Annotated in this window: 35 protein-coding genes; 12 read left to right on the top strand and 23 right to left on the bottom strand. The window is 39.9% G+C overall.

Annotation, left to right across the window (positions count from 1 at the left end):
- Window positions 1-23: 23 nt before the first annotated feature.
- Window positions 24-155, top strand: coding sequence for an integrase core domain-containing protein (locus K245_RS28565; protein ID WP_084156461.1), 132 nt, complete (start codon window positions 24-26; stop codon window positions 153-155).
- A 75-nt stretch (window positions 156-230) separates the two neighbouring features.
- Here the strand turns inward: K245_RS28565 and K245_RS24315 are convergent, their stop codons facing one another.
- Complete coding sequence (locus tag K245_RS24315) at window positions 231-662, bottom strand: GAF domain-containing protein (RefSeq protein ID WP_051284096.1); 432 nt, start codon at window positions 660-662, stop codon at window positions 231-233.
- 1,021 nt (window positions 663-1,683) lie between these two features.
- On the opposite strand from K245_RS24315, the gene K245_RS24310 reads away from it, so the two are divergent.
- The 4 genes from K245_RS24310 to K245_RS24300 all read left to right on the top strand — a co-directional run bounded on the left by K245_RS24310 (window position 1,684) and on the right by K245_RS24300 (window position 4,872).
- On the top strand, window positions 1,684-2,430 hold the full coding sequence (locus K245_RS24310) for a DUF6901 family protein (RefSeq protein ID WP_156906786.1): 747 nt from the start codon (window positions 1,684-1,686) through the stop codon (window positions 2,428-2,430).
- Between the two features lie 23 nt (window positions 2,431-2,453).
- The gene (locus K245_RS24305) at window positions 2,454-2,900 is read left to right on the top strand and encodes a hypothetical protein (RefSeq protein WP_051284095.1); all 447 of its coding nucleotides are present in this window, start codon (window positions 2,454-2,456) and stop codon (window positions 2,898-2,900) included.
- 272 nt (window positions 2,901-3,172) lie between these two features.
- Window positions 3,173-4,033, top strand: a complete 861-nt coding sequence (locus K245_RS0112520) for an HDOD domain-containing protein (RefSeq protein WP_027359546.1) — start codon at window positions 3,173-3,175, stop codon at window positions 4,031-4,033.
- A gap of 2 nt (window positions 4,034-4,035) precedes the next feature.
- Window positions 4,036-4,872 carry a response regulator gene (locus K245_RS24300; protein WP_051284094.1) on the top strand — a complete coding sequence of 279 codons (837 nt, stop codon included), beginning with the start codon at window positions 4,036-4,038 and terminating at the stop codon, window positions 4,870-4,872.
- Window positions 4,873-4,924: 52 nt separating this feature from the next.
- Here the strand turns inward: K245_RS24300 and K245_RS26655 are convergent, their stop codons facing one another.
- The 8 genes from K245_RS26655 to K245_RS24275 form a co-directional block, all read right to left on the bottom strand.
- The gene (locus K245_RS26655) at window positions 4,925-6,559 is read right to left on the bottom strand and encodes a sensor histidine kinase (RefSeq protein ID WP_051284093.1); all 1,635 of its coding nucleotides are present in this window, start codon (window positions 6,557-6,559) and stop codon (window positions 4,925-4,927) included.
- A 112-nt stretch (window positions 6,560-6,671) separates the two neighbouring features.
- Window positions 6,672-7,328, bottom strand: coding sequence for a response regulator (locus K245_RS26650; protein WP_051284092.1), 657 nt, complete (start codon window positions 7,326-7,328; stop codon window positions 6,672-6,674).
- Between the two features lie 74 nt (window positions 7,329-7,402).
- Window positions 7,403-9,826: an ATPase, T2SS/T4P/T4SS family gene (locus K245_RS0112500; protein ID WP_027359545.1), complete on the bottom strand. Its 2,424-nt coding sequence runs from the start codon at window positions 9,824-9,826 to the stop codon at window positions 7,403-7,405.
- Window positions 9,826-11,052, bottom strand: a complete 1,227-nt coding sequence (locus K245_RS24285) for a sensor histidine kinase (protein WP_051284091.1) — start codon at window positions 11,050-11,052, stop codon at window positions 9,826-9,828. Before K245_RS24285 ends, K245_RS0112500 begins: the two co-directional genes overlap by 1 nt.
- Window positions 11,049-11,711 (bottom strand): GTP-binding protein, encoded by a 663-nt coding sequence (locus K245_RS0112490; RefSeq protein WP_027359544.1) that lies wholly within the window; start codon window positions 11,709-11,711, stop codon window positions 11,049-11,051. The genes K245_RS24285 and K245_RS0112490 overlap by 4 nt, the downstream gene beginning before the upstream one ends.
- Window positions 11,712-11,734: 23 nt before the next feature.
- Complete coding sequence (locus K245_RS0112485) at window positions 11,735-12,130, bottom strand: response regulator (RefSeq protein ID WP_027359543.1); 396 nt, start codon at window positions 12,128-12,130, stop codon at window positions 11,735-11,737.
- A 37-nt stretch (window positions 12,131-12,167) separates the two neighbouring features.
- Window positions 12,168-13,517 (bottom strand): HD domain-containing phosphohydrolase, encoded by a 1,350-nt coding sequence (locus tag K245_RS24280; RefSeq protein ID WP_084156267.1) that lies wholly within the window; start codon window positions 13,515-13,517, stop codon window positions 12,168-12,170.
- A 199-nt stretch (window positions 13,518-13,716) separates the two neighbouring features.
- Window positions 13,717-14,934 (bottom strand): hybrid sensor histidine kinase/response regulator, encoded by a 1,218-nt coding sequence (locus tag K245_RS24275; protein WP_051284089.1) that lies wholly within the window; start codon window positions 14,932-14,934, stop codon window positions 13,717-13,719.
- 280 nt (window positions 14,935-15,214) lie between these two features.
- Here K245_RS24275 and recC point away from each other — a divergent pair, with 280 nt between their 5' ends.
- The gene (gene recC, locus K245_RS0112465) at window positions 15,215-18,493 is read left to right on the top strand and encodes an exodeoxyribonuclease V subunit gamma (protein ID WP_027359542.1); all 3,279 of its coding nucleotides are present in this window, start codon (window positions 15,215-15,217) and stop codon (window positions 18,491-18,493) included.
- Window positions 18,494-18,496: 3 nt separating this feature from the next.
- On the top strand, window positions 18,497-22,135 hold the full coding sequence (recB, locus tag K245_RS0112460) for an exodeoxyribonuclease V subunit beta (RefSeq protein WP_027359541.1): 3,639 nt from the start codon (window positions 18,497-18,499) through the stop codon (window positions 22,133-22,135).
- 27 nt (window positions 22,136-22,162) lie between these two features.
- Here recB and K245_RS0112455 read toward each other — a convergent pair whose 3' ends face one another.
- Complete coding sequence (locus K245_RS0112455) at window positions 22,163-22,621, bottom strand: hypothetical protein (RefSeq protein ID WP_027359540.1); 459 nt, start codon at window positions 22,619-22,621, stop codon at window positions 22,163-22,165.
- Between the two features lie 185 nt (window positions 22,622-22,806).
- Here K245_RS0112455 and K245_RS0112450 point away from each other — a divergent pair, with 185 nt between their 5' ends.
- A complete protein-coding gene (locus tag K245_RS0112450) occupies window positions 22,807-23,169 on the top strand; it encodes a hypothetical protein (RefSeq protein WP_027359539.1) in 363 nt (120 codons plus the stop codon).
- A gap of 60 nt (window positions 23,170-23,229) precedes the next feature.
- Here the strand turns inward: K245_RS0112450 and K245_RS0112445 are convergent, their stop codons facing one another.
- Window positions 23,230-23,766, bottom strand: coding sequence for a DUF3334 family protein (locus K245_RS0112445; RefSeq protein WP_051284088.1), 537 nt, complete (start codon window positions 23,764-23,766; stop codon window positions 23,230-23,232).
- Window positions 23,767-23,862: 96 nt separating this feature from the next.
- Between K245_RS0112445 and recD the strand changes: the two genes are divergently transcribed.
- Both recD and purB read left to right on the top strand, forming a co-directional pair.
- Window positions 23,863-25,704, top strand: coding sequence for an exodeoxyribonuclease V subunit alpha (gene recD, locus K245_RS0112440; protein WP_027359537.1), 1,842 nt, complete (start codon window positions 23,863-23,865; stop codon window positions 25,702-25,704).
- A gap of 97 nt (window positions 25,705-25,801) precedes the next feature.
- Window positions 25,802-27,178, top strand: a complete 1,377-nt coding sequence (purB, locus tag K245_RS0112435; RefSeq protein WP_027359536.1) for an adenylosuccinate lyase — start codon at window positions 25,802-25,804, stop codon at window positions 27,176-27,178.
- Between the two features lie 200 nt (window positions 27,179-27,378).
- Here the strand turns inward: purB and K245_RS24270 are convergent, their stop codons facing one another.
- Both K245_RS24270 and K245_RS0112420 read right to left on the bottom strand, forming a co-directional pair.
- Window positions 27,379-27,843 carry a thioesterase family protein gene (locus K245_RS24270; protein ID WP_051284087.1) on the bottom strand — a complete coding sequence of 155 codons (465 nt, stop codon included), beginning with the start codon at window positions 27,841-27,843 and terminating at the stop codon, window positions 27,379-27,381.
- Window positions 27,844-28,235: 392 nt separating this feature from the next.
- Window positions 28,236-29,018: a hypothetical protein gene (locus K245_RS0112420; protein ID WP_027359535.1), complete on the bottom strand. Its 783-nt coding sequence runs from the start codon at window positions 29,016-29,018 to the stop codon at window positions 28,236-28,238.
- 145 nt (window positions 29,019-29,163) lie between these two features.
- Between K245_RS0112420 and K245_RS0112415 the strand changes: the two genes are divergently transcribed.
- Window positions 29,164-29,865, top strand: coding sequence for a DUF554 domain-containing protein (locus K245_RS0112415; protein ID WP_027359534.1), 702 nt, complete (start codon window positions 29,164-29,166; stop codon window positions 29,863-29,865).
- A 288-nt stretch (window positions 29,866-30,153) separates the two neighbouring features.
- On the opposite strand, the gene K245_RS0112405 is transcribed toward K245_RS0112415, so the two are convergent.
- The 10 genes from K245_RS0112405 to K245_RS0112360 form a co-directional block, all read right to left on the bottom strand.
- Window positions 30,154-32,259, bottom strand: a complete 2,106-nt coding sequence (locus tag K245_RS0112405; RefSeq protein WP_027359533.1) for an SUMF1/EgtB/PvdO family nonheme iron enzyme — start codon at window positions 32,257-32,259, stop codon at window positions 30,154-30,156.
- Window positions 32,260-32,408: 149 nt separating this feature from the next.
- Window positions 32,409-33,578 (bottom strand): hypothetical protein, encoded by a 1,170-nt coding sequence (locus tag K245_RS0112400; RefSeq protein ID WP_027359532.1) that lies wholly within the window; start codon window positions 33,576-33,578, stop codon window positions 32,409-32,411.
- A 139-nt stretch (window positions 33,579-33,717) separates the two neighbouring features.
- Window positions 33,718-34,944: a hypothetical protein gene (locus K245_RS0112395; RefSeq protein WP_027359531.1), complete on the bottom strand. Its 1,227-nt coding sequence runs from the start codon at window positions 34,942-34,944 to the stop codon at window positions 33,718-33,720.
- 54 nt (window positions 34,945-34,998) lie between these two features.
- Window positions 34,999-35,436, bottom strand: a complete 438-nt coding sequence (locus K245_RS0112390) for a type 2 periplasmic-binding domain-containing protein (RefSeq protein WP_051284086.1) — start codon at window positions 35,434-35,436, stop codon at window positions 34,999-35,001.
- A gap of 108 nt (window positions 35,437-35,544) precedes the next feature.
- A complete protein-coding gene (locus tag K245_RS0112385; RefSeq protein WP_027359529.1) occupies window positions 35,545-36,531 on the bottom strand; it encodes a ParB/RepB/Spo0J family partition protein in 987 nt (328 codons plus the stop codon).
- Window positions 36,521-37,420, bottom strand: coding sequence for a phosphoribosylaminoimidazolesuccinocarboxamide synthase (locus tag K245_RS0112380; protein WP_084156265.1), 900 nt, complete (start codon window positions 37,418-37,420; stop codon window positions 36,521-36,523). The genes K245_RS0112385 and K245_RS0112380 overlap by 11 nt, the downstream gene beginning before the upstream one ends.
- 15 nt (window positions 37,421-37,435) lie before the next feature.
- Complete coding sequence (locus tag K245_RS0112375) at window positions 37,436-37,801, bottom strand: PilZ domain-containing protein (protein ID WP_027359527.1); 366 nt, start codon at window positions 37,799-37,801, stop codon at window positions 37,436-37,438.
- Window positions 37,801-38,976 (bottom strand): cyclic nucleotide-binding domain-containing protein, encoded by a 1,176-nt coding sequence (locus K245_RS0112370; protein WP_027359526.1) that lies wholly within the window; start codon window positions 38,974-38,976, stop codon window positions 37,801-37,803. Before K245_RS0112370 ends, K245_RS0112375 begins: the two co-directional genes overlap by 1 nt.
- Before the next feature lie 12 nt (window positions 38,977-38,988).
- The gene (locus K245_RS0112365; protein WP_027359525.1) at window positions 38,989-39,603 is read right to left on the bottom strand and encodes a GTP-binding protein; all 615 of its coding nucleotides are present in this window, start codon (window positions 39,601-39,603) and stop codon (window positions 38,989-38,991) included.
- Window positions 39,604-39,682: 79 nt separating this feature from the next.
- Window positions 39,683-40,609, bottom strand: coding sequence for a tetratricopeptide repeat protein (locus K245_RS0112360; RefSeq protein ID WP_027359524.1), 927 nt, complete (start codon window positions 40,607-40,609; stop codon window positions 39,683-39,685).
- Between the two features lie 298 nt (window positions 40,610-40,907).
- Between K245_RS0112360 and K245_RS0112355 the strand changes: the two genes are divergently transcribed.
- Window positions 40,908-41,142 (top strand): helix-turn-helix domain-containing protein (locus K245_RS0112355; protein ID WP_027359523.1); only part of this gene is annotated, 235 nt, incomplete at its 3' end.

Here is a 41,142-nt window from a genome sequence, read left to right as displayed (position 1 = left end):
TTTATCTGAAGGCCTATGGAAGCATGTCAGAAGCGAGACACAAAATTGGCGATTATCTGAGGTTCTACAACACAAAAAGGCCTCACCAGAGCTTTAAGAATAATACGCCTGATAAAACATATTTTGAAGGTCTGGAAATTCCAATCGCCGCTTGAAGCTTTTATTAAAAATATGAGACACAGAGGTCAAAATTATATAAGGATTTGTTGATAGGATTTTCACTTATATTTTCAGAAAATCTGTCCAATCAAAACCGACCACTTATTTTCTTTATTATCGAGCACACATATTGTTCCGAATGGAGTGCCGTCAGGATACAAAACAGGGTATCCCAGGTACGAAATCATATTATGCTTGACATCGGGATTATTTTTCCATTTTTCATCGTTAAGGGCATTTGGAACAAGAAGCCCTGATTTTGTTTTTATTACAGTTTCACAATATAAACCAGAACCAGACAAATGCTCTTTTTCTCCTATATGATAAGGGTTGTGCTTGTTATGGTTTGAAGCAAAAACCGTAATATCTGATTCTACAATTCTCATGATAAGAGTGGCAGGGACATTAATCAGTACTGAGATTAAGGAAACTATGTTCTGCCACTTTTCGAATACAGCTTTTGGAATATTTGGCAAAGAAGCAGCGTTAGAGGAGAAATTCATATTAACTCCATACAAGATGAAATGTAAATTTTGACAATGTCGCAAAAAGTCCGGTTTTCGTCATTCCGACGGGGCCTGTCCATGTGAAAACCGGAATCCGGAAGTGTTTGAAACAGGGTCAAACCCGGCATGACTTCTATAAGCCATTTTCTGTTTTTTTTCTAAATCATCAATTTTTATAAGTAATAATTGGGAATGCTAAATAAATACCAGAATTATTTTTTTTAAAATAGTATTATCTGTTAAGTAATAGAATATGGTTCAAGTAAAAAAATACGAAGAGAATGGGACGGACTCGCAACAAATAGAAATAAAGCTCCATGGCCATACCTGGCTTGATACGGTTCCATTATTTTCAGTTGCTTATGGGTACAGCCTGCTTAGGGATGACAGCACCGGTTTTTTTAGCCCTTGTAAGCTTTGACTATCCAGTCCCACACACTCTTCTGAAAATTTAGGACTTAGTATCAAAATATTTGGTTAATTTTAGGCTATGATCCAGTTAAGTGTGGAATACTTTATTATTCCGATAAAAAGCTAATACTTTTAATAAAAAAGCGGCCTCAGGGGAGGCAATGTACCCCTTAAAAACCAAAGACAGATAGGAATCATAAGGACATTTAACGACACAGTTTTGATAGTGAGTGCCTTGCATGGTTAAATTGTCATTAAAAAAATCCAATTCTTAGGTCGGATTAGAGCGTCCTTTGCTCGTAATACGACATTGATCCAAATGCCGGCGTGTCGCTCCGCAAAAACTTTCAGATAATTAGACAGTGCATTCACAACTTTAGGGCATTTGCGTCTGATAATTATAAAAACATAAAGATTTTGAGGGGACTTGGGGGAACATAGCCAAATTATAATAGGCGGTTAGGATTTCAATAAGTAAATGATAATTTGTTAACCTTATCAGGCAGATCCCGCCAGAACAAAAAAACAATTCAAAGATAAAAAACAATAGTGATACTCGCAAGACCCTAAAAAATATCAAAAAAAATCGGTTATACAGATTTCAGTCATGAAATATGCGCTGAGAGTTTCAAAAAACATCTATGCAAGTTTCAGGATGAACATGCAGCCATTTATTAATTACAAATTTATGTTGCCAAAAGGCCAAACCGAGTCATTTAATATTATTTTTGACGGTGAAAAATACACTACAGAATCCTGCGACACTGATGTAACGCCTGCGTGGTATAGACTTGATTTCAAACAATGTCCAAACTGTTCTCTATCATCGCACAAAACTCCTTTATGCCCTATGATGTCTACATTAGGTTGCGCGGCCGCAAGATTCAGCACAATAGTGTCGTTCGAGACTGTGGATTTGCTTGTGACAACAGAAGAAAGAACTATAACAAAAAAGACAAGCGTTCAAAGAGCACTAAGTTCTCTTCTCGGACTTCTCATAGCAGTCAGCGGATGTCCTCACACTGTTTATTTCAAGCCCATGGCGAGGTTTCATCTGCCTCTTGCAACAGAGGATGAAACAGTATTCAGAGCTACTGGCATGTATATGATTGCCCAGTATCTAAGAAAATCGGAAGGTCTTGACGCTGAATTTGATTTATCAGGGCTAAAAAAAATTTATGAGAATTTAAGAATCGTCAATATGGCTGTTGCTGCAAGGCTAAGAGAGGCAGCAAAAGCAGACTCTCTTGTGAATGCTGTTATTCTGCTTGATCTTTTCGCAAAGGCAATTCCAGATATAATAGATATGAAGCTTGAGGAAATGAAACCTATTTTTTCTCCGTATCTTGGGTGATTTATTTATAATAGTGGGTGCTTATGTCAGAATATGATGATATACATGAACTTTATTCTATGCTTAAAACTCTTTCGGAATCAAGTTTTCCCAAAAAATGTGCTTCATGTGGCTCCGTGTTCAATACACCTGAAGACTTCTTCGCAAGAACCATTCAAATTGGCAAGAGTACCGGTATAAAACAGGCATTAGATGATAATGGCCAGACAATACTTGAATTCTTTAGAAACTGCCCGTGCGGATCTACATTGATGGAAGAATTCCAAAATAGACGCAATCAATCTGAAACAGGAAAAATCAAGCGTGATGAATTCGATAAAATATTGGAAATTCTCATGAATAATGGCATACCAAAAGACAGGGGGCGTTTGGAAATCCTCAGATACATACGCGGAGAAAGCGGTACTGTTATTGATGGATTGCTTTCCGACAAAAATTTACTCGAACAGATTTCACAGTTTTTTACTTAAATATTCGTAACTATTCAGTTAGTTTTTTTTAGGGATGGCTTTATTCTTGGAAAACCCTTTTTGTAAAAAATGTTTTCCAAACCTTTCCCAAAAACTTTTTTATGATATTTTTAAGAAAGTTATGCACTACGGATTCAGGCAACAAATCCAAAACCTGAAGTTTTTTGCCAAGCTTTTTTTCAAAAAAGCGTCCTTTTAAAAGCTTGAATTTCATATTTGGTGAATAGTTACAAATATTCATATTTTTTATCCATTGGGTCGCTGGACATCTTATGCTTAAATCAGAAATGCTAAAAAAACTTGAGCGCATTAATGACCTCCCTACTTTGCCGGCAATTGCCATGGAGGTGAATAGAATGCTCCAGAACGACGATGTTTCTATTGATTCTCTGTGCGAGGTCATCGAAAAGGATCAGGCAATAGTCACAAAACTTCTTAAATTATCGAATTCGGCATTTTTCGGACTCAGGTTCAAGGTTAAAAATGTCAGGGAAGCTGCGATGCTGTTGGGTTTCAGCACTGTGAGAAACGTGGTTGTTTCAGTTTCAGTAATTAAATCCTTTTGCGGGATAAAATCAATTGAAGGACTTAATATTGAAGATTTCTGGAAGCACTCAATATCTGTGGCAATAATAGGGAAAGAGCTGGCAAAACAGTCTGAGCTTGCCCAGCCTGATGAGGCATTTCTCGGAGGACTCCTGCATGATATAGGCAAGATAGTAATGATCCAGCATTTTCAGGAAGAATTCAAAGATGTATGGGAAAGACTCCAGGTTTCCAATGAACTGTTTTTTCAAGCTGAAGAAGATCGGCAGATAGCAGGACATGCTCTAATTGGGGGAATTCTTGCACAGAAATGGAAACTTCCGGAATTAATGGTTCATGCAATCCGTTACCATGAAAAACCATCTGTCTCTTGTTCGGATTACAATCTTGTGTTGATTGTCCATATGGCCAATATGCTTGCAAACGCCCTTCAGACAGACGGTAAAGTCAACAAAAAATTTCTTGTCAGCATACATAAAGATGCAATTGCTAAAATGAAGCCCCAAACCTCAAACATTAATTCATGGTATCCGTCGATCAGGGCAGAAATTAATGAAGCGTGTGAATTCTTTATGGAAGGGAGATAATTTTGGAGGAGTCCAAGTCGCACAGCATACTAATTGTGGATGATGAAAAAAACATAATAAGTGCACTAAAACGCCTTCTTAGAAATGAGAACTACAATATTCTTTCCGGCAACTCCGGAGCTGAAGGCCTTGAGATTCTAAAAAATGAAGCTGTTCAGCTCATAATTTCCGACCAGCGCATGCCAGGCATGAACGGCACAGAGTTTCTCTCAAGGGTCATGAATGTTTATCCTGATATAATCAGAATAATCCTTTCAGGTTATACGGATATAGACTCTATAACAGAAGCCATAAACAAGGGGCATATATACAAATTTCTTCTTAAGCCATGGAACGACAGCAGTCTTGTTCTTGAGATAAGACAGGCCTTGGATCAGTATGATCTGATAGAAGCCAACAGAAAACTTCACACAACTGTTCTTGAACAGAATAAAAAGCTGAAGATGATAAATGAGAAGCTGGAAAAAATGGTGTCAGACAGAACTCTGGCCCTTGAAATAAAAAACCATGCCCTCGAATTATCCCAAACAGTACTCGACGATCTTTTTATACCGGTCATAGGAATTGATCCTGACGGAATGGTCGTACTAATGAACAAATCAGCACAAAGCCTTGAAATTAAAAATAATACCATTAGCATTGGGTGCTCTATTTCAGATATTCTTAATGAACAACTTGCTCTGAAAATCATTGATTATCTTAATTCAGGCGTTCAGAACAAATCAGAATGCATCAAAGAAAAAGAATCAGGATATATTATGGTAACACCTATGTCAGGACGCTTTAAAGGAAGCGGAGCCGTTATATCGTTTCATGACTATAAGCAGGTGGAGCCTTGATATCCCCGAAAAAAATACCGTGACAGAAAATGACAGGGGTAAGCCTCAATTTTTATTCGTGGTGTACCGGCAATTTTATTATAAACTTAGTACCTTGGTCAGTGGATTCACACCAGATATCTCCATTGTGCTTTGCCTTAATAATATCAAAAGAAATACTCAGACCTAGGCCAGTTCCTTTTCCTGCTTCTTTTGTTGTAAAAAACGGTTCAAATATTTTTTGCATAATATCTGCCGGTATTCCTGGCCCATCATCTTCTATTTCACACCAGACGAAATCATCTTTATCATAAGTTTTGACTGATATATGACCAGGCTGATCCCTTTTCTGATCTTTTATGGCATGGGAAGCGTTAACAATTATGTTTGTGAAAACCTGGGCAAGTTGTCCGCTGTGGCCCTGAACAAATGAGATGTCTTCCAGATTCTTTGAAACAATCAGATCATATTTAAGCTCATTTCCAAGAAGTTTCAGGGTAACTTCCAGACATTCGTTTATATTTATGGAACTCAGACTTTGATTGTTATCAATTCTTGCATAATTTTTCAGATTATCAACAATGTCTTTTATGCGTACAGATCCTTCTGAAGAATCTTTAATAATATCTTTTATGTCTGATATAAGAAAATCAAGATCCAGTTTTTTTGAAAGTTTTCCTGCTTCTTCCAATGCAGCCTTCACTTCATCAGGGTTATCTAAATCAGAGGCTTTCCTGTAAGCATTTACTATACTTACGATATCATTCACATAACCGGAAAGAGACCCCATATTACTCATTATGAAACCTGTGGGGTTATTAATCTCGTGGGCGACTCCTGCCGCAATCTGGCCAATTGATGCAAGTTTTTCCTGCTGTACCATTGTAGTCTGGGTCTGCTTAAGTCTTGCAACGACCATTTTTAGATTATAATTTGATTTTTTAAGAAGCTTGGTGCGCATATCGACTATTTTTTCAAGTTTTTCATTTACCTCCATAAGCTTGGAAGAAATATTTGCGACAACATTTGTAGCAGTGCATATGGAATTCTTCATGATATCAAAGGCTCTGAAAAGAGATCCTATCTCGTCTTTCTTTGCCCTGTATTTTTCAACTTCATCTATAAACATTTCGGGAACAGAGTCATTTATGGAGATGATTTTTTCATATGATCCTTCATCAAGATTAGATTTCAGCTCAATAAATTTTGAAGAAAGATTTTCATTAAGAAGTCCAAGAACATTGATAGGCCTCATAATCTGGATATTTATCAAATAATAAACAAGCACCAGAAGAATTCCGCCTGAAAAAGCAAACATCAATAAAATAAACCAGATTACTGCTATTTCTCGTTTTTTTATTTCTTTTGTGGAAAAATAAAGCCGTACTTCACCAATATCCCGTCCGTTAAACTCCATTTTTTTTATTTTGACTGAATCATAGTTTTCGGAATTAAGAGGGATCATTGAAAGCGGAATATTCGGGGATATTCCTGTTAATGGTTCTTTCATTATTCCGAAAACGACCTTGTCTCCGTTTGAAACAATAAAAGCATATAAAGTGCTCTCATGCATTAGAGCCTGAGCAAGATCACCAATACTAGCAAGATCTAAATCCCACACCCTGCGTTTGCAAGATAAAGATGTAATTTCGGTAAGATATTCACATTTAATCTCAAACTCATTCATTTCCCTTTTGTCGTAAGCCATAAAGACAACAGCCGAAGTTGCCAAAACGGATGCTAAAAAAAATAGAATAATTGTAATGACCAACTTGTGGGAAATTTTCACGTTAACCTCACAAAAGCTATGGGTTATATACCTACTGGCCGCCTTCATACTTTATAAGCATGATTTTTTTCATTATTTCAGCCATTTTGCTCAATTCCTTTTTAATATTTTCTGCAAAAGGCTTAAGAGCGCTGTCATTATTTATCTCGCCCAACAAAATATCAGTAAAGCCTATTGCGACCTGCAGAGGCTTATCCATTTCATTACATACAGCCCCGGCCAATTGAGCTATTCCTTTTTTTCTTTCAACAGATCCATGTTCACTGGCAGCAGAATTTATAACTGATGACAATTTTTCCTTTTCAAGATGGTACATCAGAACCGCATCGTTTATTTCCACCTTTAACTGTTCATCATCCCAGGGCTTTGATATAAACCGGTTCACATGCCCAAGATTTATGGCTTCAATAACAGTCGTCATATCCGTATACCCTGTCAGAATCAATCGGATTGCATCAGGACAGATGATTCTTGCAGACTCAAGAAGCCGTGCTCCGCTCATTCCGGGCATTCTCTGATCAGATACGATAACAGCAGGCTGTATTTTCCCAATTTCCTCAATTGCTTTTTTGGGGTCATCAAAAAAATACATTTCATAGGAGTCTTTATGGAAAAGTCTTTTCAGGGCATTCAGGATGTTTTTTTCATCGTCTATAAAAATAATTTTTGACTTCTGAAACTCGTCCATTTTTCAACTCCTTAATTTTATATGAATGTTTATTTCTGTATTAGCCAAGATGTTATCGCATAAAAAAGGTTAATCTACCTACTGACGTTATTTAAGGCCGCCCTGCAATGCGCACAAAATTTCCAGTTTTTTTCAACAATCTTCCCGCAGGAGTAGCAAATAGGCATAATTTCAAATCCGCAGAAAGGGCAGTTTGGATATTTTTCCTCAATATCCTTTTTGCATTCCGGACACTGAAAGCTTAAACTGGTTTGCGGACCAAGAACTCTAAGTAGTTCTCCGCAGGTTGTAATCCCTTCCCTGATTTTTTCAAGTCCATCATCATAAAGAGTTTGGACTCCGAACCATTTTGCAGTTTTTTTAAGTTCGGATTCAGTAACATCTTTATGTATGCTTTTCTTGATTTCCTCGCTCACGGGCAAAACCTCAAAAAGCCCTATTCTCCCGCTGAAACCTGTTTGCATACATTCATCACATCCGGCTCCTCTATAAAAAGGGCCATCGTGCTTTGTCAGTTTCAAAGCTGCAAGGAGCTTTTCATCAGGAATATCCTCGACTCTGCATTTTGTGCATACTTTTCGGACAAGCCTCTGGGCTATTATACCGATCATGGCCTCGCTTATCACATATGCCTGAACCCCCATGTCCCTGAGCCTTGTTATTGTTGCTATCGTACTGTTTGTATGCAGGGTGCTGAGCACAAGATGCCCTGTAAGGGCGGAATGAAAAGCGACCTCTGCAGTCTCGTAGTCTCTTATCTCCCCAAGCATGATGATATTCGGATCCTGCCTGAGTATTGCCCTTAGAACGATCGGAAAACTAAGACCAATCTTGTGCCTGACTGTCACCTGTTCAGCCATGCTCATATAGTACTCAACCGGATCTTCAATGGTTACGATATTTTTTGTAATGCTCGCTCCTGCGTTAAGAAGACCGTAAAGCGTGCTTGTTTTGCCGCTTCCGGTCGGGCCTGTTACAAGAAGTATGCCCTGGGGCTGATTTATGAAGGACATGAATATTTCGATATTTTTCCCAGAAAGGCCAATCTCTTTCAAATCACGTATGGCTGCGTTTTTGTCCAGTACCCTCATTACTATTTTTTCACCATTTATGGTGGGAAGGGTTGAAATACGCATATCAACAAACCGGGTGGAGCTTTTTACTGTAATACGGCCATCCTGTGGGCGTCTTCTTTCTGATATGTCAAGCTCGCTCATTACTTTTATTCTCGATACCATAGACGGATGCATATGGATTGGAATATGGAGCTTGTCATACAAGAGTCCATCTATACGATACCTCACCATGACATATTTAGTTTTTGGCTCGATATGTATGTCTGATGCTCCATGACGAAGAGCGTCAGAAATTATTGTATTTACGATTCTAATTGCAGGAGGAAGATCCTTTGCTTTAAGAAGTTCCTCAAGATCAGCCTCTTCATCTTCATCCTCAATTACTATTTCAATATTTTCTGTCGGATCAGTTAGATCCATTGCCGAGATGGCTTTTGAAAGCTGGGAATCGTCTTCTCCGTAGATTTCCTTTATTTTTGCATGGATTTCCTTCTCCCTGGCAACCACTGTTTGAATCTGAAGACCGGTTATGAACTTAAGGTCATCAACCTTCATAAAGTCACTGGGATCTGCCATGGCAACTATGAGTTGACGATTATTCTTTTTCAGCGGCACAAGTGAATTTTCGACACAAAAAGATTTCGGCACAAGCTCTGAAATCGCCGGAAGTATTTGGAACTGTGCCGGCTCAGCCTGATTTATCTTCAGCCTGGACACAAAAGCCTTGACTATGGCATCTGGGCTCGCAAGCCCAAGATCAGTTATGATACCAGGCATCAGGCGGTTTTGTTTTTCCTGTAAAGACACAGCCTTGTCAAAATCAGCCTGACTTATTATCTTTTCCTGAAGCAGAAAACTGGCAAGCTGGCTTCTGTGTTTGCCTATAAATTTGCTGTATTTCTGAATTTCCTTCTGCTGAATTTCAGCCTGGTGCTTCAGAGATTTATTCTCTTCCACCAGTTCAAACTTTTCCAGAGCCAGACTTATGCTCAACCTGAGATCATTATCATCCCATGGTTTTGTGATAAACTTATATACGGCGCCCTCATTTATTGCCCCCATCACTGCATTAACGTCAGCATGTCCGGTAAGCATGATTCTTATGGTCTGGGGATAAAGTTCCTTTATTTTTTTAAGAAAATCGGCCCCGTTCATTCCAGGCATCCTGAAGTCAGACACAATCACATGAGGTTTGTTTTCAGCTATTTGGACAAGAGCCTGATCAGCAGATTCATAAGTGAAGATTTCATAGTTTTCCTGCCTGAATATTCTGCGCATGGATTTCAGGACATTGGGTTCGTCGTCAACAAACATTATCCTGTAATGAGCTGAAGAGTTTTTTATATCCTCATCTGGCTCCGAATTTTCAGGTAGTTCGCCTTCTGGTTTATCCTTGAGAAAAAGAGAAGCTAGTCTTGACATTAATTAGCCTTTACCGGAATTAAAATTATACAGACCGCGCCTCCCTCCGGCAGATTCCTGACAGCGATATCTCCTCCGTGCATTCTTGCGGTTTCACGAGCATTTGTCAGGCCAAGCCCCATTCCCTTGCCAACGTCTTTTGTCGTAAAAAAAGGATCAAAAATCTTATCAATATATTCTTCCTTTATGCCAGGCCCTGTATCTGAGATTATGATTTTCACTCGCGAGCTGTCTTTTGTGAAAAACCCTGTCTTTATTGTTATTGTGCCTTCACCTTCGATGGCCTGGATAGAATTCATTAGTATATTCATAATCATCTGGTTTATCTGGCCTTGATTGACAAACAGCTCAGGGATGGGCCCGTAATTTCTTACTATTTTTATTCGGGGACCAAGAAGATGGTCAATTATGCCGACAGTCGCATCTATGCAGCGATTAATATCAGTAGGAACAACGTCAGGAGCATCTATTGAGGAAAACACCTTAAGATCCTTCACAATACTCTGTATCCTGGATAGGCCCTCCACGGTTTCAGACATTATATCCGTTGCGTCCTGTCTTATAAATTCTATATTTTTTTGATCCGCTTGTTTTGTTGTTAATTCCTCAACATATCCACAAAGAGTTTTCAGATTACTGCTGATAAATCCGAGGGGATTATTGATTTCATGAGCCATCCCAGCTGCCAGACTTCCTATGGCGGCTAATTTCTCGGCCTGCAAAAGTCTCGCCTGTGCTGCTTTTATCTTTTGAGCTTTTTTTTCAACTTCCACCTCAAGATTTTCTGCAAGATTTCTGTATTTTGCCTCTGATTCAAGGAGCATTTGATTTTTTTCCACAAGTTCGGCATACGAAGATTCCACAATCTGGCCATGAAGACCTGATGTCATGAGTATTTTTTCCTGAAACCCCATCATTTTTTCAATACAAAGAGCCATAAATGAACAAAAATCCAAGGCATCGGCGCCCTCCTTCGCGTAAAATGAAAGATCTGCGATATGCTCGGAATCATGATGAATTGCAGCAGTAAAAGCGTGCATCCCTGAGTCTTTTTTTTTTCTGAACCCATTGGTCTCAAAATATGTTTTATCGTCAGGCCAAGATATTCTTATCTCACAACCTTCCAAAGATAATTTATCAAAAAAATCTCCGAGGGTTTTGAGGGGAAGCAAATCGCTGAGCCCGTATTCCCTGTCAAAAAAATCCATTTCTATATTGATGCTCATGGGAAACTCCTGTCTATATCAGGAACAAGTGACAAGAAATGTCTCTCCAATATACCGAAATCACAGGCAAGGTTCATGGTCTGGTTCAACCTGATCCAGGTAGATGAAAGAATTGCCGAAAAAGTCTCTGCCACGCCTTTGCCCTGGATGGCCGATGCCATTCTCACGCTAAGCCCGGTTGGTGACCAGATGGACATAATTTCTTCTTCAGACTGAATGTTTTTCAAATCCCTCTTGTTAAACTGGATGACAAGTGGGAGGGAATCAAATTCAATGCCAACACGCTCCGCATTTTTTTCCAGATTTTCAAAACTCTCAAAATTATTTACAGACTGGCTCAGTTGAGAATCCGCAACAAATACAACTCCATCAGTTCTGGAAAGAACGGCTTTTCTGGTGGCATCATGGGCAACCTGACCAGGAACAGTGAAAAGCTTGAGCTTGATGCTAAAGCCGGATTCCGTTTTTGCCACAATGGGCAAAAGATCGAAAAACAGGGTTCTGTCACCCTTTGTCTCAAGGGTCATTAGCTCACCGCGTCCACAAGGGGAAATCAGGTCGTGCATCTGCATCAGATTAGTGGTCTTCCCACTTAGGGCAGGCCCGTAATAGACTATTTTGATGATCAGTTTTTTTTCAGCTTCAAGTATTTCAGCCAATCAAAACCTCCGGGTTTAATTTTTCAGATTTTTTTGTGGGCTTTAAGAAGTTCTTTAATTTCACGGATGAGTTCATCATTGTCGATGGGCTTTGTAAAAAATTTGGCTATCTGCCCTTTGTTGATAGCCTCGATTACTGAATTTACCTCTGTATAGCCTGTGAAGATGGTCCTGATTATTTCCGGTTTTTCTTTGCTAACAATTGAAAGAAACTTGTTGCCGCTCATTTCAGGCATACGCTGGTCACAAATAATCATGTCAATATGATTATCTTTTATTATATCAAGAGCCTGTGAACCACTCAGGGCCGTATGAATCTGAAATTGTTCTTTCCTCAAAATCCTTGAAAGCACCCTAAGTATAATTTCTTCATCATCAACGATCAGAATAGCAGGCGATTCACTTTTAATTTCGTTCATGCTTGATCCCAAATAGTTCAGATAAAGTCATCCAAGGCTAATACGTCGCGGCATAAACAGGCTCCTGAATTGGATCACTGTCATTCATGGAAATAAGCTTACTGATCACAGAAGCTGTCAGGGTTGTGTTGTATGGAAGTAAAAAACGGCCTTTTACTGTATATAATGGTCTTGTAAGCACCATTCCGGGCTCCAGTTTTTCAAGTTGCATTTTCTTTTCTTCCTGGAACGTAAAGCCTTGGGTTTTAAGAATTTCGAGAAGTATTTTAATAATGTTCGGATCAAACAGAGAAAAGGCGTTCTGTTTAAGATAATATATTGCAGCCTGATGGGCCATCTCGGACTGCTCTACATGATCTGAAGTCCGTCCCGTTGCTCTTTCATATTCCTGAAGCACAGGATTTTCGTTTTTTTCAGGTTTTCCGGCAATTCTGTCATAAGCATCAGCAACAGCTATAATTCTTGATCCTAATGGAATCTCGTCTTCTGCAAGACCTTCAGGGAAACCTGTTCCATCATAATTCTCATGATGGGATTTTATATAAAGGCTCACCTTCTCAAGCTGAGGAATGAATCTAAGTATCAGAAATCCTTCCATAGAGTGCTTGACATATTTTGCCTTTTCAGAGGGACTCATGTGATCCTGAAAAGGGCTGACCAGACTTTTTGAAATCCCTATTTTACCTATGTCATGTAACAGACTGGCTATTTCAATGTTCCGGAGTTCCTCGCCTTCTACGCCAGCTTTTCTTGCAATCTCATTGGCAAGGGCGCTCACTCTTCGGCCATGTCCGGAATCCTCAGGGAAAAATGTGTCTGTAAGAGCAGAGAAAGATCTGATTATATTGTAAAAAGAGTCCTCAAGTTCCTGGGTTTTTTCCTTAAGCTCTGTCGTTCGCTGCTTCACCTTTGCATCAAGGAGCCTTCCCACCTGAAGCAGCTGGGCATTCTGCTTTTTAGTAACTTCCATGAGCCTTCTATTTTCAAGGACAAGCTCATACTGCCTTAATCCATGCTCTATGGTCAGCAGAAGATCATTGTCATTCCAGGGTTTTGAAATATATCGCTGAACCCCTCCCTTGTTTATAGCATCAACAAGGGTTTCCATGTCCGAGTAACCAGTAAGAAGGAATCTGACCGCATCAGGAACATACTGTCTTGATTTTTCAAGAAATTCTGAACCTGACATCCCGGGCATTTTCTGATCGGAAATGATCATTGAAACCTTTTTGTCAAGTGTGACAAGCAGATCAAGAGCTTCCTGACCACTGTTCGATATATGAATTGTGTATGGTGTTTTCCTGAGAAGCCTTGTCATTGCCTTCAAAATCGAAGCTTCATCATCAACAAGCAAAATCGAATGTGCGTAACTGGTTTTGTCGTCCATATGGCTTTCACTAATTAAGGTTTAATTCGTCAGGCCGACCATCTTTTTTTTAAATCACTCAATCACAATCTTTTACAAAGTCGTAAAAAATCCGATTACCGTCATTCCGGCGGAACCTATCCCGTTGAAAACCTCAGACTGGATCAAATCCGTAATGACTCCGTTGCCTATATTGAATTTTTGAGAGACCATAAATCCTTCATAAAGTCATCTTTGAAGGCAACCATATAACAAACTCCGTTCCCTTTCCGACTTCACTCTTAACATCAATAGATCCACCATGTTTTTTAATTATATTATAAGCCACATGGAGGCCTAAACCAGTTCCCTTTCCCGGATCTTTTGTAGTAAAAAAAGGATCAAATATTTTATCTATCTTATTTGCAGGAATACCAGAGCCTGAGTCTTTTATTGTTATTTCCACGCCGTTATTTTTTTTAGCCGTGGAAATATGAATTTCACCTCTTTCGGGGATGGCCTGGGCAGCATTTACAAGAATATTCATGAATATCTGGTTTATCTGCTGGGGAACGCACTCTATTTCAGGCAAAGCGCCCAATTCTTTATGGACTTCAGCCTTATATTTGATTTCATTCCATACGAGGTGGAGGGTGCTTTCTAAGCACTTGTTAATATCCGACATAACAGGTTTTGTTTCTCCTGGATGCGCGAAATCCTTCATATCGATGACTATTTTTTTAATCCTGTCCGTCCCCTCGGAGCAGTCCTTTACAAGTTCATGAATGTCATTGATTATATAATCTATATCGATCTGTTTTTCTGCCTCGGCTATTTTTTTAGCGAAGTCATATAGATTTAAATCCGGTAGATTTGAATCCGGGTTGCCCAGAATAGTCTTTACAACATGCCTGTAAGCAGAGATAAGCTCCACAAGGTCACTGTGATAATCGCCGAGTGTTTTTAAATTACTGCTTATAAAACCGACGGGATTATTGATCTCATGTGCAACACCTGCCGCAAGCTGACCAATCGAGGCCATTTTTTCAGAAATCAACAATTGATTCTGGGCTTTTTCATTTCTATCCTCAAGGGATAATATTCTTTCGGCTGTTCTGACTCTTGTCAAAAGCTCTTCGCGATCAAATGGTTTTATGATGTAGTCGTCCGCTCCGGCCTTAAGTCCTTCAAGCGCATCTTCCCTGGCGTTTTTTGCGGTCAGTATAATTATGTATATATATCCAGGAAGATCAGCATTTCTTATCTTGCTGCAAAGTTCTATACCGCTGAGCTCCGGCATCATCCAATCTGTCAACAATATCCTTGCACCGCTCGAATTCAACTTTTCCCATGCCTCATTGCCATTTTCTGCATTAATGACAAAATAGCCTTCTTTGGAAAGAAGTTTGCTGAGCAGCGCAGCCGAAGCCCTGTTATCTTCTGCAACAATTATTTTCATAGACGACCAATTATTAAGGGGGTTAAAATGCTAATTGGCAAAAGTAGAGTAAAAAGATAAGACAAACAAATAATAGATTACGAAAACAAAATACAGCAAATCATTAACTTTGTCTATCGATAGAATAAATATAGAATTTATGTATTTATGCCAGCTTTGACAAGATAGCAAAAAGTCCGATAACCGTGAATACAAAGATGCCGGATCAAGTCCGGCATGACTCTGACGCCTTATTTTGACTTTTTGCGAGACAATCACACTTTAATGGATAGCACGAACAATGATAAGGCTTTTTCTTTGCAACAAGGCTGAAGTGCTTGGCGATATGCTCGCGTCGGAGCTGACAAAACCTGTTTCAGATGCATTCACTCCCGAAATAATTGCAATTCAGGCAAGGGGCATGGAGAGATGGATTAGCATGATAATAGCCAGCAAAACAGGCATCTGCGCAAACATTGATTTCAGCTTCCCCAAAAAAATCATAAACCAGATAATTCACGCACAGAAAGGTCTTGATTATGAAAAATCTCCTTTCAAAAACGATATTCTTAAATTTGTCATTTTCAGACTTCTTGAAAATCCGGCAAAACTGGGCGATGAATTCGAGATTATAAGAAATTATTGCAGCTCTGATCAAAACGGGCTTAAAAGATTCCAGCTGTCAGGGCATATAGCGACGGCATTTGAAAAATATCTTTTTTACCGGCCTGAATTGATTTTAAAATGGGATTCAGGGGGTGATGATATCTGGCAGGCAAAACTATGGAGAATGATCACATCAGAATATTTTTTCCCGCACCCAGCCTTGCTCATCAACGAATTTGTTTCAAAAGCTGTTAACGGCAATTTAAATCTTGAGCTGTTACCAAAGCGACTGAACATTTTCGGAATAGCCAGTCTTTCACCTTCTTACATCAATGTGCTTGATGCCATGTCAGGCATCTGCGACGTGAGCATTTTCTGTCTGAGTCCATGTATGGAATATTGGGGCAATCTGCCAAGTATAAGCCAGCGCAAGGCGGCTGTAAGAAAAGGTGAAATTATTTCTGATATGCATTTTGAGCAGACCAATGATCTTCTGGAATCCTTAGGTGAAAGCTCTTCTGATTTTCTCGAATTACTATACGCTCGTGAAAATATTGTTGAGCAAGACATATTTGTCCGGAATAACCCCGGAGGAAACAACAACCTTCTGTCTTTCATACAATCGTCCATGCTCTTTCTTGAAAACCCCGCTGCTGACGAGGACTCAAGGCATAAATGGGATATAAACGACGATTCTCTATGGTTTCACTCATGCCACAGCCCTTTGAGGGAAACCGAAGTCCTGTTTGACAGAATCCTCGACATGCTTGAAAAAGATCAAAACCTCAGTCCATCAGACATTATTGTCATGACTCCTGAAATAGGAAAATACGGGCCATGTATAGAGGCAGTTTTCGGCTCATCCGGCGGGTCAAGTGTGAGAATACCCTTTACTGTGGCTGACAGGCTTTCCGGAGAAGAAAAAAAGGCGACTGACTGCTTTCTGTCCGTAATTAGACTGGGTAAATCAAGGCTTTGCAGACATGAAGTCCTGGAAATAATTGAAAACAGATGCGTTTCAGCAAAGTTTGAGATTGATGGAGAGGATCTTGACCTGATAAAAAAATGGCTGTCAGACGCAAGAGTCTCAGGAGAAATGGATGAAAAGCAAAGAATAAGTCTCGGACTTCCGGGTTTCAGGGAAAACACCTGGGCCCATGCGATTGACAGACTGCTTCTTGGCATAGCCATGCAGGATGAAGATATGGATTCTTTCTGCGGCATATCCCCTCTTCCCGGAATTATGACGTCAAACTACGCTGCTCTTTCAAAATTTCTCGGATTCTGGTCGTCCATGACATCTGCAATAAATGAATTGGAAAACAAAAAGACAGTGGGGGAATGGGTCGTTCTTCTTTCAAACCTTCTTGACATGTTTATGGATGACAGCGAAACAGGGCCTGTAAAAAGAAACATCAGAAGCCAGCTCCTCAAACTCAAGGATATTGCAGAAAAAGCCGGAATAAATGAAAAAACTGACATCGGCATCATAGCCGAGTTCCTCTCAAAAGAGCTTGAAGACAGTGCCTCAAGCTATGGATTTCTGACAGGTGGAATTACTTTCTGTGCGATGCTTCCAATGCGAAGCATTCCTTTCAGGGTCATTTGCCTTCTTGGCATGAACAATGACTCTTTCCCAAGGAACGAAAATCCTCCTGGTTTTGACCTTACAATTGAATCGCCAAAACCTGGTGACCCGTCAATAAGAAAAGACGACAGGCAGCTTTTCCTCGACATAATCATATCGGCGAGGGAGAAGCTTTATATAAGCTATACAGGACAAAGCGCCAGAGACAATTCAATAATACCTCCTTCTGTTCTGGTTTCAGAGCTTCTGGATTATATTGACGGATCAACTGTTTCTGAAACCAACGAAAAAACCTCAGAGAAATTAATCATCAAGCATCCGATGCATGGCTTTTCTCCAACTTCTTTTGAAATGAATAATGAGAAAAGGATTTTTAGCTTTAACAGGGAGTATTTTGACGCAGCATCTGCAATTATTTCTAAAAACCATGCAAAAAAAGAATTCTGGGAGAAAGAACTTCCATTTGATGATCATCTGAAAGGCCCTGTATCACTTGCTGATTTAAAGAAATTCTGGAAAAACCCTTGTGAATATGCAGTCAGATATGTTCTGGGCGCAAATCTTGATTTTCAGGACCAGGAATCTGAAATCATGGGAGCATCAATGCCATCAGGACTTGAACGCCACTTGATATTCAGCAAAAATATGGAATTGAGACAGAAAATAAATAATATCTCATCAAGGCAGAAAATCCTAAGCTCCCAGGGTTTGCTTCCACATGGCAGCTTAGGAGAACTGACCCAGAGTATATATGAATCTGAGGCTGATGCAGTGGAATACTCTGTCGATTTTGCATCATGCAGAAAAGCAATTATTGAAATAGATTTTCAGATTGGTAATTTCACGCTTAATGGCAATGTTAATGCGTCTATCAGGGAAGATGAAACTGGATCCAAGCTTATTTTTGTAAGATACGGAAGCATTAATCCCGCTAATATCCTCCTTTCGGCATGGATAGATTTTCTGGCGTGCAGAATGGCGGGGTGCGAGGCAGATTCTTTTGTTCTTGCAGGTTTTGGGGACTCAAAAACCAAGCGTTCAGTTTCTAAAATCAGTTCTTCGTGCATTAGCGTGGATGAAGCTGAAAAACACCTGCAAGAATTTCTGAAGTATTATCAAAAAGGACTTATGAAGCCCCTTCATTTTCTTCCTGACACATCCAGAGATTACGCAGCAGCAGTATTAAAAAACAAGGAAACAAAAGCTCTTTACAGTGAAATTGAAAAAAGACTTTCAGGTTTCAATTCTTCCATAGAACCTGGGTTTTACGAAAACCTGTGCTTTGGAGATGATATTACGGATCTTTTCTTTAATTCTGAAGAATTCAAAGAAATAGCGGTAAATATTTTCACCCCTGTGATCCTTGCAACTCAAGAGGTAAAATAAGAAATGACCGGTGACAAAAAATTTATGGAATTTGACCCTTTCACATGCGAACTGTCAGGAGTAAACCTGATTGAAGCAAGCGCTGGAACCGGCAAAACATACTCCATTGCCTCTCTTTATCTCAGATTTGTACTTGAAAGCAATCTCCCTGTTGAGAGCATTCTTGTCGTAACATTCACAGAGGCCGCCACAGCGGAACTAAAGGACAGAATAAGAAAAAGGCTCAAGGAATGCCTTGATCATCTTAAGAAAGGCGCAATATCCGGAACAGACTCATTTTCTGAATCCTTGTCACAGCTTGATGGCAATTCAAGAAAACTCGCGGAAATGAAACTTGAAATTGCCCTTAGAACCTTTGACAAAGCTTCCATATTCACAATTCACGGTTTCTGCAGAAGAGTTTTACAGGAACAGGCCTTTGAAACAGGCTCTATGTTTGATTTTCGGCTTGAGCCGGATCTTTCAGACCTCGAAGCCGAAATAATTTCTGACTTCCTTAGATCACGATTCAAAAAAGATGCGAATAATACTGGGAATAATATTTATGATTCAAAAATCTTCCTCAGTTATCTTGTGGATAATAAGTTCTTTTCAGGATTAATTCCCCAATTCATGTCAAAAATCAGGCCATTCCTTAAAGTCACGGTAAAGGATTTTCATAACAATTCAGACAGTTTAGATTCAAATAACTTCGGGATCATCAAAGCAGAAAAAGAATTCAGGCTCTCTTTTGAAAAAGCAAAAAACATGTGGGAAAGTAAAAATAAGGAAATAAGAAGCTGTCTGCTCGAATCCAAAACATTGAACGGAACATCCTATAAAGAAGGAATAATAAAAAGGCTTTTTGAAAACATTGATGAATATCTTTCGAGTGAAACACCTATGCCAGCTCTTTTCGATGATTTTGAAAAGCTGACCAGCTCATTTATCGAAGGTAAAACAAAAAAAGGCCAGAATCCGCCTGTCCATGATTTTTTCGATCTGTGCGAAGATCTGAAAAACACATCAGACCTTCTTTCAGATTTTTATATTGCTGAACTGAATCGCGTAAAAATGGATTTCATGGAGTACTTTTCTTCGGAATCAGAAAAGAGGAAGAATATTAACAACACACTCGGCTTCAATGATCTTCTCCTGAAGGTTCATGATGCCATTAAAGGCCCATTCAGTGAAAAAATCTGCGCATCACTAAGAAAAAGATTCAGGGCAGCTCTGATAGATGAGTTTCAGGATACAGACCATATTCAGTACGATATTTTCTCTACAGCCTTCAAAAACTCGACACCACTCTTTCTCATCGGAGATCCTAAACAGTCAATATACGGCTTCAGAGGCGCGGATATTTTTGCGTATCTTAAAGCGTCGGAACAAGCAGAGAAAAAATACACTCTTACAACCAACTGGAGATCTGACGGTGATCTTATTCAGGCAGTAAACTCCATTTTTTCAAACAGAGAGAATCCCTTTGTCTTTGACGGGATCAATTATTTCAATTCAAAAGCTTCGGATGGAAGAACCAATTCGGACTTCGAATATCCAGGAATTGCTGGGCCCTTAGAAATATTCGCATTTGCAGGGAAAAAAAATGATTCCATTAAAAAACCTGAAAATCTGATTTGTGAATATGTGACAGATAGGATTTCAAAGCTGATTTCTGAAAAAGCCAGAATATCAGGGAAACCTGTAAAGCCCGGAGATATTGCCATACTTGTCCGCAGGCACAGTGAAGGTAAAAAAATCAAGAGGCTTCTGGACAGAGCCGGAATCCCTTCTGTTTCCAGCGGAGGAGACGATGTATTCAAATCTGTTGAGGCGCATTATATGTCAAGACTCCTTGCCGCGGTCGCAGATTCTTCTGACACGGGCAGACTCAAAGCAGCTCTTTTGACCCCATTCTTCGGGCTTAACGCCATTGAGATTGCAGAACTTGGCCACGATGAAAAAGCTCTGGACAAGGCTATTGTTTTTTTCAGGGAACTTAATGAAGTATGGGTAAAAAAAGATTTCAGCCAGATGTTCAGAAATGCCATTAACAGGCAAGGAGTCATGGCTGCAATTGCATCCGAACCTGATGGCGAAAGAACCCTGACAAACCTTTTTCATCTTGCAGAATTAATAAACCATCAGGAATCATCAGAAAAGCTTTCGCCAGATGAAGTAATATCATGGCTTTCAGAAAAAATGCTGCCGGAAACAAGTGGTTCTGAAGAGGAGCTTTTGAGGCTTGAAAGCGAAGCCGATGCCGTAAAGATAATTACAATTCATAAAAGCAAAGGCCTTGAGTTTCCGATTGTATTCTGTCCTTTTCCTGCAAAAGACATTTCAAGAATGAAACATGAAAGCATTGTTATCCATTCATCAGATGACGATGAATCATTCACTTATTTTGACGTCACCCACCCAGATTTCAAATTAACGCAAAAAAAACATAAGGCAGAGGAACTTGCAGAATCAGCAAGACTCCTTTATGTGGCTCTTACAAGGGCTAAACATGCCTGTTTCATTGCCATAGACACAGACTCGTGCTGTTCATCTCTGGGTTATCTTCTTTTTCATGAAGGCAAATTGAACATAAACGACGGTATTGATGATCTGAAAAAGGGCCTTGGGAAAACAGATTTCAACGAAAAAATGGCATTACTGAATGGATTAAGTACAAAGTCAGGAGGAAGGATTTTTATTTCTGACTACTCAAAGAACAATGCGCCATCAATTAATAGCCAATTTGAACAGGAGAAAAAAAGCCTTTTCATAAGACATTTTGAGAGACGTATCAAATCTGGCACAGTTATATCAAGTTTTTCAGGCATAACTGCAGAAGCGCATTCTCCAAAAATAGATCCTGATATCCCTGAATTTGAAGCAGGCGAACTCAGTATAAATGAAAAACCAAACAAGTCATCTGACAGCAAAAAAACAATTTTTGACTTTCCCAAGGGAAGGGAAGCAGGGAATTTTATTCATTCTTTTATTGAAAAGCTTGATTTCAAATCAGACACTCAGGCTATTAAAAGCCTCGCAGAAACAAAGCTCCAGGAATTCGGTTTCGACCTGGAGTGGGCAGACATTATAACGGAAATGGCAACAGTTCTTGTTTCATTAAAACTTCAGGACGTTGATTCTGATTTCAGCCTTTCATCGATCAAACGTGAGTCCAGAATCAATGAAATTGGATTCTATTTCCCAATAAGGAAACTTATTCCAAGTGATCTGACGAAAACTTTTTCAGGAAACTGCGGAGAAGAGGAGATTAACCAGAAACTTGTCAGTAAACTCGAAAAACTGAATCACTGGCCAATTAATGGTTTTATGCGCGGTTTCATGGACATGCTTTTCGAGCATAACGAAATATATTATCTTGTAGACTGGAAATCGAATCATATGGGCGATACAAACGACTCATATTCAACAGCCAAGCTTAATGACGTCATGATTTCCGAATTATATATACTCCAGTACCATTTTTATATTGTTGCCCTTGATAGATATCTTGCAGCGAGAATTCCTGAGTATTCGTATAAGAAAAATTTTGGCGGAGTTTTCTATTTGTTTATCAGGGGGCTTGATGAGTCAGGTAAAAATGGAGTTTATTTTCACAAACCTGATGAGGCTTTTATTAAAAAACTCTCATCAGGTTTTTAGTAAGTCAGGTATTTAAGATTGAACATATCAAAAAATTTCTTTTAAAACTTCGGGCCTTTCATCTACTGATGGATTGCCTAATTCGGCCTGCCTGCTGCTCAGGTTATGAATCATACAGGCAAGCCAGGCGGCCTGATAACCTGAAACATCAATAAATCTGACCGCTTTTTTTCTTACTTCTTTCCCGTCAGGAAGAACGCCTATTTCTATGTCATAAACAGTCTCAAAAAGCAGGTCATCAAGAATTATTTTTCCTGATTTAGTCATTATGGTAAGCCCCAAGGATTCATCAAATTTATTTTTGTTTGAAAAATAATGGATGGACATCCCTCTGAAACTGATATCTGAAACAGGGCCTATCTGGATATACTCATTCTTGCTCAGCATAAAAAAAGATTTCTTTTTGAAATTAACAACAGCTCCGCCTTTTACCGGGAATCTTCTTGTCTCTCTTCTTTCATTTTGAGTGTCTGTTTGAATTTCCATTGAGTACTCCTAAAATTTGAGTGTTTAGGGATAACACTGCTCCTGATCTGCTTAATGTACAATAATAAATTTATATATTGATTCAGAGCGATTCAAATATTAGAATCGCTTTTATATAATTTGCAGAATATTTCAAGATAAATAGTCATCAATCAACAAAAATCAACAAAAAGATTATTTAAAATATGGGATACAGATTTATAAATATTAAAACAGGGGAAACCTACTCATGTCCAAATGAATTCTGGCTTAGCATTCTAAAAGCAGCCTCTGAAAACGGTTGGAAACCAAAAGGGACGAGGCTTTCTTTAGAAAGAGAAATTGACGATACTTATGATGATTCGTTCGGAAGAATGTACAATCTCTTCATCGTCATTTCCGCCCACGCAAGATGCCTTGAATGGGATGGGAATTATACTGAAAAAGAGTACCAGATTGTAGGACAAGAAGATATTGCAAACCTTCTGGAAGAACTGATCTATATGGGTACAGATTCTTTGTTTCTTGATTTCCTTGAAAAAGGCCCCTTTGAAATTGGCCCAGAATAATAATAAGGATAATAATCAGAAAATGATAAGGCAGCCATGAAATTCATGGCCGCCGAAATTCTATTTTCTCACAATGAATTCTGTCTTCTCAAGAGCAAGCTCGATATGAAATTTATGGTGATCCACATTAAATACAACCCTTCTGTTTTCCCTGAAATCAGAATCGATTATCAGGGTAATGGGGGTTATGAGAGAAAGAGCCTTTGGCTGTCCACAAAAAGATGAAAGCCCGAATTTATCCTCCACAGACCTCATAAGAAGGCCCATAAGCTGATTTGTCATCTCACCAATGGAATCACTGACCTCATTGGACGTAAAATCTTTGGCAAGCTCATTTTCAGGAATGCCCATTGCCATCATGTAACTCTGATAAAGAAGGACTGCCGCTTCCTTGGAAAAATTAAGTACAGCAAGTCCGTTATAATCTCCTGAAAATTGCACGAAACATCCCACATCAGGCTTTAGGGTCACTTTTTCAATTTTCTGATAAGTACTTGAAAACTTGACTGTCCTTTTTGTGCACGACTCCAGCACATGTTTTGTTGCCTTGCATAAAACATCTGATACTATATCAATTGTTGCATCCTGGGTTTGCATAATTCTATCCTTTTGGATTGGCATTTGGTCACATCAGCATTAAACAGAGTCTGCCTGGCCAAAATTTTAATTTCTAATATTTGATGAATATATATTATGTTTGAAAAAATTCCCAACATTTTAAACAAATCAAAATCTGATTCGGTATTTTCGGCTTCTGATAAAATTTTTTCAGCATTTTTATGCAGACTGACGGTTGATTATTCCGACGAAAGTGCCCTGGCTTATGCCATTGCCTCAAGCCAGACAGGAAAAGGTCATATCTGCATAGACCTTGATTCCGAGCCTCTGTCAGATTTGTTAAGAGAAATGAAAATAACAGATTTTACGCCTGAACAAATCAGATCTGGCGTAGAAAAGTCAAAGGCAGTTGGAAACCCCGATGAATCATATCCACTTTTACTTGCAGGGAACAGGTTCCTTTACCTTAAAAAATTCTGGGACTATCAGAATATTATAGAAAACTTCATAAACTCAAAGGACCAGTCTTTCTTCGAAATCAGAAAGGAACTGATTGAAGAGCTTGTTACCAAAAATTTTGATAATAATTCAAAAGATTATAACTGGCAGATGGGAGCTGCAATATGCGCGGCAAGAAGCAGATTCTGCCTTGTTACCGGTGGCCCTGGAACAGGAAAGACAACGACTGCTGCCAAAATAATATCCATTCTGACAGAAATCTTGAAACCTGAGCTTAAAAGAAAACCCAAAATCATCCTTGCCGCGCCAACCGGGAAAGCTGCGGCAAGAATCTCTTCTGCCATATCTTCGGCCATGCTCAAAATAAAAAATTTGGGCGTTGATGATACTGATGCCCCGGAAGCTGCAATAACAATCCACAGGCTTCTCGGCATAGGCCATGCGTCATCCAGGCCCAGATACAATAATAAAAACCCGTTGATTGCGGATGTACTCATTATTGACGAGGCATCAATGGTTGATATTGCAATGATGGCAAACATCATGGATGCACTGCCAAAAAGAGCAAGACTTATTCTTATGGGCGACAAGGATCAGCTTTCATCTGTTGAGCCAGGAGCTGTTCTTGCCGACATATGCAAAGCAGGGCCGGCAGATAAATTCTCCCAAAAAGCATTTTCTTTTCTTGGCATTGGCGGCAAATTCCCCAATATATCACCTGTTGAAGACGAAGGCTTTTATGACGGTGTTGTAGAGCTTGACAAAAGCTACAGATTCTCAGGAAATAGCGGCATAGGACTTCTGGCTGAAGCTATCAAAAATGGTGATAAAAACAGTGCCTTTGAAATCTTGAAATCAAAACTATATACTGACATTGTCTGGATTAAACGAGGGAACGAAAATAGCCTTAAAAAAATCATCAATGATCTGACAAGTGATCATCTTTCCCGGATTTCAGCATCTGATTCACCGGAAAAGGCCCTTGATTGCATTGACGAGTTCAAAATACTCTGCGCTGTGAGACAGGGAATCTGGGGAGTTGAAGGAATTAACAGTACTGTAAGAGAACTGATGCATGAAAATAAATACGCGCCTGCAGATGGTGACTGGTACCATGGCAGACCTGTGATGATCACAACAAATGATTATCAGTTAGGTCTTTTTAATGGAGATACCGGAATTGCTCTTAAGGATGATAATGACAAAAAAAATCTTATGGTTTATTTCAGATCCGGAGATAATACTGTTAAAGCTTTTCATCCCTCTCGTTTAGGTCGTCATGAAACCGTTTTTGCCTCAACTGTTCATAAAAGTCAGGGATCTGAATATGACAGGGTTGCACTCGTCCTGCCTGACAGATTCACAGGCGCCCTTTCAATGGAGCTTGTCTATACAGCTGTAACCAGAGCCAAAAAAGAATTTATCCTTATTAGCAGTGAAGAAATCTTTTCAATGGCTATATCGGAAAGGACGAGACGGACCTCAGGCTTATGCAACAGGCTTTTGGGCTTGATTTAATTGCCGTGTACGCTTAATAACCATAGATATTTTTTACTTAAGCAAATTTGAACATATTTTGATATTTTCTTAAAACTTCAAATATAAGGAGTTATAGATGGAAAGCATTACCGCACTCAGCGTCCTGGATGGCAGATACAAGCGTTCCACCACGGAATTGAGGGATATTTATTCCGAATTTGGCCTTATAAAATATAGGGTAAAAGTTGAAATAGAATGGCTGAAATTCATTCTGGGGGGCCTAAAACTTGCGGGTGACAGCTGGGATGAAAAGATGGTCGATGTACTTGATAATATAGTCGCAAGATTCGATGTGGACGCTGCATCAAGAATCAAGGACATCGAAAAAACCACAAACCACGACGTAAAAGCGGTTGAATACTATATAAAAGAAAAACTTTCAGGAACTTCAATGGCGTCACTCAGTGAGTGGACACATTTTGCCTGCACTTCTGACGATATTAACAACACTGCCTACGCCCTCATGGTCAAAGATGGCAGAGATATTGTTATCAAAAGCCTTGACAGTCTTCTGGCCAAAATCGAAAAAATGGCGCTTGAAAGCAAGGCTGTTCCCATGATGTCAAGAACCCATGGTCAGCCAGCCACCCCAACGACAGCAGGCAAGGAACTGGTCAATTTTGCCTGGAGATTGAGGGAAGGAAGATGGAACTTAGCCGGGATTACAGTCCAGGGCAAGATGAACGGAGCAACAGGAAATTTCAATGCCCACAGTTTCGCGTTCCCTGACGTTGACTGGATAAATGCGAGCAGGCATTTCATCGAAAACTATCTTGGAATCGAGCCTATCATATTCACCACCCAGATTAATCCCAACGGCTATCTGTCCCGCATTCTTCATTCAATGATAAGAATTTCATCCATTCTTACAGACCTTGACAGGGACATGTGGGGATATATTTCCCTTGGCTACTTCAAGCAGAAAGTCAGGGAAGGAGAAGTCGGGTCTTCCACCATGCCACACAAGGTCAACCCAATAGATTTTGAAAACAGTGAAGGCAACCTTGGCGTAGCTATCTCCCTCATGGAGCATATGTCAGTAAAACTTCTTAACTCCAGATTCCAGAGAGATCTTACAGACAGCACTGTCCTTAGAAACCTGGGAGCAGTATTCGGATATCTGATGATAGGAATAAAAAGCTCCATAAGGGGCCTTGACAAGGTGGAGCTTGACGAGGGAGCTCTCAGAAAAGACCTTGAGGAAAATCTTGAACTTCTTGCAGAACCTATTCAGACTTATATGCGCATATGCGGAGAAGAAAACCCATATGAAAAGATGAAAGAGCTGACACGGGGAAGAAAAATCACCAAGGAAGATCTTGCTGCGTTCATTGATGGTCTCGAAAAACTCACTGAAGAAGAAAAAATCAGAATGAAACAGCTGACCCCACTCACTTACACAGGATTTGCCGAACAGCTTGTGGATGAGTATTTCGCCTCAATCAAACACTGATATAATTGAAAATTGTGCCTCATTTTTTGGGGCACGACTCAACTTTAATGAACTCGCAAAAAGTCAGAAAAAGGAATCAGCGTCATGCCGGACTTGATCCGGCATCTTTGTATTTTCAATTACTTCTGGATTCCGGCCTGTGCCGGAATGACTGAAATGGACTTTTTGCGATCTTGTCAAGACTCTGCTTGATGCCCGCTTTATAGTTTGTAATTTGCCAGACCCGTTGCCACATGGGTTTCATTATCTGCAAAAACATCAATCTGAATCAGGGCAATTCTTGCTCCGCATCTAATTACCTTACCCTTCGCAAGAAAAAAAGATCCCTTCCCAGGCCTCAGAAAATCAACCCTCATATCAATTGTGGCCATACCTCCGAGTCTCTTTGCTATCTCTTCAGGAGTTGAGCCTGCAATCCTTTTTAGAAGCTCCACAGATGCCATCAGACCTCCTGTGACATCTATTATGGATGACAAAACACCTCCATGGAGAACATTTTTTGAATAATTCCCTATCAGATGGCTGTCCATGTCTATTCGCATTATTGTTTCGTCTGGAGTCAGTGTATCAATTTTCAAGCCTATATGCTTGTTGAAAGGCATCTTTTTCTCGTAAACAGACTTAAGCACAGGAAGAATATTCAGCAGGGTTGTGTCAATATTCATTATTTATAGCTCTCTGAAGTTCATTGTCGGATAGAAGAAAGAAATATACTTCACATCGTCATAATTTGAACTCTTCTGTTAAATGAAAGATCAAAGGCCGCTTTTTGAAAAAAGCTTGGCAAAAACTTTTCGGTTATGGATTCTTTTGCTTGATAAACATATGTTATCAACTCGTAATAAAAAAACATAAAAGTTTTGGGAAAGGTCTGGAAAACCCTTTTTCAAAAGGGTTTTCCAGTAATGATGCAACAACGAGCTTGCCATTCAAACGGCCTGACTCATTTCAAATGTTCAAGCTGTGACATTGATGAGTATACATGGAGGCACGCTCGCTTCAAGCAAAACAGTTCGCAAGCTCGTCTTTATTGACCTGGAACAGCAAAACGGAATCTCTATTTTTCTCCTGTAGGTGGCTGCATCATGTCCATATAACTGTTCTTCTTGTAACCGGCAGGGACAGTAATATATTTTGCAACATCCATTTTCTGGATAGACTTGACTTCTTCTGTACTCCAGCTTTCTGGCATCCCCGGCATATTAGGCATTTCAGCAGACGAAAGAGATCGCTGTTTCACAGGATATCCGCTTTTCATGAGTTCAAGATATGCCTTATCCGAGGTATAATCTCCTCCAGCCATCCCAGAAGCGGCTTCTGCCATTAGATCTGCATTCTGCTTGAAATCACCATCAAAAAAAGGAACTTCTGAAGAAACCCATATTTCCTCCACAAGCTTATTGTCGCTCATAATCTCATATTTAGTTGAGCTAAAGCCTGCAATCTTTTCATCATTCTTTTTCTGAACCTTAACAGAAGGTTTTTTTGCGTCGCTTGTGCCCATCATTTTTTTATAAGCTGCCTGCTGCTCAGGCGCCATGGTCTTAAGAGCTTCAGCCATTGATTTATCAGCCTGGGCCTTGAAATCAGCCGTCATTTTTTTCATTTCATCAACTGTGGATGTGGCATATGTCTTGGTTTTATTATTAACTATTGTAATCTGCTTGGATTTCATATCGATTATGACATAGTCGCCGTCTGTTTCCTCACACAGTATTGATCCCTCAATATAGGTTTTTCTTGCTTCTCCGTCACTCGATTTTGTATCAACCATCCATCCTGCGTTTGCCAAAGTTGGAAATATGAGTGCCGCCGCAAAAATAAAACATGTTTTCTTCATTAAACCACCTCTTTTTAAAATTTGTTCGGTAATTAGACATAATAAAAAATATGAATCTGGATATATTATTTAGCCTTGTTTTTCAATCAGCAATGCATAATAGTCTCAGGTCGAGCTGTTATCAAACCATAATAAGGACGTGTACATGATTGGAAACGTGGTAAATGCAATTTCGATAATTGCGGGAGGTATAGCAGGTCTTTTACTTCGGGGAGGAATACCTGAAAGATACAGAGAAACCCTGATGCAGGCAGTTGGTCTTTGTGTTGTCCTTATTGGAATATCTTCAGCCATTAAAACAGACTCAATAATGACTGTAATTCTAAGTCTTGTTGCCGGATCTCTCATCGGTGAATTTATAAGAATAGAAGCAAGACTCGATTCTCTGGGGAAATTTATTGAAAGCAAAATATCTGGAAGCAACTCGGACTTTTCAAAGGGTTTTGTCCAAGCCAGCCTTATCTTCTGCGTAGGATCAATGGCAATTGTCGGATCGATTGAAAGTGGGCTAACCGGGAATCATCAGACTCTTTTTGCTAAATCCGTTCTTGATGGAGTCACGACAATTATCCTGACGTCCATATTAGGTGCGGGCGTTATTCTGTCATCTGTATCTGTTTTTATATACCAGAGTTTCATCACACTTTTGGCAGCACTTATTAAGCCATATATGACTCCAGAAGTGATAGCGCAGATGTCGTCTGTGGGTGGCCTTCTTATAATTGCAATAGGCCTTAATATGCTGGAAGTAGGCAGGATCAGGGCCGGAAACATGCTGCCAGCCATATTCATTCCGTTTGTTTACGCATTAATAATTAATATAACAGGTTTGCATGCTTTATTATAAAAAAGGTCTTATAAAAAAAATCCGGCAAACATCATTAAACATGAGTCTGCCAGACCTTGAATTTACAATTATAAGCTGATTTAAATAGGACAAAGTCGCAAAAAGTCCGATTACCGTCATTGCGGCACAGGCCGGAATCCAGAAGTACCTGAATATACAAAGATGTCGGATCGAGTCCGCATGACGCCACCGTCTTTTATTTACTTTTTGCGACTTCATCAAAAAAAAGAATGGTATTGCAGAGTCCATTTAAAGCTTAAGCTTAGCCAAAAATTTCCGAAACCATTATTATTCAGCAACCAGCCTGAAACCAAGATTATTATATGATTCTTCAGGAACAAAGCTGAATCTCTTTGCAGATCTGCACTGGTATACATAGCTTTCCCATGCGCCTCCTCTTGCCACCCTGTTTGTGCCGGTTTTTGCGCCCTTGGGATCCAAAGCCTCTCCTGATACTTGATATTCGCCGTACCAGTCACCGCACCATTCCATGGCATTACCATGCATATCAAAAAGCCCCCATGGATTAGCAGGGAAATTAGCTGTCTTGACAGTCATCTTCAAAGGCTTTCCTGTCTGGCATTTTCCCCATAAAGCTGTAGAGTCAAAATTTGCTTGTTGGGGAGACAGGCACTGGCCGGTTGAGAAATTATCCTTGCTGCCGGCCCTTGCAGCATATTCCCATTCAGCTTCAGTAGGAAGCCTGTAAGTTCCCTCACCTTTTGCATTGATCCAGGCGATGAATTTATTGGCGTCATTCCAGGAAACACAGACAACCGGAGCATCCTGGGTTTGCTGAAATCCAGGTTTAGCCCAGCTATATGCAGGGTCCTGCTCCCATTTATGACCTATCCATATCCATGGACCATTACCACTCGTCTCAGAATCGGTTTTATAGGATGTAGCCTTCACGAACTCAGACCATTGTCCATTAGTTACTTCTGTGGCTTGTATGAAAAAAGCCTTCGATATTTTTACTTGGTGGGATATTTCATCTGCGCCACGGTTCTGGACATCAGATCCAGACCCCATTACAAAACCGCCTGGAGCAATCTTAACAAACTTCATTCCGAGGGAGTTCTGGATTACTGAAGCCTCTTTAAGATTTATGTTTTTTTCAATTTTTGCGCCGGGTGTAATATCAAAATCAATTTTCTGTTTTTCATAACCAAAACTCGATACTTCGACCTGATATTTTCCTGGTGACAGGCTCATACCAGGAGAGTATTTTGTCTTGCCATCAGTAAATAGAACAGATGCAGTTTGGGGAGTGACGGTAAATTTAAGAATTCCTTCGGATGACTTTGAAGGCAGTATGTCTATATCAAGTTCTTTTGTCTCTCCCACAGCTATTGTGACTTCACTCTGTGAAGGATCATATCCGTCTTTGCTCAATTTCACAGAATATTTTCCGGCTATTACTTTTTTATCCTTAAGCGGAGTCTTCCCCCATGGTATTCCGTTTAGATAAATATCTGCGCCCTGAATAGGAGAATTTATGTTAAGGACGGCATCGTTACCAGTTCCTTCACCTTCTATTGACGCAGCTGATGTTTCTCCGCTTATCAAGGCTGCCTGGGCCTCTGGTTTTGCAAAAAGGAATTCTCCTCCTGATACCTGCCCTGAATCAAACACACCAAAAACCGGTTTAATTCCAGATTTGGCAGAAACTGACGACTGCACCCCTTTATAAAAATCCTGAACAGAAAATACGGAAGACTGGTTCTTCTTAAAAGACTGGAAAATTGCCTTTCCAAAAGCTCCTGTTGAAGGATCTGCCGAATCAGGCACGTCAATATTTAATCCTGATAAAAGAACCCATCTGCTCTGGCCTTGGAATTTTTTGGAAAGTTCTTCCTGGCTTTGAGGTACACCAGTAATTCCTGCGGCAGGATAGCTTGCACCTGAAATCATGAGAAGGTGTTTGGATTTGATCTTTTTTATCTGCTTGGCGATCTGCCTGTTGTCAATGTAAGTCAACACATCCCCGGACTTTGCATCATGTGGAATCCAGTATGTATAATCGTACAATTGATCCTTTTCGCCGCTTCCCAGAAAAACCACCATCACGCTTGACTCCTGAGGGAGATCCGACAGCTGGGACATGGAAGAGATTATTTCATTTCGCGTTGCTTTTTCATTAAGCAGTGTTTTAACCTGAAAACCGTAAACATCTGTAAGAATCTTTCCGATTTTTTGAGCATCACTGCCTGATCCTGAAAATGCCTTAATATTTTTATCCGAATAATTGCTGACACCGATTATTAGGGCCTTGAACAGATGCGCCTTTGCAGGGGCTTTTGTCTCTGGCGCTCCAAAACATAAACCATGCAGAAGCAATGGTAAAATAACAGCAAGGAAACCCATGACAACGCTTTTCTTAATGAGCTTCATAAAGCCTCTCAATATATAAGTTGATAACCAGGATTTTAACCAGAATTTAAATAAGTATGCTGAATGATATAATAACACGGCCCATAATTTGAGCCGTGTTATTAAATATGAAAGATCTGCATCATAACAATCAAACGTCAAAACAGCGTCTACTGATTGGAAAAATGTGGATTTATATTTGTGGCCGATCTCTGGGCACCTCCGACAATCACTGCAGAATTGCCGCTTGCATTGTTCTTTTCACCACCGACAATAGCTGACTGATCACCGGACGCTGTATTTGAAGCTCCGCCAAGCACGCAGGAAAATTTACCTGATGCAGTATTGCCGTTGCCTGCAATTATCCCGCCGTAAGATGAGTAGCCGTTTTTGCTACCGACAACCAAATTGTGGGATCCTGATTTAGCTCCTCCACCGGCATTGTAACCAACAATAATATTGCCCTTGCCATTTGCAGATTCAGTGCTTCCTGAACCATTAACAACCTGTAGATTCATATTGCTGAATACCAGCGCTTCGTTGGTTCTTGTGACATCCTTGAGAAGTTCGGAAAGCCTTTTAACCTCTGCTTCAAGATGTGCGATTCTTTCATTGGCTCCGGCTTCCGGAATCGGAGTAAAGGCGACTCCCGGTTTTGGTGCCGGCACATTAACAGGGGCCGCAGCAGGAGCTGCAGGCGGGGCTGATTTTGCCATATTTGCAATCAGCGCCTTTACCTCGGAATCCCTTGCTATGGAATCGTCTATGTACTGTTCTTTGATAATTCCTGAGTTAATATCATCTCCACTGTGGGTATGCTTGATATCAGCCTTGAGTGAGACCGCTCTTGTCATTTTGGAATGGGTCACGACAGGAAAGCAGTCATTTGCGCCTAATTTCCTGTAGTACTCGCAAATTTTTTCTGTTGTTATTGACTTGTATTCCTTCATGTCGTCCGGGCCAACCCAGAGAAGATACTTGCCTTCTGCAAAATTGATTTTATCTCCGCTTCTCTCAAAAAGAAGTGACACAACCCCAAGTGAATCAGGCTTTATTTCAACATCATAATTAATTGTAAGATATTTCTGATTTATTTCTTCAAATACGACAGGGGCCTTAAAAACGACATCTCTTTTCTTCTGGGCCTGACGGCTTATGACAAATTCCTTGGCTTTGCCTATTGCTGTCGTATTATCACCGGAATAGCTTATTCCAATATCTGCAAGAAGTTTTTTCAAGGCTGGTTCACCGTTAACCGGCTCTGAATCTGCCATAACAGGTACAAGCATCAAAAAAATAAAAAAAGACAGAATAAAATTAAAGGCTTTACGTTTCTGCATATTCCCCCCTGCATGCAATGCATTTTGGTGATTAACTTTCTTTAAATTGATTATAAATAATATCTAATAAAAAAAGGCGGAGTATGCAATCTATAAAATAGTGCATACTCCGCCTGAAAAAACCAGAGTCTCTTTTAAATTAGAAACTGAAAGTCATTTTAGCAGCAAGCAGATACCAGTCATCCTCTCTGCCAGGAGGTGTTGGATTATTGGTCTTCATCATGAGAGCCGAGCCATCCATGAGATGACCTTCAAGCTTGAATATCCAGTTTTTGGTTATGTCAAAACGGTTTGAAAGACAGATATCCTTGAGATAAGCGTCACTGGCCTGCTGGAACCTTGGATCGCCTTCATCCGGATCTTCGTTATCCTTGTCTGCAAAGTACAGAGAATAATACATGCCAAGTTCGTAGATTTCGTTAAATCTGTAAGCGGCGCTTGCGTAATAACCTTCGGTTTCAAGAGGCGATGAGCTTTTTCCTAAAGGAGTTGTCAAATCAAAGTCATACCTGTTGTAGGAGTATTCCGCAGCCAGGGTCAGATTGTTCATGCTGTATTCAATTGAAGTGGTGACTTCTTTTGTATTTGTTTCAAAAAGAATCGGTATTACCATGCCACCCTTTGTTCCAGGGCCTTCCAATTCAAGATTTACGTTCCAGGCTGAAACACCAAATTTTAAGCCATCGACAGGAGTTGTCCACATTACCGAGGCAGCCTCAGCTTCGGTGGACTTTGCGCTTGTGGGATTAAAATTAATTCCTATAAAAGGCATGGCAAGCTGTTCTTTAGTAGTTGTTGCAACACCGCCGTCGGTTTCAACCTTAACAGTTCCTCCCTGAACCTCATAGGCTATACTTCCGGCATTGCCCAAGTTGACGTCACCATATATACCTGCACCATCCACAGCATTAACCGTATCTCTCCATGCTTCGTTATATACTGACTGTGGCAGAAGTACGCTGGTTCTTGTCATGTCAACGTCGCGAACCTGATTGTAAAGACCATGGGAAAGCTTCATACGTCCGGCTCTGAGACCAAACCAGTCTTTCATCAGATAACTAGCGTATCCCCAGTCAAGCTCAACATCACCGCCGAATTCACCTAAATTTCTTCTGAATAGCTGCACACCCATCTTTAGGCGGTCAGTTACATCACCTGTAAAGTTAAGGCCGAGTTCATTGAATTTTGGTGTTCCGTTTTCAGTGTCAGCATAGAAGTTGTTCTCATCGCTATATAAATAACCCTGGGAAATAAAGCCGTGGATCTGGACTCCGCCCATTTTATCAAGTTCTACAGCAAAGAGACTCCCCCCTGAAAATAGAAGAGCGCCCATTCCCAAAATCAAACTTTTAAAGACTTTTTTCATATATTCCTCCAAATGCGGATTAAACCTAAAGATCCTTATCTTTGAAAACACTTCTTACTTCGATACTGGCACAATCTTTACAGCATCGCTATTGGTACCGGAAGGCACAAAGCCAATCGCGCCCTGGGTTGAAGCAACAAAATCAACTACTTCTTTAGGCTTTGCAAACTGCTTGGGGCCATTTCCTTTTCCAGAAAAAAGCATTTTTTTCCAATAATTACCAAATGTAGTACCATTCTTTCCAACATAGGTCGTCAAAAAATTCTCGGCAAGTTCATTTTGAAGCATTACAGGCTCAATTTTACCGCCACCATCCCACAGATTTTTCTGTCCGAGATAAATTCTCTCCAGATCGTCTTTTGTTATGGAGTTGACAGCCACGCTTTTATTGCAGATAATAATGACATCCTCTGCAAAAGCAGCCATCGGTGATAAAACAAACACCGCTAACACAATTGAAATAAAAAAAGCTCTAAAATACATTTTCTTCATCAATCCTCTCCTTTCGCTACAATGCTAATTACATTGTTATTTCAGCCTTGATATACTTATTGAGCAAAAAAGTAAAGCAATTAAAAGACCCAAGGTTCATACATATAATCAAATAGTTATATTAATATCCAAAAGATCTTCAAGCTCGGCATTACCTTCTATTTCTTCCAATTTCCGCAATCTTTTTTTATAATCGTCCATGGTTTTGAATGAAAAAGATACTGATACTTCCGACAATTCCATATTCTTAGGCTGCATGAATAAAATTGAATTGTCATTTTTTACTATCTTTTTTGCTGTCTCAGCAAATACTCTTTTTGCTTTTTCGATATGAGGATATCTTATTTTGCGTAGCTCAGATAGAACAAGCTCCCTTTTTTTGGAAACATCAATACTGCTGTTTATAATATCAGTAAAGACAGGAGTTGATAGAACTGAAACAATTCCGGCGCCGTCAATTTTTGATATTTCATATATAAGATTACAAAACTCCCTCTGGAGATTAAGGCCTATTTTGAACTGCTGCAAAAAAAACAGAAGCGTTTCCGAATCCTTGTGCTCCCAAAAATCGAATTCAAGAGCTATTGAAGGCGATACAATCCCATCTGATATTGCATTTTTTACAGCAGAAGGGATCCCATCAAGCTTAATAAGCCTCTTTATGTAATCCCGATTCATTCTGAGGGCAGGAATGCCATTTAATATTTCAAGAACTGAATCTATGGAGCGGTCGTTCATGAGATCAAAAAGATTTTTTACTATCAGTGCCTTATCAAGTTCGGAATAATTATATGTATAAATATTTTCAGTGATGGCAATCTTATAGGTATCAACAGGGGATTCCTCACAAATCAAACAGAAAACCCTATGCAATCCAATTGTTTTTGCAGCAAGAAGCCTCTTATTGCCTGATACTGATACATACCTTCCTGAGTCAAAAGATAAGACAGGAGGATTGATAACTCCGACAGAATCAATCGATTTGGACAATTCCGATAGATCTGAATCAGATACAGAACACTCATACCTTGTCCTGTATCTGTTATCATCAAAATCAATATGATTGAGATCTACTTCTATTGCATTAGCGCGCATATGAAGATGATAAAAATAGATTCATAATTTCGAGATATTTAGTCTTTGTATTTTCGATCACAAAGTCAGGAAAGGATGGCCCTGGAGGATTCTTGTCCCAATCAAGCCCTGACAGATAGTCCCTAACGTACTGCTTGTCATAGCTTTTAGGAGAACCGCCAGGCCTGTAATCTGATTTTGGCCAGAACCGTGATGAATCAGGAGTCAACACCTCATCTATGAGGATCAGCTCTCCGTTGAGCATTCCGAATTCAAATTTGGTGTCAGCAACAATAATTCCCAAGGACTCGGCTACCTCAACGCCCTTTTTATATATTTCTATGCTCAGTCTTTTGACTTTTTCAGCTATTTCAGGGCCTACGAGTTTCACAGCCTGATCAAAGCTGATGTTCTCGTCATGGTCACCAAGTTCAGCCTTCGTGGACGGAGTAAAAATTGGCTCGGGAAGCCTTTCGGACTCAATCAGGCCGACAGGTAGAGGGATACCGCAGATCTCGCCTGATTTCTTATATGAAGACCATCCTGAACCGGAAATATAACCCCTCACAACACACTCAACCGGAAGCGGATCGGCTTTTTTAACGATCATGCTTCTTCCATCGAGCATTTCCTTATATGCTTTCAGCTCTGGTGGAAAATCATTGAAATCGCTCGTCACTATATGATTTCCAATGATTGGCTCCATAACCTTGAACCAAAAAAGGGAAATCTGTGTCAGCACCCTGCCTTTTTCAGGTATCGGATCAGGCATAACAACATCAAAAGCTGAAAGCCTGTCTGTAGCTATAAAGAGGTAATTATCGCCGAGATCATATACATCCCTAACCTTACCTTTTTTCACCAGTGGGAATTCTCTTATATTGGTTTCTCTTACTGAACTTGTAATCATAAAAAACCCTTAAAACTAATTATTAGAATTTTCAATTCTACTCATGAAAAACTCTATGAATTTCTTCAATATTCTTCCAGTTTCATTATTTATACCCTGGAATGACATGCCGCATTTGTACATGCCTTCGTCAGACGCGAGGACATAGACCACATTTGCCAGAATATCACAAACCTCCTCTTCAAACCCTATGGAAAGGGACAGCAAAGAGCCGGTGGGGAGAGTATTGTGAATCTCAAGAAGTATCCCGCCTTCGCTAACATTAAGCGTTCTTCCCATGCCCTGTTTTATAACTGTGCCCGAATCATCAAGGCAAGAATAAGCGACAAGATTCTTGGAATCTATTCTGCTTTTATGTACTCTTTTATCAATGCCATTCATCAGCCTTCCCGCCTTTTGACTGAATTGTTTGTTATTAAATTGCCGGTTACTGCGATGCTTTTTGCAAGAGTGCTCAGCATGTTTTTCAGAGTGTCTGAAAGTGTTTTATATTCACTGTGAAGCATTTCAATATCAAGCTCGCTCATTTCAATATCACTTGAAACATAAACACCTGAAGTTGAGGGCTCCATTTCTATATCAAGAAAAGGAAGACTTCCTATAAAATCACCTGCACCTAAATCACACACCAATCGCCCTTTTTTACCATCTTTTTTAACAACCAGAGCTTCTCCGCTGTCTATCCTCCACAGCCCCGAAGAAGTGTCTCCAATCTTTATAAAAGGTGAAAAAATACCCTCCTTGTGAGGTGGGCTGTATGTGTCAGTCTGTAAACTGATATAAGTGTCAGTAACCATTTTAAGCCTCCTGTCGAGGCTTACAACAATATTTCTGAAATCATGGGAAAGTCTTGCAAAATCGGTGCTGAGTCTCTGATTGTCTACTATGCCGAGTTGAACTTTTCCTTTTGCAATTACTGACGCGCTTCTAGGTCTTTTTTCATGTATAAAGGCCGAAAGATTTCCTATGAATGTTCCTGGGCCAAGCTTTAAAATCGGAATTTCTTCATTTCCAATTTTACGGACTATTTCAACAACACCGTCCAAAACGACCCAGATCCAGCTCCCATAAGAGCCCTGGACAACGAATTCCTGACCGTCATCATATAATTCTTCATCAATGACATACATATAATCAACGAATGGGCCTTTGATGACGTGAAGATCAGACCTGTCAATAACGACAGGAGATTTTGGAGAATGAACATCTGAAATCTCAAGCTTTTTGATTTCTCCGTCGTCAAGCATCCTAAGTCCGTCAAGGATGATTTGCATTCGTCCCTGTTTAAGCTTATTTTCCGGATCGACAGGTTTCTGAATGAATCTGAACGAGCCGTCGCTCCATCCGAAAAAAGAAAAGATAACCTTGGCGCCCGAATCGTTGCCAAGCTTGGCATCCACAGGATTGCCATTATATATAAAAATCTGGCCTTCATCAGGGATTAATGGCGTTTTCAGGCTTAGAACTCCGGTATTTGCGTTGGATCCTAGAAGCTGGATAAGATCAGGAACTCCAAGAAATCTCAAGCTACCTTCTAAGTCAATTCTATCAACCATGATGACCCGACACTATTTCGCCCATTGGAATTGACGCTGAAGAGATTCGAGGGTAAGCTTCAGACATGCTTTTAGAGTCTGACCAACTCCATCGCCTGATACAGCGCTGGCCGGGAAAGAAGGCACCTGCAGCTGCCTGTTAAGTTCGCTTTCCATCTGCTCAAGAGGCATTAAGGGGATTCCCTCCTGCTCAAGATCCCTTTTATTGTATTGAAGGACCAACGGAACTTTAGCTATATTCATTCCATAATCCTTCAAATTCTGCTGAAGATCCTTTAGGGAAATCATATTTTTTTCACGTCTGACTTTTAAGGAATCCGCCACAAAAACTACGCCATCGACTCCCTTTAGAACAAGCTTTCTGGTCGAACTATACTGCTGCTGGCCAGGAACAGTAAAAAGCTGAACCTTGACATCACAACCGTTAATTTTCCCTAATCCGATGGGGAGAAAGTCAAAAAAAAGTGTTCGATCACCTTCTGTATTTATCGATACCATTTCGCCCGAGACCTGTTTTTTAAAGGCCTTGAAAATATATTCAAGATTTGTGGTTTTACCACATCGACCTGGGCCATAAAAGACTATCTTGCATTCGATCTCTCTGTCTTTCAGATTGACTACAGCCATAGCAGTGCCTTGGTATCCTTCAATATATCATTAAGATAACTTCTTAAGCCCCTGGTCTCAGTAAAGCCTTCATCCTTAATCAAAGGCTCTTTATTTCAATATCAAGACAATAATCGCCTTGTTTTGGACCGGAGCTGATTTTTGTTTTTGCAGAAACCACGCCCGAGCTTTTAAAAATAGCTATTGGTGAATAAAAATGCAACTCATTAAGCTTCTGGCCAACCGAAAAACTTTCAATCAGCTGTTTGTCCTTTGATGAAAGAATCAGACTGATCATGTTTCCGCTCTGAAAACTGACATCAAGCTCTATCTGTTTTCCTTTTGCAGGTCCTGATTCTACGATAATACCAACAGAACTGATATCTATCATATCATCTTCATCAAGAAGAGATTCCTCTTCAGAAACCGCTGCCTCTTCTGCTTCGGTCTCCTCGGCAGGTTCTTCAACACCTGTCGCCCCCCCCCTCTTGTGAACAAGATTCTCAAAAAAAGACCGGAGCTTTTTTAACTGATCCGCATTAAACAGATCTTCCTGCTGCCATTGATGAAAACGGTCAGTTGCCTTGCTCACAGCCTCAATTTCAATATAGCATTTCAAAATATTCTTGGCTGCTTCAAGTTTAACCTTTTCGTTCCCGAGAAGGTTTGTAAAATCCTCTATTGCCTGATCAAACTGACCAAATTTTGCAATAATGATTGCTTCTTCAAGAGCCACCTGCTCCGAATCCGAAGATTCTGAACGCGTGAAAAGCTTTTTTATTAATTCCTGGGCTTTGGACGAAATCTCTGGCTGGGAAGCAGATGCTTCAAATTTGGCGGCGCGGTTACCAAGCATCTGTATTTTTTTTGTCACATCCTCAAGGAGTTTCTCTTTGCCTTTTATCTGACTGCTGTTCAGGATGTCTTTAATCTGATAGTAAAGCTCAGTTGCCTCATTTAGCAGCCCCTGAGACTGATAAATCTTAGCTTCGCCCACCAACGCAGTAATTTTTTCCTTAATATCCATATAACCTCACTGAATTCAAAACGACAAATCAGGCTGAATACAACAACCAGTAGGCTTGGGATGCATCAAAACCATAACCAAAATAAGCAGAAATGACTATGTTTAGCAAAAAATAAGATTTATTACAATTCGAACTTGTATATTTTCAAGATAATGCAAAAAAAACAACAAACAGAACACTAAAACTTTTTCTTAGATTTATTAATAGCCTTGAAACAAAGTGTCAACTTGTATCTCTTCCTTATTCCATTTCTAAATCAAGTATGCAATAATAGCCGCAAAAGACATGGAGGCGGCAATGGCAAGAAAAGCAAGTGGAATAGAGATACTTGATCAGGCAAAAGAGATTTTATCAAAGGCAAAGACAGTCAATGAATTAAGAAGAGCTCAGGCTGTAATATTACCGTTGGAATTTGGATTATCACTTTCTCAGACAGCAATGATTTTAGGCGTTTCTGTCGGATGGGTATGTCGTTTAAGAAGACAGTTTATCAATAAAATCCCAGCAAAGAAAGAGCACGGAGGCCGCAGAA

The sequence above is a fragment of the Desulforegula conservatrix Mb1Pa genome, assembly GCF_000426225.1.
Taxonomy (GTDB): domain Bacteria; phylum Desulfobacterota; class Desulfobacteria; order Desulfobacterales; family Desulforegulaceae; genus Desulforegula; species Desulforegula conservatrix.
This window is presented reverse-complemented; position numbering and strand designations above follow the sequence as displayed.

Excerpts from the sequence above, each read along its gene's own strand:
- recC (WP_027359542.1), top strand. The coding sequence starts at position 15,215 with ATGATAAGGCTTTTTCTTTGCAACAAGGCTGAAGTGCTTGGCGATATG.
- K245_RS0112375 (WP_027359527.1), bottom strand. The coding sequence starts at position 37,801 with ATGAATGGCATTGATAAAAGAGTACATAAAAGCAGAATAGATTCCAAG.
- K245_RS0112445 (WP_051284088.1), bottom strand. The coding sequence starts at position 23,766 with ATGCAAACCCAGGATGCAACAATTGATATAGTATCAGATGTTTTATGC.
- K245_RS24275 (WP_051284089.1), bottom strand. The coding sequence starts at position 14,934 with ATGAAAATAATTGTTGCAGAAGATAACAGGGCTTCGGCTGCGCTGCTC.
- K245_RS0112500 (WP_027359545.1), bottom strand. The coding sequence starts at position 9,826 with ATGTCAAGACTAGCTTCTCTTTTTCTCAAGGATAAACCAGAAGGCGAA.
- K245_RS0112395 (WP_027359531.1), bottom strand. The coding sequence starts at position 34,944 with ATGAAAAAAGTCTTTAAAAGTTTGATTTTGGGAATGGGCGCTCTTCTA.
- K245_RS0112365 (WP_027359525.1), bottom strand. The coding sequence starts at position 39,603 with ATGGCTGTAGTCAATCTGAAAGACAGAGAGATCGAATGCAAGATAGTC.
- K245_RS24280 (WP_084156267.1), bottom strand. The coding sequence starts at position 13,517 with ATGGACGACAAAACCAGTTACGCACATTCGATTTTGCTTGTTGATGAT.
- K245_RS24315 (WP_051284096.1), bottom strand. The coding sequence starts at position 662 with ATGAATTTCTCCTCTAACGCTGCTTCTTTGCCAAATATTCCAAAAGCT.
- K245_RS0112415 (WP_027359534.1), top strand. The coding sequence starts at position 29,164 with ATGATTGGAAACGTGGTAAATGCAATTTCGATAATTGCGGGAGGTATA.
- K245_RS0112485 (WP_027359543.1), bottom strand. The coding sequence starts at position 12,130 with ATGAACGAAATTAAAAGTGAATCGCCTGCTATTCTGATCGTTGATGAT.
- K245_RS0112380 (WP_084156265.1), bottom strand. The coding sequence starts at position 37,420 with ATGATTACAAGTTCAGTAAGAGAAACCAATATAAGAGAATTCCCACTG.
- K245_RS24285 (WP_051284091.1), bottom strand. The coding sequence starts at position 11,052 with ATGAGCATCAATATAGAAATGGATTTTTTTGACAGGGAATACGGGCTC.
- K245_RS0112390 (WP_051284086.1), bottom strand. The coding sequence starts at position 35,436 with ATGAAGAAAATGTATTTTAGAGCTTTTTTTATTTCAATTGTGTTAGCG.
- K245_RS0112450 (WP_027359539.1), top strand. The coding sequence starts at position 22,807 with ATGGGATACAGATTTATAAATATTAAAACAGGGGAAACCTACTCATGT.
- recB (WP_027359541.1), top strand. The coding sequence starts at position 18,497 with ATGACCGGTGACAAAAAATTTATGGAATTTGACCCTTTCACATGCGAA.
- K245_RS0112400 (WP_027359532.1), bottom strand. The coding sequence starts at position 33,578 with ATGCAGAAACGTAAAGCCTTTAATTTTATTCTGTCTTTTTTTATTTTT.
- K245_RS26650 (WP_051284092.1), bottom strand. The coding sequence starts at position 7,328 with ATGGACGAGTTTCAGAAGTCAAAAATTATTTTTATAGACGATGAAAAA.
- K245_RS0112370 (WP_027359526.1), bottom strand. The coding sequence starts at position 38,976 with ATGGTTGATAGAATTGACTTAGAAGGTAGCTTGAGATTTCTTGGAGTT.
- K245_RS24310 (WP_156906786.1), top strand. The coding sequence starts at position 1,684 with ATGAAATATGCGCTGAGAGTTTCAAAAAACATCTATGCAAGTTTCAGG.
- recD (WP_027359537.1), top strand. The coding sequence starts at position 23,863 with ATGTTTGAAAAAATTCCCAACATTTTAAACAAATCAAAATCTGATTCG.
- K245_RS28565 (WP_084156461.1), top strand. The coding sequence starts at position 24 with ATGTCAGAAGCGAGACACAAAATTGGCGATTATCTGAGGTTCTACAAC.
- K245_RS24305 (WP_051284095.1), top strand. The coding sequence starts at position 2,454 with ATGTCAGAATATGATGATATACATGAACTTTATTCTATGCTTAAAACT.
- K245_RS0112405 (WP_027359533.1), bottom strand. The coding sequence starts at position 32,259 with ATGAAGCTCATTAAGAAAAGCGTTGTCATGGGTTTCCTTGCTGTTATT.
- K245_RS24270 (WP_051284087.1), bottom strand. The coding sequence starts at position 27,843 with ATGAATATTGACACAACCCTGCTGAATATTCTTCCTGTGCTTAAGTCT.
- purB (WP_027359536.1), top strand. The coding sequence starts at position 25,802 with ATGGAAAGCATTACCGCACTCAGCGTCCTGGATGGCAGATACAAGCGT.
- K245_RS0112520 (WP_027359546.1), top strand. The coding sequence starts at position 3,173 with ATGCTTAAATCAGAAATGCTAAAAAAACTTGAGCGCATTAATGACCTC.
- K245_RS0112385 (WP_027359529.1), bottom strand. The coding sequence starts at position 36,531 with ATGCGCGCTAATGCAATAGAAGTAGATCTCAATCATATTGATTTTGAT.
- K245_RS0112360 (WP_027359524.1), bottom strand. The coding sequence starts at position 40,609 with ATGGATATTAAGGAAAAAATTACTGCGTTGGTGGGCGAAGCTAAGATT.
- K245_RS0112455 (WP_027359540.1), bottom strand. The coding sequence starts at position 22,621 with ATGGAAATTCAAACAGACACTCAAAATGAAAGAAGAGAGACAAGAAGA.
- K245_RS0112420 (WP_027359535.1), bottom strand. The coding sequence starts at position 29,018 with ATGAAGAAAACATGTTTTATTTTTGCGGCGGCACTCATATTTCCAACT.
- K245_RS26655 (WP_051284093.1), bottom strand. The coding sequence starts at position 6,559 with ATGGCTTACGACAAAAGGGAAATGAATGAGTTTGAGATTAAATGTGAA.